Here is a 57363-nt window from a genome sequence, read left to right on the forward strand (position 1 = left end):
GTGCGAATATCGCTGCGCTCGTGAGGAAGAACGTGTCGTTCAGCATGCTCGTCGACCGAGCGTACGCCGGGTCGTCGAAGGCCGGCCCGACCACCGGTGTCGAGTAGGTACCCGATTCGGACGCATTCGTGATCCATGCGGCATCGGTCGACATGTGTACGTCGGCAGTTCCACGGCCGGTGCGAGCTTCGGTCTCCACTCGCGGGTTGAGCTCGACGTCACTGCCCCGCGTGAACTCGAGATCGATGTCGGGATACTTCGACTCGAAGGCTGTCTCGAGTAGCGCGAGGTTCTCGGGATGCTGACTGGAGTACAGGTACACGGTTCCTTCCTCGTCGGCCGCAGCCACGACGTCGTCCCATGTGCCCTGCACCGGTGCGGATCCGGCTTCCTGCGAGGATTGCCCGCACGCCGCAGCGACGACGGTCACCGCTGCGATCCCGACGGACATCACCGATCGACGTACTGCATTCACAGCATTCTCTTTTCGTTCAGGACACGAGTGTATGGACGCGCTCTCCGCGTAGTGCTTTGTTCACCAACGACTGCGGCGGCTCGAAGTGAGCCCCGTACTTCGATGCCAACTCGCGTGCTCGGTCGACGAAGCCGGACAGCCCGCCGTCGTATTGGTCGATGTACTGGATCACGCCCCCGGTCCACGGCGGGAAGCCGATGCCCAGCAAGGACCCGATGTTCGCGTCGGCCACGCTCGTCAACACACCGTCGTCGAGGCACTTGACCGCCTCGATCGCCTCAGCGAACAGCATCCGTTCCTGCATGTCCACGAACGGAATTCGAGTCGAGCCCGAGTCGAAAGACGTGCGCACGCCCGGCCAGATCCCGGTTCTCGCACCCGATTCGTCGTAGCTGTAGAAACCGCCGCCGCCGGCGCGACCGGGGCGGTCGAGTTCATCGACCATCCTGTCCATCACCGCGTCGGAGCCGTGTCGGCGAGGCGGGCTGCCTTCGCTCACCAGCGCGCGTTCGTTCTCCTTGCGGATCTTCTGCGACAGGGACAAGGTCACCTGGTCCATCAATTGCAGCGGTGGGACGGGGTAGCCGGCCTGCGCGCCTGCCTGTTCGACGAAGACCGGGTTGACGCCCTCGCCGACCGCGGCCATCGCTTCGTCGAGGAACGCGCCGATCACTCTCGAGGTGAAGAAGCCTCGACTGTCGTTGACGACGATGGGCGTCTTACCGATCTGGAACACGAAGTCGACGACCTTCGCCACGGTCGCGTCGGAAGTCTGCCGGCCACGGACGATTTCGACGAGGGGCATCTTGTCGGCGGGGGAGAAGAAGTGGATTCCGATGAAATTCTCGGGTCGGCTCACGCCGTCGGCCAGGATAGAAATGGGAAGCTGAGAGGTGTTGGAGCCGAGGACGATATCGGCGGGAACGATCCCGTCGAGTTCCCCGAACACCGCAGTCTTGACCTCCACGGACTCGAATGCGGCTTCGATCACGAGATCGACTGCGGCGCACTCGGTCGCGTCCGCGGTCGGCCGGATCCGGTCGAGCAGTGCCGCCGACCTCTCGGCCGTCGTCGAGCCCCGCTCGAGAGCTTTCGCTTCGAGTTTTTCGGCGTAGAGTTTTCCGCGGTCAGCAGCGTTCTGGTCGAGGTCTTTCAATACGACCTCGATACCGGCCTTGGCGCACACGTAGGCGATCGCGGCACCCATCATTCCGGCTCCGATGACTGCCACCGAACGGGCTGTGAACGTATCGTGGCCGGCCGGGCGGGACGTGCCGCGTCGGATGGTCTGCATGTCGAAGAAGAACGCACGAATCATGTTCTGCGCCACTCGATCGGTCATCAGAGAGACGAAGTAGCGGGTTTCGATGCGATCCGCAGTGTCGACGTCGACCGACGCGCACTCCGCCGCAGCGGCGAGGATCGCCCGCGGTGCCGGGGCGGGTGCGCCCTTGAGCTGCTTGCGTAGCAGCGCCGTTGCGGCCAGAAGATTCTGAGCGACGGCAGGATCGGTCGGTCCGCCACCGGGTATCTCGAAACCCTTGACGTCCCACGGCTGCACAGCCGACGGGTTCTCGGCGATCCACGCCTTCGCAGCCGGAATCAACTCGTCCACACCGGCAACGGTGGCGTCGATCAGCCTGAGCTGCTTCGCATCGGCCACCGAGTGCTGCTGGCCCTTCGTCAACACCTTCGACAGGGCGGCGTCGAGTCCCATCAATCGGACCGTTCTGACGATCCCGCCGCCACCGGGCAACAATCCGAGCGTGGCCTCGGGGAGGCCGATTCGGGTGCCCGGCACATCCGCTGCGATGCGGTGGTGGGTGTGCAACGCAATCTCGAAGCCGCCGCCGAGGGCCGCGCCGTTGATCGCGGCCACCACTGGGCGGCCGAGGGTTTCGAGCCGTCGGAGAACACTCTTGATGCCGTCGATGCGCTCGGTCAAGGCGCGCGCAACGTCCCGCTCGTCGACAGCGCCCGGGTCCTTCGTCATGTCGTCGAGGTCGCCGCCCGCGAAGAACGACTTCTTGGCCGAGGTGATCACGACACCGGTGATGTCGTCCTTCTCGGCTTCGAGCCGCTCGACCGTGGCGGCCATTGACACGATGTACGTATCGTTCATCGTGTTCGCGCTCTTGCCTGCGTCGTCCATCGTGAGTACGACGATGCCGTCGGCACCGCGTTCCCATCCGATCATGTTCTCGCTCATGTTTTCTCGTATTTCTCTGTGTCGACGATGGGCGGTTCAGAGGCGTTCGATGACGGTGGCGACGCCCATTCCGCCGCCGATGCACAGGGTGATCAGGCCGTAGCGGCCACCGGTTCGTTCCAGTTCGTCCAGCACGGTGCCCACCAGAATCGCGCCGGTGGCCCCGAGCGGGTGGCCCATCGCGATTGCTCCGCCGTTGACGTTGGTCTTCTCGTGCGGGATGTCGAGGTCCTTCATCCACTTGAGCACGACGGAGGCGAAGGCCTCGTTCAGCTCGAACACGTCGATGTCGTCCACGGTCAGGCCCGCTCGCTTCAACACCGCGACGGTGGCCGGGGTCGGACCGGTGAGCATGATCGTCGGTTCGCTGCCGACCTGAGCCGTGGCCACGATACGGCCACGGGGAACCAGGCCTGCGCGTGCTCCGGCCGCGGCGCTACCGATGAGAACCAGGGCGGCACCGTCGACGATCCCCGACGAATTACCGCCGGTGTGAACATGATCGATGCGTTCGACGTCGACGTACTTCTGCAGCGCTACGTCGTCGAAACCCGCGGCTTTGCCCAGCGCGGCGAAGGCCGGCTTCAATGAGCCCAGGCTGTCCGCGGTGGTTCCCGGGCGCCGGTGCTCGTCGTGGTCGAGCAGGGTGACGCCGTTGAAGTCCTCGACCGGAACGACGGATTTCTTGAAATAGCCTGCACTCCAGGCTGCCTCGGCGCGTCGTTGGGACTCCGCCGCGTAGGTGTCGACGTCGTGACGGGAGAAGCCCTCGACCGTCGCGATCAGGTCGGCACCGATTCCCTGCGGAACGATGTAGAGGTCGTATGCGGTGGCCGGGTCGGTGAACAAGGCACCGCCGTCGCTGCCCATCGGTACCCGAGACATCGACTCGACGCCGCCGGCGATCACCAGATCGTCCCAGCCGGACGCGATCTTCTGGGCGGCCAAGTTGGTCGCTTCGAGCCCGGACGCGCAGAAACGATTGATCTGGGTGCCGGGGACCGATTCCGGTAGGCCCGCCACCAATGCGGCTGCGCGCGAGATGACCGCGCCCTGTTCTCCGACCGGTGAGACGACGCCGAGGATGACGTCGTCGATGTCGGCCGGATCCATATCGGGGAATCGAGCCCGGAGTTCGGTGATCAACCCCGCGACGAGGTCCACCGGCTTGGTGCCGTGCAGCGATCCGTTGCGCCCCTTGCCTCTCGGGGTACGAATGGCCTCGAAAATCAGTGCTTGCTCAGGCATCTCGCTCTTTTCTTCTCTGTTTCGCGAGCCGATCGGCTCCTAGTCGAACGCCAATTCCGGCGTGCGGGCGATCAGCAACCGTCGGACGTGCCCGTTGTCGTCGAGTTGGGCCGAGGCGTTGAACGACGCCTCGAAGGCTCCGTCGCGGGTGGTCCGTCCCAGCACCATCTCGGTGCCGTCGACCGAGGCACCGCGATCGAGATGATGAATCAGGGTGCTCTTCTCGCGTTGCTGGAGGTAGGCGACGAGCCCGTCGCGGTCGCCCACGAACTCGGCTGCCTCGCCGTGTCCCTTGGAAAACTGCACGGACATACGGAAGTCCGCCGAGATCATGGTCAGGACCCGATCCGGGTCGTCGGAATCCATGTACTCGAACCAGCGGAGCAGAGTGGGGGTCGGGTGCGTGTCGGAGTTCATCGGCCTTCTCCTGCATCGGTGACCAGTAGGTCGAATTCGGTGTCGAACGAGACCTGGTAGCGGTCGATCAGGCCGTCCGAGCGCACGTGCATGGTTCCGACGAAGTAGCCCGTGGTCCGGTCGCCTTCGGTCACTGCACCGTGTGCGAACTGCAGGTCCTGGTCGACGGCGGATCGGAGAACTCGGTGCTTGCGGTCGACGGGGGGTCTGCCGGACAGGTATTCGAGCATCGCGGCTCGTCCGGTCTTTCGACTCGCCCCGCTCGGCAAGACCATCGAATATTCGACATCCTCGGACAGCATCGCCACCGCGTCGTCCAGGTGCCCGGCATCCAAGGTGGCGTAGTACTCCACAATCTTCAATGACATGAAGTGAACTTAGTTCAGGTAAACCCTGTTTGTCGAGGGTTCTAGCGGTTATGGTTCGAGAAAGAACTGAATTCAACTCGAGTGGAGCGACATGTCATCATCTCACCGCGACGCACAAGCCCCCTGGCCTCGTTCGGAGCCGTCGGCGCTGACGCCCGGCAGCGAACAGGCCGAGATACGCGAGGCCATCCGCGGAGTCCTCGCCAAGTACTCCACGATCGAGCAGGTGCGCGCGTCTGCGGACTCTGACCCTGGCTACTCGGTCGAACTGTGGAAACGCCTGGTCGACGACATGTCGGTGACCGCCATGGCTGTGCCGGAGGAGCTGGGTGGGCTCGGCTACGGCATGGTCGAGCTCGGCATCATCGTCGAAGAATGCGGTCGCGCTCTGGCGGTCGAACCCGTCTATCAGCATGCGGCCGTCGGCGTTCGCGCCATGATGGAGGCGGGCAACTCGGACCTGCTCGAGGAAGTCCTCGGCGGCACCACGGTTGCGGCCGTGAGCGCATTGTCCGCCGAGTCCGACGACGTCGATGCAGACCGGACCGACGACGGGTGGGTTCTGAGCGGACAGGTGCGGTTCGTCGTCGGAGGTGGAGCAGCCGATCTTGTGGTCGTCAGTGCCCGCGGCCCGGACGGCATCGCACTCTTCGGAGTGTCCGCTAGCAATTTTTCCGCACTGCATGATCGACGCGTCGTCGACTCCACCAGGCGACAAGCGGACATCTCGTTCGATCGTGCCCCCGCGACGCTGTTGGTGTCGGTGGACGGAGCCGGCAACGCGATCGCGCGGATACAGGACGTGGCAACGCTGGCTCTCGCGTGCGAGAACACCGGTATCGCCGATGCCCTGCTGCAGATGACTCTCGAGCACGTCAAGACGCGTCATCAGTTCGGCCGTCCCATCGGTTCGTTCCAGGCGATCAAACACCGGTTGGCCGACATGCTGGTCGAACTCGAGCGGGCCAGATCGGCCGCCCGGTATGCCGCAGCGGTGCACGACGAGGATCCCGAGGAGGCCCGGCTGGCGATTGCCGTCGCGGGTGCGGTGTGCAGCGATGCCGCGGTACACGCGGCCCACGAGGCCGTGCAGCTGCACGGGGGAGTGGGTTTCACGTGGGAGCACTCGGCGCACAGCTACTTCCGTCGAGTTCTCGGAAACGAAGCGCTGCAGGGTGATTCGCGCGCGCACCGGGCGCGGATCGCCGATTTGCTTGCCGTGTAGACCGATTGCCGCGGTCGCCGGGGATCGGCTATTGACGCCACCGCCTCGATGATCAATACTGAAGTGAATCCAGTTCAACTTGCACTCTCGAAAGGCTGTCTCATGATCGACACCGACCACATTCTGTTGGAGAAGGACGGCGACGTCGCTCGCGTCTGGCTCAACCGCCCGCACAAGAAGAACGCTGTCACGGTGGAGCTGCTGCATCGTCTGGACGAGATCATCGTCGAGGTGGACAACGATCCGAACCTCAAGGTTCTCGTGCTCCGCGGAGTCAACAACACCTTCTGCTCGGGCTTCGACCTCGACGAATTGCTGTCGGACTTCATCGGCACCACCACTGCCATGGACGTCGCCGTCCTGTCGGCGAAGGTGTGCGATCGTCTGTACTCCATGAACACTCCCTCCGTTGCGGTGCTCGAGGGTTACGTCACCGCCGGTGGCTTCGAACTGATGATTTCTTGCGACTTCGCTATCGCGGCCGACGACGCAAGAATTGGCGACTTTCACATCCGCCGTGCATTGTTCGGTGGTGCCGGCCCCATCTACCGCCTGCCCCGCATGATCGGCATCCGGAAGACCAAGGAACTGATGCTCACCGGCAAGCTGCTCTCGGGCACCGAGGCCGTCGACTTCGACCTGATCAATGCGTCCGCGCCGGCCGAGGACCTCGACAAGACCGTCGACGAGTTCATCGGGAACCTCACGGACAAGAGCCCGTTCATGATGAAGCTGACCAAGATGTGCATCGACCGCGGTCTGGATGCAGACATCCAGTCGCTCATGGTCATGGAGCATCTCGCAGTCGGCAATGCGCTCCAGTCCGAGGACGGCAAGGAGGGCGTCACCGCATTCCTCGAGAAGCGTGAGCCCAAGTGGGTCGGGCGCTGATCCGCACCACGTCCGCGTTCTGACCGAACAGCCCGAAAGGCAGCATCAATGGAGCAGGCAACGGCCGTCGCACTCGAGGGCAGCAGGTGCACTGTGTGCAGTACCGTGGCTTTCCCCGCGAGTGCGATGTGCAGCAGGTGCGCCACACCCACTGCGGAGAACATTACGTTGAGTACGCGAGGCACCCTGTGGGCCTACACAATTCAGCGTTTCTCGCCCAAGTCTCCTCCCTACGTGCCACCGGTCGGCGGGTTCGTTCCCTTCGCAGTCGGCTACGTGGAACTGCCCGAGGGCATCAAGATCGAAGCGATCATCGACTGTGAGAGCTTCGACGAACTGGATGGGGCACCGGTGCGTCTGACGTCCACCGCGCCGGTGCCCCGATTCGCTGTCGACGCGCTCGGCACGCAACCGGAATCGACAGGAATCACGCAGTGACACAGAATGTTTCGATCATCGGTGCCGGTCTCTCCAAGTTCGGCCGCCAGCCAGGAGTGTCCGGCCGCCAGATGGCCGTCACCGCGATCGGCAACGCGTTGCGCGATGCCGGTCTGGCCTGGCCGGACGTTCAGGTCGCGTTCGGTGGCAGTGACGGCTCGGGCCTGGCCGATACTCTCGTTGCCGAACTGGGTTTCACCGGAATTCCGTTCACCAACGTCAAGAACGGTTGCGCAACAGGCGGAAGCGCGTTGTTCTCGGCCGTCAACGCCGTGCGCTCGGGCTCCGCGGACGTCGCGCTCGCAGTCGGATTCGACAAACATCCGCGTGGCGCGTTCGACCCACGACCGGCGGAGTGGGGACTACCCGACGGCTACGGCGAGGCCGGTCTGATGGTGACCACCCAGTTCTTCGGTGCCAAGATCTCTCGCTACATGCGTCAGCACGACATCTCGAGTCGGACGCTGGCCCTGGTCGCCGAAAAGGCCTACCGTAACGGAGTTCTCAACCCCAACGCCTGGCGTCGCGAGGCCATGGATGCCACGACGATCGCCGAAGCCGACATGGTCAACGATCCACTCACGCGGTACATGTTCTGTTCACCCGGTGAGGGAGCAGCCGCGATCGTCGTCGCCGGCGAGGACTACGTCGCGCGAGCTACCGGTTGGCCGATCAAGATTGCCGCCATCACCCACCGGACCCGCCGATTCGGGTCCTTCGAGGTCTTCAGCCCCTCCGTTCAGGGCGGCGGCGAACCCACCAGTGTCAGCGCCGACGCCGCACGTGCGGCCTTCGAGCAGGCCGGCATCGCTCCGGGTGACGTCGACGTCGCGCAGCTGCAGGACACCGAGAGCGGTGCCGAAATCATGCACATGGCCGAATGCGGTTTCTGTGAGCCCGGTGAGCAAGAAGCCATGATCGCGGCCGGAGAAACCGACATCGGCGGGCGCCTGCCGATCAACACCGACGGCGGTTGCATCGCGAACGGAGAACCCATCGGAGCCTCCGGTCTGCGCCAGGTGCACGAGATCGTCACTCAGCTACGTGGCGAAGCCGGCGAACGCCAAGTGCCGGGCGATCCGCGTGTCGGCTTCACCCACGTGTACGGCGCGCCGGGCATCAGTGCCTGCACCGTGCTGACGGTCTGACCCGAGACGAACCAGAGGTAATGCAGTGACACAACGAACGATTCCGGACATCGCCGAGTTCGGCGAGCAGGCGACCGCGTGGCTGACAACCGTGGCCGCGCCGCGCACCGACTCCGTGTGGGGCGACGGGCCGGATACGGTCGCTGTCTTCGAGAATTGGACCGCAGAGGAAGAGCAGGCGCACACCGACGAGATCGCCGCGTACGAGCAGGCGAAGTTCGACGCGGGGTGGGGCGCGTTGAATTCCCCGGTCGAGTACGGTGGCCGCGACCTACCGCTGTCGTACGTACTCGCCTTCCGGCGAGTCGAGGACACGTTCGACGTCCCCAAGAGGACCGAGATGTTCTCTGTCACTCAACAGTTGGTTGCGCCCACCATTGCGCAGTGGGGAACCGAGGAGCAGCGGACCAGGTTCGTTCGTGCCATGCTTCGGGCCGACGTCATCGCATGTCAGTTGTTCTCCGAGACCGAGGCGGGTTCCGACTTGGCCGCGGTCCGGACGCGCGCAACCCAGGCCGAGGACGGCTCGTGGACGATCGACGGGCACAAGGTGTGGACGTCGGGGGCGCGGGTCGCACACTACGGAGTCGCTTTGTGCCGCACCGACTCCACCGTCGCCAAGCACGCCGGTCTGACCATGTTCCTGATCCCGATGGACGCGCCGGGGGTCGACGTACGTCCCATTCGCCAGATGACGGGGGGCAGCTCCTTCAACGAGGTGTACCTCGACGGGGTGCACCTGAGCGACGACCTTCGGCTGGGCCCGGTCGGGAAGGGTTGGCAGGTTGCCCTGACAGTGCTTGCGGCCGAACGCCTCGACGGCGGAAATCTCGGCCTGGCGAACGCGGATCGTGCTGTGGCCCTTGCCCAGAACCTCGGCCGCGAGCTGACCGAGATCGAGCGCGACGCCGTAGCCGATCTGGTGACGCGTAGTTTCGTGCAGCGAATCGGCAACATGAGAGTGGCCGGTGCCGTCATCGCGGGCAACGATCCAGGTCCGGAAGCGTCACTGGGAAAGCTGCTGGCCACCGACACGATGGCCAGGACCTCCGAAGTCGCGCGCTTGCTGCTCGGGCGTGAACTGACGTCCGACTCGGGAGGGTGGGGCACGTTCGCGTGGTCCGAGCATCTACTCGGAGCCCCGGGCTATCGAATTGCCGGTGGTACCGACGAGATTCAGCACAACATCATCGCCGAGCGCGTGCTCGGTCTGCCGAGAGAGCCACGACCATGACCGAATCCTCCCTGCGCACACGCGTGTCCGCCGCGCTGGACGCCGAGCTCGGCGTCACCGTGAGCACATTCGAACCGCTCCTCGGTGGCCATTCCGGATTGACCTATCGGGTGGGAACCTCCGGCGGCGACTTCGTCGTCAAGGCGGTCCCCGAAGGGCAGCGCTCGGTCGGGCGGCACGACATGCTCCGGCAGGCTTCGATTCTGCGCGCGTTGGCGGATACAGCGGTGCCGGTACCGGCAATAGTGGCGGTCGACGAGCAGGAACCGGCGTGGTTCGCCATGGAGCTCGTCGTCGGCGAGTCGCTCGAACCGGTGCTCGACGACCCCGAGGTGGAACCGAGTATCGCGGCCGCTCGGATGCGGCGCGCGGCGGAGGTATTGCCGTCGTTGCACGCAGTCCCGCTCGAGACCATCCCGAACGCAGGCGACATCCTCTCGCCGGCAGACGAATTGGACCGGTGGTCCAAGACGCTCGCAGCTGTTCCGGTGGAACTCGTGGAGGGTGCCGACGAGTTGGTTCGACTGCTTCGCAGGGACATTCCGGCGGCGATCACACCCACACTCGTCCACGGGGACTACCGGTTGGGAAACATCATCTCCGACGGTCTCGAGCCGGCGGCTCTGATCGACTGGGAGATCTGGAGCGCAGGTGATCCACGCGTCGAACTCGGGTGGTTCCTGGTATTCGCCGACGGCACCAACTTTCCCGGGGTGGGCCGCGACGTTCCCGGTCTGCCCAGTACCGACGAACTGATCTCCTGCTACACCGGGAGCGGTCCGGCGCTGCCGGACATGACATGGTTCGACGCCCTGGGACGGCTCAAGATGGCGGCGATCATGGGCCACAACCTGCGTCGGCACCGCGAGGGGCGCCACATCGACCCGGATCAGGAAAAGCTGCCCGCGACCATCCGCAGGTTGATCGACACCGGCACCGCATTGCTCGCGCGCTGACGCACCATCACTCGACAGGAGCACACGGAAGTGGACTTTTCCTACTCACAGCGGACGGCCGAATTGTCGGCCACGCTCGAGACATTCATGAACGACCACGTCTACCCGGCCGAGAGTGTCTACGACGCTCAGATCGCCGCGAACGATAACCCGCACGAGCAACCGCAGATCATGCGGGATCTGCAGGCACGCGCTCGTGATCTGGGGCTGTGGAACCTGTTCATGACCCACGACGACCTCGGTGCGGGGCTGACCAATCTCGAATATGCGCCGCTCGCCGAGATCGTCGGCCGTTCCATCATCGGGAACGAGGCGATCAACTGCTCGGCACCCGATACCGGCAACATGGAGATTCTGGCCATGTACGGCACGGAGGACCAGAAGGAGAAGTGGCTGAAGCCGTTGTTGGACTGCACCATTCGCTCTGCGTTCGCCATGACCGAACCCGATGTCGCCAGCTCGGACGCCACCAACATCACCTCGACCATCATTCGTGACGGGGACGAGTACGTCGTCAACGGCCGAAAATGGTACACCTCGGGCGTTCTCGATCCCGACTGCAAGCTCATGATCTTCATGGGGAAGTCGGATCCGGACAGTTCCACCTACCGCCGGCAGAGCATGATTCTGGTTCCGGCCGACGCCCCCGGCGTAGAGGTGGTACGCGACCTGCCCATGTTCGGCTTCCAGGATCGTCTGGGCCACGGCGAAGTTCAGTTCACCGACGTGCGCGTGCCCGCCGCCAACATGCTGGGAGAGGAGGGCGACGGATTCGCCATCGCCCAGGGGCGACTCGGGCCCGGCCGCATGCACTACGCCATGCGGGCGATCGGCATGGCCGAGCGTGCTCTGGAGATGATGTGTCGGCGCTCGCTCGTGCGGCAGGCTTTCGGCGGACCATTGTCCGATCAAGGTGTGGTGCGTGAGTGGATTGCCCGCAGCCGCATGGAGATCGACCAGATCCGGTTGTTGGTGCTCAAGTCGGCCTGGTTGATGGATACCGCCGGAAATGCCTCGGCTCGTTCGGAAGTGGCGGCCATCAAGGTGGCTGCGATGGAGGTGGCCCACAAGGTCGTCGACCGAGCGGTGCAGACCTACGGCGCGGCCGGAGTCAGCAACGACACCATTCTCGCTCGGCTCTACGCCATCACCCGAGCTCTGCAGATTGCCGACGGCCCCAACGAGGTCCATCTGCGGACCATCGCCCGACTCGAGGTCAAGAGGTACGCATGAGTACACCGAAATTGGACGGCAAGGTCGCTCTGGTGACGGGAGCGAGCCGTGGGCTCGGTCTGGCGATCGCACGCGGACTGAAGGACGCGGGCGCAACCGTCGTCGTGTCGAGCCGCAAGCTCGAGGCCTGCGAGAGCGCGGTCTCGAGCCTGGGCGATTCGGGCCCGGGCAGCGCGCATCCGTACGCACTGCACGTCGGGCACTGGGACAGCATCGAGCCGGCCGTCGACGACATCATTTCTCGTTTCGGGAGCCTCGACATCGTCGTCAACAACGCCGGGATCGCGCCGCTGGCGGAGAATCTGGTGTCGGTCACCGAGGGACTGTGGGACAAAACGATCGAGGTCAATCTCAAGGGTCCGTTCCGGCTGATGGCTGTGGCCGGGAACCGGATGGCGGCCGCGGGAGGTGGGTCCATCATCAATATTTCGAGCATCGGTGCCGAGCGACCCAGCCCACCCGAGGCGATGTATGCAGCAGCCAAGAACGGGCTCAATGCACTGACCCGCGCGTTCGCCCAGGAGTACGCGCCCACGGTGCGCGTCAACTGTGTGATGCCCGGCGGTTTCGCCACCGACATGTCGGAGAACTGGGACGAGGAGTTCATCGGCAAGATCGTCGACCGGCTCCCGGCCGGGCGGCTGGGGCGGCCCGACGAGCTCGCCGGCTTGATCACCCATCTCGCCTCGGACGACGCCGGGTACACGACGGGCGCGATCATCCCGGTCGACGGCGGCCGTACCGCCGTCTACTGACCGATCACTCCTATTGTCCGACAATCAGTTTGGAAGTGGACACATGACCCAGGACATGTTCTCGCTGACCGGTCGCGTCGCTGTGGTCACCGGTGCCTCGTCGGGGCTCGGCCTCGGTTTCGCCCGGGCTCTCGCCGCGGCAGGTGCCACGGTGTACGCCGCCGCGCGACGGCTCGACCGGCTCGAAGCGTTGTCGGCCGAGATCCCGGCCATCGTGCCCGTGCGGTGCGACGTCACCGACGACAGCGACCGGCGAGCTCTCGTCGATCGATGCTTCGACGAACACGGTCGGCTCGACGTCGTGATCAACAACGCGGGCAAGCCCGGTCCGCCCAACGCCGAGGACGAGACACTGGACGGTTTCCAGTCCATCCTCGACGTCAACCTGATCGCCGGGTTCCATCTGGCCACCTATGCGGTCGGCAAGATGCCGATCGAGGCAACAGCGTCGATCATCAACATCTCCTCGGTGATCGGACTGGTGTCCACAGCACCGATCGGCGGTGCCAGTTACGCGGCGTCGAAGGCAGGCACTCTCGGCCTCACTCGTGAACTGGCCGGTCAGTGGGGTCGACGAGGCATTCGCGTCAACGCCGTGGTGCCGGGGTGGTTCGATACCGAGATGACCGATGGCCTGTTCACCAACGACAAGTCCGCAGGATGGGTGCGGCGGAACACCATGCTCGGACGCGGCGGCGTCGACGGCGAGATCGACGGTGCCGTGGTGTTTCTGGCCTCGGACGCCAGCTCCTACATGACCGGTCAGACCCTGGTGGTCGACGGTGGATGGACTGCTCGCTGATGTTGGCCGTGCAGGTCCTTCAGTGGGGGAGCGCACCGGAGTTCCAGGAGGTGCCGGACCCGGTGCCGACCGGGCACGAATTTCTGATCCAGGTGGACGCAGCCGGACTGTGCGGATCCGATCTGCACGTGATGAACTCGAGCGCAGAGACTTTCGACTACGACCTGCCGCTGACGCTGGGGCACGAAGTGGCCGGAACGGTAGTCTCGGCGGGACCGTCGGCAAACCCTTCCTGGATCGGTCGCGCCGTGGTCGTACACGGAATCTGGAGCTGCGGAACGTGCCCGAACTGTCTGCGGGGCCGAGAGAACTACTGTCGCAGCCTCGCTCGGCGTCCCGACGGCCGGCTGGCCCCCATCGGAAACGGTCTGGGGTACCCGGGCGGCATCGCAGAGCTGATGCTGGTGCCGTCCGAGCGCGTACTGGTCCCGATCGGTGATCTCGATCCTCTTGGAGCCGCGCCTCTGGCGGACGCGGCACTGACCGCGTATCACGCCATTCGCACCAACTCCGCCGTGATCGACGACCGAAGCAACGTGGTCGTGATCGGAGTCGGCGGTCTCGGCCACCTCGCCCTGCAGATCCTGCGCACCATGGGCGTGCCGCACATCATCGCAATCGACTCCAAGGCCGACGCCGCTGCCCTGGCCGAGTCCTCGGGAGCGCACGAATTCTACGAGTCCGTTTCCGCTGCGACGCAACGGCTCACGGCACTGGACGGGGCAGATCTCGTCCTCGACTTCGTCGGCGCGCCGACCACGACCGCTCCGGCGGCCGCCCTGCTGCGGTCCGGGGGTTCTGTCGTGGTGGTAGGCAGCGCCGGCGGCCGACTGACAGTCGGGAAGGATGTCGGTCTGGCCACAGGATGGACGGTGGATGCACCGTTCTGGGGTACGCATGCCGATCTCGAAGCCGTTGTCGCACTAGCGCAGGACGGCCTGCTGCGCGCCGAAATCACCACCTTCCCCTTCACCGAGGCTATCTCTGCATACGACCGGTTGCGAGACGGATCCGTCACCGGCCGTGCAGTTCTCGACATGAGCGCATCACGTACCAGGAAAGAGTCACACCAGTGAAACGGCTTGCCCGCGAGATGGTCATCCGCGCCGAACAGACCCCCGATGCCATCGCAGTCGTCGACGAGGACGGCAGCCACTCGATCCGGACCGTGGTCGAGGCGGCGACATCCCTCGCCGACGTGTTCGGCGGTATCGACCCCAGCCCGCCCACCGTGGTGATTCAGGCCGACAACACCTGGGGCACCGTGGCGGCTGCCCTCGGTGTCGGTCTCGCAGGCGGTGTGGTCGCGGTGGTCAGCCCGCACGCAACGGAGTCGGAGTTCGCGCTGGCCCTCGAGGACATCAGACCGGACGTCGTCGTGGGAACGCCCGAGGCCCTTCGTCATTGGGGTGTGCCCGACGAGCAATTTCCCGTGGACAAGCCCGCCTTCGGCTCGTACCGCGTACGAGCGACGAGTGGTGCGTTCGCCTCTGTCGCGCGATGGAACGGAGGCGATGCGATTGCGATGACCTCGGGTTCGACCGGCCGGCCCAAGTGCGTGGTGCAATCCGAGGACGCGATCAGATATGCGTCTCGATCCACCATCGATGCCGTCGGTCTCCGTCCGGGTGAGGCGATCGGTGCCTTCGTTCCGCTGTCGTCGGTTGCCGCATTCTGCTTCGGAATGTATCTGCCTGCGCTACTGGGAGGTCCGATGGTCGCCATCGGGAAGTGGTCCCCGGAGGTGGCTCTGCGGGCAGCGAAGGAACACCGGATTGCCTGGACGATGCTGGTACCGACCATGGCGCTGCAGCTCTCGGTCGCACCGAACTCCGAAGGCGCACTGGACACGATGCGCGCCATGACGGTCGGCGGCGGACCGATGAACGAGCGCGCGCTCGCCAAGGCCGAACAGTGGTTGCACACCACGTTCCTCCGAGTGTTCGGAATGTCCGAGTGCTTGGGCCACACGACACCTGCTCTCGACGACCCGGTGTCGATCCGCCTCGGACGCGACGGTCGGCCGTTTCCCGGCACCACCGTGCGAGCCGTCGACTCGGACGGCCGTCCGCTCCCCGCGGACGATATCGGTGCCGCCCAGGTCAAGGGCCCGTCGCTGTTCGTCGGGTACGCCCGGGCCGGCACACCGGTCCCGCCCGAGCTGACGCCCGATGGTTTTCTTCCGACCGGTGATCTGGTGGAGGTCGCATCGGACGGCTCGATTCGCGTCATGGGTCGGCAGAAACAGATCATCATTCGCGGTGGACGCAACATCGACATCAACGAGGTCGAGTCGGCGATCGCTTCGCTGCAGTCCGTCGTGCAGGTCTGTGTCGTACCGGTACCGGACGACCTGCTGGGGGAGCGCGCAGCAGCGCTCGTGGTCACCGGTGGTGAGGAGCTCGAACTCGAGGACGTCACCGCGCAGTTGGCCAAGGACGACTTTCCCAAGTCGAAGTGGCCGGAATTCGTCTTCACCGTCGCCGACCTACCGCAGAATCGCGTCGGAAAACTGTCCCGTCCCGACGCGACGGCGCTGGCCAGGCAGCTCGCAGCCGCAACTGACTCGAATTCACATCGAAAAATGTAAACTCCGACCGAGGCTGCATACGTTCTATCAGTAGGGGCAATCATGACCGTAGGAACCGACGTTCGACGCGAGAGCCCGCGGTCCAAGCGAACGCGGATTCTGTCGGCGGCTATCGACCACTTCGGCAAAGTGGGTTACGAGCACACCAAGTGGGCGTCCATCGCCGACGAGGTCGGTATCGGTCAGACTGCGCTTTACCACTACTTCGAGTCCAAAGCGCATTGCCTGTTGACGATCATGCGTATCGAACTCGCGGACTCCGCCGCCCGGTTCGTCGCGGCCACCGAGGGGGTCACGCATGCCGAGGACGCACTGCGTGCGGCGATCGCCGCATCGTTGGCCGCATCGCCTCAGGACGCCTTGGCGCGTCGCATTCTGCACAACCACATGGACCTCTTGGCGACGGAACGTCAGTCCGCGAAGGAAGAGGCCGAACGAGTCGAGTGCCGTGCCCTGGTCCAACGTATCGAGCGGGATTGGACCGCCCTGGTCGGCCGGGGAATCGAGGCGGGGCAGTTCGCCGAGTCGAATCCGACGATGTCCGCCCGGCTGGTACTTGCCTTGGTGGTCAGCGTATGGCGGTGGTACCGCCCCGACGGTCGCCTGACGATCGACGAGATCACCGACGTGGTCACGGACGCGGCCATCCGCGTCGTACGCAAGTAGCGCCCGCGAGCGGGGTCTCACCGGCTCTTCGTGGTCATTGAAACTGAACAGAATTCACTTAGGAGAAAATATGTACAACCTGGTACTCGTCGCCGCCCGCCCGGAAGAGTGGACCCACGAGCAGTTCATCACGTGGTGGCGCGGCGAGCACGCCGACGTCACGTATCCCCTGCCCGGCTTGCTCCGCTGGCAGCACACCGAATTACTCGAAGCATTCGGGAGCAAATCCCAAGGGTGGGACGGCTTGTCGGTGCTCAGCTTCGAGTCGCGCGACGCACTCGAAGCCGCCCTGGCCAGTGACGAGTGGAAGGCCGCCGTCGACCACGTCGGGACCATGGGTGGCCGACGAATGATGTGGTACGGCGACGAGAAGACGATGGTGCCCCTCGCGAGCGACGCGGGATGACGTCGTCGTGGGCCGACCCGGGCTGTTTCGCAGTGGCAGACGGCGTTCATCGCGTTCCTCTGCAGATGCCTCAGGATGGTCTGCGTGCGATCAATGTCTATGTGCTCGAGACCGATACGGGGCTGGTGCTGATCGACGGCGGTTGGCACCGGGCATCCACGCACGACGAGCTCGTCGACGCGTTGCGTCGCATCGGGCGTCGACCGTCGGAGATTCACGACGTGTACGTCACTCACGTCCATCGTGATCACTACACGTTCGCCGTCGAGCTGCGTCGTCGATACGGGACGCGGGTGCATCTCGGTGCCGCCGAGGCACCGGGCATCGAAGCGATCGGTCGATTGCGCAGCAACGTTCCGGTCAGCTCGATTCGTGAACTCGAGCGCGCGGGCGCGTTCGAGATCGCTCGCATCGCAGCGGAGAGCGGGAAGGCCGAACCCTTCGACGCCGCGGACTGGGAGCTACCGGACGCGTGGTTACAACCCGGTCCCCTCGACGTTCCCGGCCATGCGGTAGTCGCTGCACACACTCCCGGACACACAAAGGGCCACATGGTGTTTCACGACACCGACCGGAATCTGTGCTACACCGGAGACCACGTTCTGCCCACGATCACGCCGTCGATCGGGTTCGAGCTCGGCGAGTGGGATCTCCCGCTGGCCAAGTATTTGACGTCTCTGTCGGTGATGCTCGACGAACCCGACCGGACGATGTTGCCGTCGCACGGCCAGCCGGGTGCCGGTGTGCACGAGCGCTGCCGACAGCTGCTCGAACACCACGATCGCCGTCTCGCCGCTACCGAGAGCGTCGTCGAATCTGTTGCTCGCGCAACCGGGTTGGACGTGGCGGCCGGTCTGACGTGGACTCGGCACGATCGATCGTTCGCCACCCTGGACAGCTTCAATCAGATGGTGGCGACCTGCGAGACGCTGGCGCACCTCGATGTTCTGGTCCAGCGCGGCAGACTGTCGGTGCGGACCTCCGACGGGGTGGACTTCTTCACCACCTGCTGAAGCACCCGCCCCGACAGCCCGCCGAGCGGTCAGTCGCAGGTCCAGCCGCCGTCGACGTACAGCTCGGTCCCGGTGACGAACGTGGAGTCGTCTCCGGCCAGAAAGGCAACGGCGGCAGCCACTTCGGCCCCGGTTCCCAGTCGACCCATCGGGGTGTGCGCGATCATGGCGCTGTGTCGTTCGGAGCCCTCGTAGCGTTCGAGCAGCTGCGTGGTGCCGATGAAGCCGGGGTGGATGGAGTTGACTCGGACACCTTTGGTGGCCCAGTGCAGCGCTGCGTTCTTGGTCATGGTGCGCACAGCACCTTTGGCTGCGGCGTAGGCGAAGCTGTTGCCGAGGCCGCCGACGCTGCCGAGGATGGAACAGATGTTGACGATGGATCCTCCGCCGGAGCGCTCGACATACGCGCCGGCATGCTTCATTCCGAGCCACGTCCCGGTCTGACTGACTTCGACAACTCGGTTGTAGCGGTCGAGATCCTCGTCGACGACGGTTCCGAGGCTGCCGATGGCACCGTTGTTCACCACGGCGTCGAGCCGGCCGTACTGTGCGGCCACGGCCTCGACAGCGCTGTGCCACTGATCTTCCCGGGTGATGTCCAGGGCGATCGGGAGATGGCGTTCGCTGTCGGTCCGGTCCGCCACGAGTGCGCCGCACGCGGCCACGTCGACGTCGGTCACCACGAGCACTGCGCCTTCCGAGGCCAGCCGCTCGACGATCGCGGTACCGATCCCTCCGGTTGCTCCGGTGACGAGAACGACCTTGTCCTGGAGCCGGGACTGCACGCCCGTCACAGCTTGCTGAGTACGTTGCGGCCGCCGACGAGCATCGCCGCGGCGACACCGATCGTGGTGACGGCAGTCATGAGCAAGGCCATCGCGGCCACGAGCGGATAAGAGCCGTTCTGCCACATGTCGAACAGCAACGTGCCCATCACCTGGGTCGTCGACGCTCGCACGAGAAGCGATGCAGCGAATTCGTGGGTCAGCAGAATGAACATGAGCGCGACGGCACTGAGGATCGTCGGACGCATCAGCGGCAACATGATTCGGAGATTCGTCACGAACGGGGACGCACCACTGGTGGCCGACGCCTCGGTGTACGTGTTGCCGAGCGACAGCATGGCCGTCATCTGCATCCTCGTCGAGAAGGGCAGCATCAGCACGATGTACACGAGGATGATCACCGTTCTGGTTCCGTAGAGGATCAGCGGCGGCTCGGTGTACGTGAGCAGGAACCCGACGCCGAATATCACGGCCGGGATGCCCAGTGGCAGTGCGGTCATGAGGTCTGCCATCAGCGCGAGAATTCTGAACCGGCGACCGCGGACGAGAAGGTTTGCCATCAGGTAGCCGAGCGGAATGCAGATCGCGACCGCACCCAGTGCAGTCAGCACACTGGTCAGTACCGACTCCACCACCGCCGTCGTATCCATCAGTGCCCGAAAGTTGTCCAGCGTCAACAGACTCAGCGACAACGATCCCGACCAGTACGGCGTCAACGAGACGATGATCAGACCCACCAGCGGGATGACCAAGGCGAAGAGCGCGAACACGACGATGGTGACCGTGGCCCACGTGGCCTTACCGGTGGAGGGAGCGAATGCCTTGCCTCCGTGCGTGACGAAGCGAGTCTGGTTGCCCAGCAACGCCTTCTGTGCCAGGACCAGTACCAGTCCGAAGATCACCAGCGGAGAGCCGGCGGCCGCTGCCGCCGCGAAGTCCGACGGGGACTCCGACACCCGGCGGTACATCTCGGTGGTCAGCACCTTGACGCCGGTGTTCGCACCCAACAGCAGGGGTCCGGTGAACTGGCCGAGTCCGAGGAGCAGCGCGATGCCGCCGCCGTAGATGAGGGACGGTCGAAGCAGCGGGAGGACGATCTTGAAAAAGATTCCGACCGTGGACGATCCACTGACCTGAGCGGCTTCGAGGTGCTCGGAGCTGATGTTCTGCATGCCGGAACTGACGAACAGGTAGACGAACGACGTCAGACCGAAGCCCGTGAGAACGATGATCCACGGGACGGTGTACACGTCGATCGGGCCACTGTCCGATCCGCTCCACCACGGCAACAGTCGAAGGAGCACATTGAGGTAACCGGGCCCGGGGGAGAGGAGGAATGCCCACCCCACCACACTGGCCACCGCCGGCATCACGATCGGCAGGATGGGAATGACACGCAGCCAACCGAGCTTGGCGGGAAGCCTGCTCGCAGCGAAGGCGAGCAGCGTTCCCAGCACCATCGCGATGACCAACGAACCCAACGCCAACGCCACCGTGGTTCGAAGGGTGACGCCGATGTCGAAGCGGCCGTACTGACTTCGGTATCCGGCAGCTCCGTCCTCGAACGCGAGCATCTGCAGACGCACCATCGGGAGCACGACCAGGTAGGCCAACACGGCGAGGACGGCGGCGTACCCGATTCGCGCGCGCCAATTCGGCGAGATCGTCAGTGAGCGCTTGGCGGGCGTCTCGGCGGTCTGGGGCCGTTCGACGTCGACTGCGGTGGCCATCACGAGGTCTTTCCAGCGGAGCCGACGAGCTCGGAGCTCGCGGCCGACGACGCGTCGGGCAGCGCGTACACCCGCAGACACGACGGCGCGAAGCTGACGAGTACGGGTTGTCCGGGACTGCTACGCCGCAGTGCCGCACTGTGTTCGGTGGCCGAGGCTCGCAGCGTCAACTGCTCGTCGCCGGTCTTGACCGCCACGTCGAAGTACCGACCGCCGTACTCGTACGTCACGAGTTCTGCGTGCAGGGCAATGTTTCCGGGCGGCACCTGGTCGGCAGTGTCGTGCAACAGCACGTCGTCCGGTCGGAACCGCGCGACGGCACGAGTGCCCTCGTCGGCACGCTCACGCACCGTGGCCGTCTGTAGGTCGATGACGTCCGAGCCACTGGTGACCCAGCCGTCGTGGCCGCGCCGCAGTTCGAGCCGATTACCCATCCCGATGAACGCGGCGACGTACTCCGAAGCCGGATTCTCGAAGACGTGCTCGGGCTCGTCGTACTGCTCGATCTTTCCGGCCTTCATGATCGCGAGACGGTCACCGAGCGCGAACGCCTCGGACTGGTCGTGCGTGACGAACACCGCGGTGAAACCGAGCTGTTGGTGCAACTGGTGAATCTGCGATCGAACCTGATCTCGCAGGCGCGCATCGAGATTGCTCAGGGGCTCGTCGAACAACACCAGATCCGGTTGCGCCACGAGCCCGCGAGCGACCGCGACACGTTGCTGCTGGCCACCGCTGAGCTGCGAGGGGTACCGGTCGAGCAACGCACCGCAGTCGACCATGTTCGCGGCTGTCTCGACCGCACCGTCGGCGATTGCCTTCTTCAGTTTGCGCACCGTCAGCGGGTACCGAATGTTCTCGGCGACCGTCATGTGTGGCCACAGCGCATACGACTGGAACACCATGCCGATGTTTCGCTTGTGCGCCGGGACATGAACTTTGGACGCCGCATCGAACACGGTGCGACCCGCGAACGAGATCGAGCCACCCTGCGGGGTCTCCAGCCCGGCGAGGCACCGCAGGGTCGTGGTCTTGCCGCAACCGCTCGGTCCGAGCAGGACCAGGAATTCGCCCTGCTCGATCTCGAGGTCGAGACTGTCGACGACGACGTTGGCACCATAGGTCTTCGTCAGTCCGGAGACCGCGAATCGAGAGGTCATTGCATACTCGCTTTCGGAGCATCGGTGTGCGTGCACCGACGGCCGCTGTACGTCGACCGTCGGTGTTCGTCTCTGTCACAAATCATTTCGCATTCCGCGCACGAAGGCGACGGTCTGCGTTCTCGTGCTGTGTGCGGAGAGTCAGCCCTGGAACAGGGTCTGCCATTCCTGGGAGTACTGGTCGACCTTCTCGGGAGTCAGTTCGTCGATGTCGGGAGATGCGATGTCCTGAGCTCGCGCGACCGCTCCCTCGATGTCGGGAAGGACGGCTGCATATCCGCCGTTCAGCGCCTGCTGTCCCTCGGCCGTCACCATGAAGTTCGCGAGCACCTGTGCTGCGTTGGGGTGCTGCGAGGCGCTGAGAACCTCCGAGTACCAGGGTGTTCCCCATGGCTTGTCGGGCAGAGCCCAATCGACCGGTGCGCCTGCGGCAACCTCGGTGACGAGAGGCTGCACCATGGGACTGACCGTCACTTCACCGGAGGTGAGGGCTTGCGCCACAGCGAGTGCGCTGGGGTAGACCCGCGGCGAGAGTTCGGCCATCTGGTTCCAGTAGTCCTCACCGAAGTTCTTGGCGTAGAACTTGTACAGATCCACGTACGACGCGAATCCGGTGGGGTTCACGATGCCGATCTTGCCTTGGAACTTCGGATCGATCAGGTCTTCGGGCGCACTGACGCCGTCCGGAACGGCCGCAGTGTTCCAGCCCAGACCGAATACCGCAGCACTGGTCAAGAAGAATCGATCGTTCATCACGCTCTTCGCCGGATCGAACGCTGCCGCATCGAGATCGGGACCGACCAGTTCGGTCGAGAACTTCCCGGACTCGGAGGCGTTCTGGATCCACGACGCGTCGGTCGTCATGTGGACGTCGGCGATGCCGGTTCCCGTCCGATTCTCGGTCTCGACGCGGGGGTTGATTTCGGAGTCGGTGCCGCGCACGTACTCCATCGAGATTTCCGGATACTTCGCCTCGAAGGCCGCCGTCAGGGCATCGAGGTTGGCCGGCTTCTGGCTCGAGTAGAGCATGACGCTGCCCTCCTCCTTCGCGGCCGCGACCACTGCGTCCCAATCGCCCTCGACCGGAGCGGATGCGGAGGAAGACGATCCCCCGCATGCGGTGAGGCCCACCAACGCAGCAGTCGCTGCCACGGCAACCATCGTCGTCCTGAACTTGTTCATGCCTGCGTTCCTTTCGGGCACGTCGATAACTTCCCGCGGACTCGGCGAGTCGTCGTAAGACGTGGAGTCGTGTCGACATCCGATCGCAGACTCGACGCACGTGCTCGAGGTGGCTGCAATGTTCCATCAAACTGAACTGATGTCAGTTTGAAAGATAGCCGCCGGTGCGTGTGATGTCAATCACCAGGTGGGGGCGGGGGTGACGGGCCGCTCTACCTCGACATGCTCGTATGCCGAGCCGGTTCGGCTCCTCGCTTTCGAATATGCGACACCGATCGGCGTCCGACATTCGGATGGGAGGAGCCGATTCAGGAAAGGTGGGCAGAGGTCAGGTCCAGGCCATGCGGGAGCGGTTGTCCCAGTAACTCTGCGGGGACTCGGCGATGTCCAGGTCGGCAATGTTCAGGTCGCAGGGCGCGATTACGGCGCGGTCGACGGAGAGCGCAGCGATGTTCTGGTCGAGTTGCGTCGCCGTGGCGGCACCGGAGAGCACCACATCGGCCCACGGTTGCGCGAGGGCGACGGCCAGTGCGAGCGCGTCGCGGCCGACTCCGGCCGAGTCGGCGCGCGCGGCGAGTGCGGAGTTCTCGGCGATGAGTCGACCGTTCGCCATCGCCTCTTTGACGACGACGAACCAGCCGGCCTCGTGCGCTTCCGCCAGGGCGGGGGCGACGGACGGTTCGAGGGGATTCCACGTCGACTGCACCGAGCCGAACACCCCGATCTCGAGCGCGGCACGCACGACATCGGCCTGGTGCGGCCCGCTGGTGCTGATGCCGATGCGGGTGCCACCGGCTGCCAGCGCGCGTAGATAGTCGAGCAGGGCTGCGTCGCGAAGGGCAGGGCTGTCCGGGGTGACGCTGTGAATCAGGTAGTGGTCGGGCTTTCCGCCGAGGTCGCGCATTGTCTGCGGCCACTGTTCGGCCAGGCGTGCGACCGAGTGTTCCTTGACCTCGTGTACCTCCGCGCCCCGCTGAAAGTCGGCGACATAGGCGTAGCCCCACTTCGAGCCGATCACGAGTTCCTCGCGCCGGTTCGGACGGGCAGACAACCAGCTGCCGAGGAACTGCTCGGCCAGACCGTAGGAGCGGGCGACGTCGAAGTGCCGAATACCACTGTCCCAGGCGGAGTCCAGTACTGCGTGGCAATGCTGCTCGAGCGCAGCCGGGTCGAACCGCCCGTCCACCGCACGCGAATGCCCGATGGTCAGATACTCCGGGCGTCCGAGTGCGGCAAGTCCGAGACCGAGTTGCGTCATACGCGAATTCTGTCATCACAGTCGAGTGCGCGTTGGAGACGTGACGGTGATGTTGCGACCGTCGGGCATCGCGCGTCACCGGTCGCAACGAGCAAGTCCGTCAGAGCGCCTCGATGACTCGATATCGATCTTCGGTGGACCGGCGACTAATTGCCGCCTCGGGTGCGATCCACTCGAAAGCGTGTGGGGCACCGGTCCGTACGTGCAGCTCGCACGGCACTCCGGCGCGAAGCAGGCGCAGCGCGTAGTCGATGCTTTCGTCTCGGAAGATGTCGAGGTCTCCGACGTCGATGAATGTCGGTGCAAGATCGGCGAAGTCGTTGAGGTGAGAGGGTGAGGACAGCGTCGAGACCGTCACTCCCTCGGGAAGCAGCGCGTTCCATCCGGTGAAGTTGTCGTCGTACGTCCACGTCGCAGTCGCTGTCAGATGGGGGTCGGGTACGAGAGTGCGGGAATCGAGCATGGGATAGATCAGGATCTGGTGTGCCAACGCAATGCCGTGGTCCCGTGCGAGGATTGCGGCACCCGCTGCCAGTCCACCTCCGGCGCTGTCTCCCATGATCGCAATGCGTTCGCGATCGACGCCCAGTGCATCCGCCTCGCGAACCAGCCAGGCGAGCGCGGCGTAGACATCTTTGACGGGGGCATCACCGGTCGCCTCCGGAGCGAGGCGGTAGTCGACCGAGAGAAATGCCACGCCGGTCAGCTCGGCATAGTGCGCGATGACTGGGTCGTACAGCTCGAGCGACCCGCTGATCATTCCACCTCCGTGCGCGTAGACGACGGCACTGGTGCTCACCCTGTTGTCCGGCAGGTACCAGCGCATCGCTACGGCACATCCGTCGTCGGCCTCGACAACATGATCCGACCTGCGTACAGCAGTGCTGCCCGGTAGCTTTCCGTGGTCGATGGCAAGAGTCGCATCGATGACAGCTCGCAGCGTCCAGACATCGCCTCGCTCGGTCGCGGTGGGAACGCCCGAGGTCGCTGCGGCCGCCTGCAGTGCCGCCGCAACCTCACTGTCGAGAGCAATAGCCATCGTGTTTACTCCTGTTGATTGTCGAGTCGGCCGGAGACCGGACTATTCGCCGCGCTGGGAATCCAGCGTCGCCGGTCGCTGGTAATCGGAGAGGTCGCCCTCGTTCCGTAGGGCCGTGGTGTTCCGATCGAGCGTTTTGCCTTGGAAGAACGCCGGACTGCGAAATCTCATGACGGTCATCAGCACAGCGCCGAAGAGCAGCACGCCGAATCCCAGGAAGAACACCAATCCGATTCCGCCGATGGACGCGCCACTGGCATTGTTCGGGTCCATGCTCTCGTCCAACGAGAAGACGAACACGGCAAGGAGTATGAGTCCGCCTACCAACGGGAACACGAAACGGAAAAATGCGTTGCGCACGCTGTCGAACAGTGCGCCGCGGAAATACCAGATGCAAGCGAACGCTGTGATGCCGTAGTACCAACAGATCATGATGCCCAGTGCCGCAATGGTATCGATCAGGATTCGCTCCGACAGGAATGTCACCACCGTGTAGAACACTGCGGTCACGACACCTGCAACCAGCGTGGCGTAGGACGGCACCAGGAAGCGGGGAGAGACTTCGGCGAATTTTTTTGGGAACGCGCCGTACACACCCATGGCAAGCATCGTGCGCGCCGCGGGAAGAAAGGTGGTTTGCAGGCTCGCCACCGAGGACACGAACACGGCCAGGAACAGCATCAGCCCGCCCCACTTGCCCAGGACCGGGTCGGCAAGTGCGCCGAACACGTTTTCCGAGTTGTCGGGGTTGCCGAGTCCGAGGCCGGTGTCGCCCACTCCCGCATACATCATCGCAGCGACTGATACCAGCAAGTATGTCAGCAGCACAGTCAACACACAGAGCAGTCCGGCGCGCCCGGGCGTTCGCTTCGGGTCCTTGGATTCCTCGCCCAGCGTCAGGCAGGTGTCCCAACCCCAGAACGCGAAAATCGACCCCGTCAGACCGATAACGAACGCCCCGGCGGCCACTCCGGTGAACGGATCGAACCAATCGAGATCGAAGCTCAGTCCAGCGGGGGAGTCACCCGAGCCGACGTGCACCAGAGCCATCACGGCGAAGATGGCAAGAAGAACCATCTGGAAACCTACGAGCGCAACCTGCAATTTCTCGCTTGTCGTGATACCTCGACTGGCCACCCACGTGGCAATCCCGAGGAACACCAAGGTGGTACCGACATTGACCAACTTGTTGCCAGGAAGATCTGCGACGGAGGGACTTTCGAACAAATTGGCAATGAACAAATAGAAGAATTGGACGCCGATCGCAGCAAGGTTCGACAGCACGATGATGGTGGCGATCACCATGCCCCAACCGCACATCCACCCGACGTACGGCCCGAACGCTTTGGTCGACCAGGTGAACGAAGCGCCGCAGTCCGGCGACGCCGAATTGAGTTCGCGGTAGGCATATGCGGTGAGGAACATCGGGATGAATCCGGCGATGAATATGGCGGGCATCTTCAGACCCACGGCCGCAACGATGAGGCCGATGCTTGCGGTCAGCGTACAACCCGGAGCGACCGACGAGATTCCCAGAATGGCACCGGAAATGGTGCCGACTGTCCCCGTGGCCAGACCCTTCGCGCTTACGGTACTCGTAGGCCCGGCCTGTTCGCCCGCATCGTTCGTCATATCGGAACCTTCGTTCGTTCGATTCATGATTCGAAGTCCTGCTTGGGTACGACCACCATGGGGACCGGTAGGACGCGAAGCATCTTGGTTGCAGTCGACCCCAGGAAGAGTCGATGGGGTTGGGCGAGGCGGCTCGAACCCACCATGACCAGGTCGCCGTCCTGCCAGTCCAACGTGCGTACGGCCGACTCGACCGTCGATCCGTCGGCGATCGACACCGTCACCGGAAATCCCTGCGGCAGAACAGCTGTCGCCTCGTCGAGTGTCGTCTTCGCGTGCGACACCGCAGCCTCGCGAACTGTGTCGAACGCGTCATGACCGTCGTGCAGGTCGTTCTGCGGATCCAACGCGACGAGCGAAACCAACCGCAGCGGTGTGCGGATCCTCTCCGCCGTCCGCACCGCTGTGCGAAGCAGCACATCGGCCCCGACTCGGGCTCCGAGCGCGCAGGTGACCTCTTTGATCTTCTGGACCGACGAGTGCCGCATACCCCGTGGTGCGAGGGCCAATGGGACGTGAGCCGAGTGCAACAGCTCGGTGGACACCGATCCAACGGAGTGTCGGCCGAGCAGGCCGTCTCCGGCGGCACCGACGACGATCGCCTGCGCGTTTAACCGAGTGACCTCATCGAGAAGTCCCTGAGCGAAGGATTCGTGGACGGACAGGTGCACCGCGACATCGATATCGGCGGGCACCGTCGCCCTCGCCTTACGCAACCACTCCATTCCCTGAGTCGTCAGGACGTCGTCGTAGCCGGAGATGGACGGAACTCGAGTTGGAACAGTGCGCTCGGGTGGTAGAACCATGCAGATATCAAGAGCAGCACCGAGGCTTCGGGCAAGTTGTACCCCGAGAACGAGGCCGTCCTCGCCGCTCGGGGTGGCGAGATAACCGACTATCAAACGCATCTGGCAGTTCCTCAGTGTAGTCGGAAGGTGATCGGTGCATCGAGCGCGCGGTCTGGTGACCTGAGGACTTCGGACCGGCACATCACCAACCAGTGGTCAGTACTCTGTCCAACGAGTCGACGAAGTAGTCGACCGATTCCTTCGAGACGCACAGGGGCGGTTTGATCTTGAGCACGTTCTGGTGGTCGCCGGTCGGTTGCATGATCACTCCCAGTTCGAGGAGTCGATTGCAGATGGCCTCGGTTTCCTCGGTGGCGGGCTCGAGGGTGGAGTGGTCGCGGATGAATTCGAGTCCCAGGTACAACCCCGAGCCGTGCACCGTGCCCACGATGGGGTGCTTGGCCGCGAGGGCCTGCAGTCGAGACTTCAGGTGGCCACCGACGACGCGCGCGTTCTCCTGCAACCCCTCTTGTTGGATGACGTCGAGCACGGCGAGACCGATCATCGACGACACCGGGGATCCGCCCGTGGAGGAGAAGAAGTAGCCACCGGTGCGATAGCGGTCGGCGATCTTTCGGGTCGTGACAACGACGCCGACGGGTTGGCCGGTACCGATGGATTTCGCGACCGCGATGACGTCGGGAATCGCCTGCTGCTGCTCGAAGCCCCAGAACCATTCGCCGAGTCGGCCGTAACCGACCTGCACTTCGTCGGAGATCGCGACGCCACCGTGCTTGCGGACGGCGGCGTAGACCTGCTGGAGGTAGCCGTCGGGAAGTGCGACTCCTCCGGCGTTGCCGTAGTAGGACTCGCAGATGAACCCGGCGGGGAGAGTGCCTGCCGCAGCCAGGTCGTCGATGAACTGTACGGCCTCGGGTGCGTACCTCGAGGCGTCGTCACCGCGGTGCTTTCCTCGGTAGGAGTTCGCGGCATCGACGGTGTGTACCCAGTCCGGCCGGGTGGCAAGGGCATTGGGATTGTCGGCTATCGAGGTCGAGACGGCGTCGCTGGCGAAGGTCCACCCGTGGTAGGCCTCCTTCATGGCCACGATATCGGTACGTCCGGTCGCTGCCATCGCGATCCGGATGGCGAGATCGGTTGCCTCCGACCCGGAGTTGACGAAGAACACGGTGTCGAGTTCGTCGGGGAGGGTCGCGGTGATGCGTTCTGCGAATTCCGTGATCGCACGATAGTTGAAGCGCGAGTTGGTGTTCAGCAGTTGCATCTGCCGATGGGCGGCCGCCACCACCTTCGGGTGGGCATGGCCGACGGAGGCGACGTTGTTGACCATGTCGAGATAGACCCGGCCGTCGACATCGGCCAGGTACTCACGCCACCCCCGCTCGATGCGGGGCGGCTCCGCGTAGTAGTGCTCCTGGACCTCGGCGAGCAGCCGTTCGCGGCGCTCGAGGGTGTCGTCCTCGGGGGCGACGACGGTAGGGGGCAGCCCGAGTGCCGGCGCTGGGTCACCGGCGAGTACCGACCAGCCGTGGGAGTACGAGGGCTCGACGCGCAGTGGTATCGGCCCCGAGTTCGATCGGGTGAGCTGGACGTCGATCGGTGTACGCGCCGGCAGCACAAGGGTATTCGGTGAGTTCGGTACGCCCACGAAGTGGACGGCGTCGTCACCGGACGTGACGGTGATGCCGTCGTCGGTGTGCGTGGTGTAGCAGTCTGCAGGTACGTCGAGCGTGGTGTCCTGGGCGAGCCAGATGGTCAGCGCAGTGGAGATCGTGGCCGGCTCTGTGGGAGTGCGGCTGGGTCCACCTGTGAGCCGAGCAGACCACGCAGGTACCACTGCGGCGGGAGCGCCTGCATCGAGTGCGGCAAGCGCGGCGGCCGTCAGGGTGTGTCGGTCGAGCCAGCGCCCTTCGTCGTTGACGGTCGACGTGGTGCCCGCGTCGATGGTCACGGCGTCGGACATACCGGCGACCAACGGTTCGTCCTGCCAGGTCAGTCGCGGCCGGGCGTCCAAACCCAGTGCCCGACGGATGGTTTCGGTCATCACGGCGCAGGGCACCGATGCTGCTTGGGTGAGGATGCGGAATTCGCGATCCAGCGCGGAGTCGGCGTACGAGTTCCCGGCGTCGAGGCGTACCTGCTGACGGCCGCTGAGTACGAGGACCACTCCGCGCAGGGTGACCAATGGCCACAGTGCCTCGATCTCGTTCTCGCTCAGCGGACGTGCGGCATGGAAGGCGCGGATGGCGGGCAGTGCGTCGACCGGCGCGAAGCCGTCGTGGTGCAGCAGCGAGGACAAGGTCACCGCAATTTCGTTGACCGCCCACGATCGACTGACATCGCCGAAGTCGATGACGGCGTCGGGGAGCGACCCGGGTGCCGTCGGCGCGAGAACGTTGTCGTCGGTGATGTCGAAGTGGCCGAGTTGAAGTGGCAGGTCGGCCGACACCGAATGCAACTGACGCAAGGCCGATGCGGTGACGTCGGTGATGAATTCGCTGACATCCTGGTCCGGCTCGTCGGGCAACAGCGTCGCGATGACGCGATCGGCATGGCGCAGATCCCATTGCAGCACCCGGCCCGACGCCGGGTGGTCGACATCGGAGAGTGCAACGCTCACCTTGCCTGCGAGTTCACCCATCCGCGCGGCCGTGGCGGGGGAGAGATAGTTCGAGCCCATCAGCGTTGTGCCCGAGATGAATTCGATGACACGGCCGTGGATGCGCCCCTGCGACGAGTTCCACCATGCGGACATCGGTCCGCGCGGGCCGACGACCACCTTGGGGGTACGCAGCGTCGGCTCTCGCTCGGCAACGATGCTTGCGGCGAGGTCCTGCAACTCGATCTCGGACTCGCTGAACACCGGGTTGCTGAGCTTGAGGACGCCGACCGGGGCGCCGCTGTCGATGTCGCGAACCACGAAGTTCTGGTCCTGCTGGCTGCCGAGTTCGGTGAGGGTGCATGCCAATCCGAAGTTTTCGTCCATCAGCCTACGGACCTCGTCGGACTCGAGGGTCGGCGTCGGTAGCTCGGGCTGGGCGAAAAAGTCGAACACGGTGTCAGACATGGGTTTCCTCGGTCTCTTTCTCGAACACGGTCTTGCCGCCGACGATGGTGCGCACGACCGACACAGCCAACAGATTGCCTCCGTCGAGTACGTCACCGTCCAGTACGACGAGGTCGGCGTACATGCCGGGTTGCACTCGACCGACCCGCGAATCGGCATCGAAGGACGCGGCGGAGTCGAATGTCGCGTGGCGTAGGGCGGCGTCGAGCGGCACCGCGAACTGCGGCTCGTTCGGTGGTAGCGAGTGGTCGGTGGCCGAGCGTCTCGTCGTGGCGATGTACAAATTCGCCAGCGCCTCGTGGGGCGCGGTCGGGGCATCGGTGCCGAACGCCAGGCGGGCCCCCGCAGCGGTGAACAACGTCCACGGGTAGCCGCGTTCGACGCGGTCGTCGCCCAACTGGGCGCGCCAGTTCGGTTGGATCGCAGGGTCGGAGTGCACCGGCTGTACCGATGCCGTGATGCCAAGCCGAGCCATTCGGTCGGGTGTCCGATCGCTGACGATTTCGAGGTGCTCGAGCCGCGGTCGCCGATCCCACGGCGGATTGACGTCGATCATCTCCTCGAGAACATCGAGGGCCATGTCGCTGGCCAGATCGCCGATGGCATGGATGGCCAGACGCAGTTGTGCAGCATCCGCGGCGACGACGACGGGTATTAGGGCCTCGGCGCTCCACAACAGGTCTCCGTTGGTGCCGTTGGCGTACGGGTAGTTCAACGCTGCGGTACACGCGTCGATCACACCGTCGAGTACGAGCTTGATACCGACGAGCTCGAGCCACGGTGTCGGGTCGTTCCGCAGCTCGAGAACACGGTTCACCTGGTCCAGATTGCGCTGCGCGTCACCGGTATCGACGACGAGCCAATGCGCCGAGACACGGACCGGTAGCCGGCCTTCCGAGCGCTGCGCGACACCGCACAGCGCGCGCCAGCCGTCTTCGTCCATCCCCATGTCGACGACCGAGGTGACACCGGCGGCCGCGAACGCGTCGAGTGCACGCCCGATGTGTCGCTCTCGATCCTGGTTCGAGGTGACCGAAGACAGGTAGGCCCAACCCAATTCGTGCGCGGCGCGTTCGTACAGCATCCCGGCGGGTGAGCCGTCGGGAAGACGCGAGATCCGGCCACCGGCCGGATCCGTTGTCGTCGCGTCGATTCCCATCGCTTCGAGTGCGGCGGTGTTGACCCAGATCGAGTGCATGTCGTTGGAGTCGAGGAACACCGGAATGTCCGAGACGACCTCGTCGAGCATGGCTGCGGTGGGTTCACCGTCGATGGCATCGAAGAGCCATCCGCGGCCGCGCAGCATGGTCGCCTCGGAGCCGAGGGATTCTCGTGCGTCGACCAGCCGGCGTCGAATCTCCGCGAGATCGCCTGCGTCGGTGAGGGCTACGCTGCTGAGCCCGGCACCGAGCCACAACAGGTGTACGTGCGAGTCGACGAATCCGGGGAGGACGAATCGGCCTTCGAGGTCCACCGTGACGTCGGCGGACGCCGCGTGCGTGGTGCCGGGCAGGTGCACCTCGGCGATGTGGTCGCCGTCGATCACCACACGATCGGCCTCGGCCAAGGTACCGTCGGCGACGGCCTCCAGGGTGCCGGAGGAACTGAGGATCCTGCCGTTCACCAGTGCGGTCCGGGTGGTCGGGGTTGTCATCGAGATGTCTCCTGCGGTAGCGAATCCGATTGCCGTGCTTGTTTTTCTGCCTGTTCGACGCGGGTGGACAATCGTGCGACGAGAACGACCGGTACGACCAACAACCAACTGGCCACGCCTACGACCCAGCCGAATGTGCTGTAGCCGAACGACTCCACGAGCCAACCACCGAACGCTGGAGCGAAACTGGTACCCACGAGATACACGCCGAGCGAGGGACCCGAGAATCTGCCGTTGGCATCCAGTGCGGCCGCGGTGGCGATGAAGAACAGGAAGGCCGCCAGGTACACCGAGTTCCACGCGACGAGGAGCACGCCGTACACCGTGGGATCGCTGGCGAGGGACGTACCGAGTTTCAGGGCGCCACCGACGATCAGTAGGACCGCCATCGGAAGTGCGCGGCCCACCCGGTCGCCGAGGAGGATGAGCACGAGGGCGGCGAAGAATCCCCCTGCGCTCGACGCGCTGAGAACCACACCGAGTGCTGCGTCGCTCAGCTGCGCATTGTCTGCGCCCATGGTGCCTGCGATCGCCCAGAGGGAATCCTCGCTGATCGCCCACACCGCGTACATCACCAGCAGGGACACTCCGGCAACTGTGATGCGCCGCGTGCCGACCGAGGCCGGCGGCTCCACAGCCCGTCGCACCAGGTCGGGTGAGTCGAGTACGGGTGCGGCGGGCAACCAACCCGACGTCACCAGGAGAACGATCGCCAGAGCCGCGACGAATCCGTAGACACTGCCCAGGCCGACCCCGACCAGCGGGATCACCGCGAGGACGAGGGTCACGACGGCTCGGTTGACGAGTCCGTTGGCGGCCGACATCCTGTTGGGATTGCGCAGAGCCGCCAGAGCTGCACCGCTCGCGGCCAGCGCGCCGCCGGCTCCCGCACCTCCGACGATGACGCCGACGACGGTGACGGTGGCACCGAGCGGGAACGCAGCGACACCGAATCCGAGTGCGGTCACCACGAGACCGACTCGGGCTACCGCGATCCGCCGCGACCCCTCGGCCAGTCGGGTGACGGCGATACAGGCCAGCGCGGTGGCGAGCAGCGAGCCCGTCATGATGGTCCCCGCCTCGGCGACGCTGACGCCGAGGGAGTCCTGGAGTGCGATCACCATGAACGGCAACAAGTTTGCGGTCAGCAGGCCGAGTACGGACATACCGAATGTCGACGTCGCTCGTCGAGTGTTCAGTGGAAGCCGGGTGGCGTCGGGCGTCAGTGGAATGGTCATGATCAGAGAGGCGATCCGTCGGTGGTCGCCATGGCACCGGCGACACCACCATCTGCGCAGCGGGCGACGGCGACGACGAGGGGACCGTACGGTGCCCGCCACTCACTGTGCAGGGTGTCGTACGAACCTGGCGGAATCGACACTGTCCCGGTGACGGCGCTGCCCGTCGTGTGGAGCGGCACTCTCACTCCGTCGACGAAAGCCTGTACGTCGTCGATGGAACCGCCGTCGATCCGGACGGCGAAGGTGAGTTCGTCGCCCGCGGAGCCCGGCCGAATCTGCACGTCGGTCACTGCGATGGAGGCATCCGAGTCACCGGCACCGACGATGCCGTCGAACACGTGCTCGTCGGTCAGTGCCGGGGTGCGTGCGGGAGCCATTCGTCGTGCCCCGAGGGCGTCGACGGAACGGGCGAGACGCAGCAGGGTCGAATCGGAGTAGGCAGCACCGGCCAGGGTCAAGCCCACCGGCATCGACGTGTCGCTCATCGACCCCATGGGAACGGTGACGGTGGGTATGCCGAGGTGGCGGGGAACGAGATTGCCGTTGGCCACCCAGACTCCGTTGCGCCAGGCGATATCGGCGGACGCGACGTCGACATCGGCGTCGGCGGGGCCGACATCGGCGACGGCAGGAAAGACGACTGCGTCGAAGCGGTTGTCCTGCAACCACTTCTCGAAGTCGACGCGGCGGACCTCTTCCAATCCGCGCATGCCGGCCTCCACGGACGGAATGCGATCGAACGGCGTCACCCCTGCTTTCGCCATGGGAACGTAGTCCGCCAGATCGTAGGCCGTGTCGAACGGCAGAATGCCGTAGCGATCGGGTAGCGCGCCCGTGGGATGCGGGAAGATGCGCGCCCCGTCGGTCTCGGCCAGGCCGCGCAGGCCTGGCTGACCGTTCGCGGCGAGGAAGCTGTCGAACGCCCACACGGAGAGTTCTTCCAGCTCGCGGTCGAGGAACTCGGCGGGAACGAGACCGCGGTCGACCATGGTCTGCGAGTTCGGGTGCAGGCCTTCGTAGTTCTCCACGACGGGGAAGTCGGTGTCGATCACTTCTGCGCCTGCAGCCGCCAGATCGTCACGCATGGTCTGCCACAGGGTCATAACCGAATCGCGGGTATGGATCGGATATGCGCTGTCGGGATCGCCGTTGACGTACAGGCGAGGTACGGCGAGCCGGAGCCCCTGCAACGGCAGTGGCGGCAGATCGGTGAAGGACGCGGGCCGAACATCCGAGGCCGGGGGGATCGACACCCACTCCTGCATGCGCCACAGGTCGCCCTCGGTGACCGCGTCGTCGGCCACGACCACGTCCAGTAGGTGCAGTAGGTCGTCGACCGTACGGGCATGCGGCACAACGACATCCATCGTGGGCACCAACGGCCAGTTGCCCCGCACCGAGATCACCCCGCGAGAGGGCGTGTAGGCGACGAGCGCATTGTTCGACGCGGGTGCGCGGCCCGAGGACCAGGTTTCCTCGGCGAGCCCGAAGGCAGCGAAACTCGCAGCTGTCGCAGTACCCGATCCGTTCGACGATCCCGAGCCGAACGCCGAGGTGAGAAACTCTGCGGAGTAGGGGCTTTCGGCGCGTCCGTAGAGTCCGCGCTGCATTCCACCCGCTGCCATCGGCGGCATGTTGGTCAGGCCCAGGCAGATGGCGCCTGCCGCTCGCAGCTGGGCCACGGCGAAGGCGTCGTCGGTCGCGACGAGGGTCTCGAATGCGGGCGAGCCGGCCGTCACAGGGAGGCCGCGCACCTTGTAGCTGGACTTGGCGGTGTAGGGGATTCCGTCCATCGGGCCGAGGGTCTGCCCAGCGCTCCGGCGCCGGTCGGCTGCGCGGGCTTCCTCGAACGCGTCGGGGTTCAGTACCGGAACGGCGTTGAGGCTGATGCCGGTGCGGTCGTAGTGCCCGATTCGATTGAGGTAACGCGCTACCAGTTCGACGCTCGTCACAGTGCCCTCGGCGAGCGCGGCGGAAACGCCGGCGACATCGGCCTCGACCACGGTGAAGGAAGAAGAAGTCATGACAGAACTAAAACACACACTGTCGGTTTTGGGAACGGGTGAATCGAAAAAAATCCCGACATGCAAGGCTGTCCGTACTCGACGACCGCCCGAGAGGAGGCGACCATGGCACGACCACCTCGCGCCATTCTCAGCCGTGACCTGATCGCCCGCACCGCATTGGCCCTGGTCGATCGGCACGGAGCCGACGGTGCGAGCATGCGGGGCGTGGCGCTGAAATTGGGCGTGAACCCTACTTCCCTCTACAACCACGTCGCCGACCGCGCGGCGATGATCGAAGACGTCCGAGCGCTGGTCTCGGCCCGAATCGACTCGGCACCGCTACGCGAATTGCCGTGGGAGGAGGGCCTCGTCGAATGGGCGAGGTCCTATCGATTGGCGTTCGCGGAGCATCACCGCGCCGTTCCCCTCCTCATGACCACACGCGCATCGACCCCGGTGCTGTTGGCGGAGTACGAGGATTTCTCTGTTGCCGCAGAGGCGGTGGGCTGGGCGAGCAGGGATGTGTTACCTCTGCTGACCGCGTTCGAATCGTTCATCCTCGGCAGTGTCCTCGACATGTCCGGCCCGAGTGTCGTATTCGATCCTGCCGGCCAGGAGGAGGCTTTCCCGCGGTTGGCCGCGGCCTACGAGACCGTCCAACACGAGGATGCCGACGATCCCATTGCCACCCGCGCCTTCGAGATGGGTCTGGCGATGCTCGTCGCATCGGCGCGCCCCCGGCGGTGAGATCGAGACCCGTGTTCGACGCGCTCAGCGTTGTCGCGCTGCGCTGTCACGGGACAGCAGCAGTGCCGTGTGCTCGGCGTCGGCGGGCCGACCCAGCAGAAATCCTTGCACCAGATTGCATCCCGCTGCGGTGAGAGCGTCGAGTTGCACCTGCGTCTCGACGCCTTCGCCCACGACGGTCACGCCGTAGGCTTTCGCCAGTGACACGATGGCGGTCAACACTTCTCGTCCTCGCTCGGTGTCGAGAGCGTCGATGTACGTTCGGTCGATCTTGAAGCTGCCGATCACCGGGAATCGTTCGAGGTAGGCCAGGCTGCTGTAGCCCTTCCCGACATCGTCGAGTGACAACGCAACTCCCATCTCGTGGAGTCTCGCCAAATTGGACGCAACCGTGCCGGTGTCGGCGAGCCATTCCGTCTCGGTGAGTTCGAGAACGACGCCGTCAGCGTGCGCACCTGTGGTGAGCAGGGCGGCAGCCACTCGATCGGGAAAGGCCGGGTCGCGCAGTTGCAGAGCACTGATGTTGACGCGCATGCCGACGCAGCCCAGCCCGCGCCAGTCGACGAGTTGTCGACAGGCGGTGGTGAGGGCCCAATCGTCGAGAAGCGTTGCCACACCCGTGCGTTCGGCCACGGCAACGAATTCGGACGGTTCGATGGGACCGAGATTCGGGTGCTGCCAACGCGCCAGAGCTTCGACGGAAACGATGTGTCCGGTCTCGACGTCGATCACGGGTTGGTAGTCCAGTGTGAGGTCGCCGGAGGCCACGGCGCGGCGCAGGTCCACCGACATGGAGCGCACCCGGTCGGCGTCGTAGAGGTCGCTCGAGTCGAAGACGGCGTGCCCGGCCCTGGTGTCCTTGGCGCGGTACATCGCCAGGTCGGCCGATCGAAGGAGCTCGCGTCGGGTCGAGCCCGCAGTGGACACCGCAACTCCGATGCTGGCGCTCACCGGAATCGGGTCGTCGCCCTCGTCTTCCGCGGTAGGGGCCGCGAGAGCGGAACGGATGCACTCGGCGACGCGTTCGGCATGTGCGACGTCGTCGATGTGATTGCAGATCATCAGGAATTCGTCGCCGCCGAGCCTGGCCACGGTATCGCCAGGTCTCGCGGTCGCGGCCAGGCGGCGTGAGAAGTGCACGAGTGCGCGGTCTCCGACGTCGTGGCCGAGGCTGTCGTTGATGATCTTGAAATCGTCGACGTCGAGCAACAGCAGGGCCACTCGGCCGCCGGTGTCCGCGACCTGTGCGAGCGCAGTGTCGATCGCGTCGTACGCCACCGCCCGATTCGGCAGTTCGGTCAAGGGATCGTGCGCGCTGCGCCAGCGCAGCTCGCGGTCGAGTTCCACTCGTTCGAGTGCAGCGGAGAGCACTCCGGCGACTGCGGAGACGAATGCGATGTCTCCGTCGCCGAAAACGTGTGGTTCTCGGCCGAACAGGATCAGTACGCCCCACAGCCCGGCACCGATGGTGATCGGAACGGCGGCACCGCTGCGGAAGCCCAGGGCAGCCATGGCCGAGGTGTCGAATCGTGTTTCGGATTCGACGTCGGAACACACGGTGATCGCCCTTCGCGCCAAGGCATAACCGGTCAACGACCCGTCGCCGGTGGCAAGCACGAAATCGTGTGGGAGCGTGCGGGTGATCGCGTCGACGGACAGAAGCGGGTCGGTCGAGTCCTCCGAACGTCGGGCCAGGGCCGCAGACTCGACGCCCACCAACTTGGCCGCCGTGCTCGTGGCCGCGGTCAGCACAGTATCGAAGTCCGCCGTGACGGCAAGTGCGCTCAATTCGGCCAGTGCCCGTTGCTCGACTGCGATTCTCTCCGCCGATACAGCCGCGGCCAGCAGGTCCAGATCACGCTGGTGGCCACGGGTGCGGTCGCGGACGATGGTGGCGATCAGGTCGGGTTCTCGCCCGGAACGTCGAACGACGAACGTGGACAGGGCAACGGGAATGCCCGCGCCGGAGACGAAGTGGCGTAATTCGGTACGGCCCTGCCAGTGACCGGTCGTCTGCAACGCATGTTCGACGTCACCGGAGACTTCGAGCCCGCGGGCCGTGAAGAAATCTGCTGTGAACAGGCCTGTCGACGGCAGTTCCTCCAGGCCGACCAGGCGGAGGCCGACCGGATTGACGTCGATCACGCTGCCGGAGAACTCGGACAGGGCCACCATGTCGGGCGATTCGTCGAACAGGGCGCGGAGAACGAGCGGATCGAAGCCGGGATCCTTCATCGATGTCCGTTTCGCACTGGTCGCAGCGACGAGTCGGTGGGCGACGCCACCGACCGCTCGCAGAAGTCAGCGGAGTTGCTGTTCCCTGCACACAGCATGGCGGTGCGCGCCCGAGATGACAAACACGCCGTTTGCCATCACGCATGTACTACGTCCGGGTCCGCACTGGCGATGTGCGGACCCGGACGCGAATCGGGCGGTCTTCTCGAGGTGACGAGAGCCGGCCTTTACTTCGCCAGAGCCTCGGCGATGGTGACGACGCGCGTGGCCATGTGGGTCAGCGCTGCCGTGGTCGCGTCGTCCAGTTCGTTCTTGTTCTCGGGTCCGGTGACGTGGCTGACGCCGTAGGGGTTGCCGTCGGCGAACTTCAGTCCGTCGGTGTATCCGGGCGGAACCAGGACGCCGCCGAAGTGCATCAGCGAGGTGTAGAGACCGATGAGGGTGGTCTCCTGGCCGCCGTGCGCGGTCTGGCTCGAGGTGAAGGCGGCGTATGCCTTGTTCGCAAGTTCACCCTTGGCCCAGTAGCCGCCGAGCGAGTCCATGAAGTTCTGGAACGGTGCTGCGGTGCTACCGAAACGCGTCGGTGATCCGAGGATGACGCCATCGGCCCAGACGATGTCGTCGCCGCTGGCAGCGGGAAGATCCTTGGTTGCCTCGTAGTTGGCGGACCAGGCGGGGTTCTCGGCGAAGGTGCTGGGGTCGCGCGTCTCCGCGATGTGCCGCACGCGTACTTCGGCTCCAGCTGCCGTCGCTGCGTCGGCGAGCTTGTTCGCCATCGTGGATCCGTGGCCAGTTGCGGAGTAGTAGATGATTGCGATCTTCGTCATCGATGAGACCTTTCGTCGGGTGGACATCCGAAGTAGTTGCGATGTCAACTGCATTCGATGGTACCCACTATGATTGTTGTGTCAACTACTCGCGGTTGTCGGTTGTCCGATCCGTGGGCAGCGTCGATAGTGGTGCCATGACCGTGCGCAATGCCGAGGTACCCGACGACGTCTTCGCGGACGTGAAGAAGCAGGTCTCCCAGTTCGTCCGATCGCGGGTGGTTCCGCGTGAACTCGAGATCATGAACGCCGATTCGATTCCCGACGATCTCCGGAGACAGTCCGCCGAGATGGGGTTGTTCGGATACGCGATTCCGCAAGAGTTCGGTGGTCTCGGCCTGGACTTGGTTCAGGATGTCGAGATTGCCATGGAGCTCGGCTACACCACACTGTCGTTGCGGTCGATGTTCGGCACCAACAACGGAATCGCGGGCCAGGTGCTCGTCGGGTTCGGCACCGACGAGCAGAAGGCAACGTGGTTGCCCGGCATGGCGGCCGGCGACGTCGTCGCGTCGTTCGCGTTGACCGAGGACGGTGCCGGCTCGAACCCGGCAGGGCTGAGAACGACGGCAGTAGTGGACGGTACTGGCTGGATCATCAGCGGAAGCAAGCGCTACATCACCAATGCGCCCATCGCGGACCTGTTCGTCGTGTTCGCGCGAGTGGACCCGAAGCCGAACAGCGGCAACGGGATCGCGGTGTTTCTGGTCCCCGCCGACGCTGCGGGTGTCGAGGTCGGTGACAAGGACGCGAAGATGGGTCAGCAGGGAGCAGGAACCGCGGATGTGACGTTCACCGACGTCGAGGTCGACGCCGACGCTCTGGTGGGCGGCAACGGTGACATCGGATACCGGGCGGCGATGACGTCGTTGGCGCGTGGCCGCGTCCACATCGCAGCGCTCGCCGTCGGTCAAGCGCAGCGTGCCCTGGACGAATCCGTCTCCTACGCTGCGTCTTCCACGCAGGGTGGCGAGCCCATCGGCAATCATCAACTCGTCCAGGCGATGATCGCCGACCAGCAGACGGGAGTCATGGCAGGCCGGGCCATGGTGCGTGAGGCTGCCCGAGCCTGGGTGGAGGACACCGATCGACGGATCGCGCCATCGGCGGTGAAGCTGTTCTGCACCGAGATGGTCGGCACAGTTGCCGACCTCGCGGTCCAAATCCACGGCGGCGCAGGGTATATGCGCGGCGTTCCCGTCGAGCGAATCTATCGAGATGTCCGTCTTCTCCGCCTGTACGAGGGCACGAGCGAAATTCAGCGACTGATCGTCGGCGGCGGTTTGATCCGTGCCGAGCAGAAGCGGAATCGCTGACCACCCTCGTCCCGCGTGGCTGTGGCAGGTCAGGTGAGCGCGCGCTGCGCGGCGACCCGGTCCGCGACCGTGCTACCGATAGCGGAGATCTCGGTAGCGAGTTCCGCGCGACTCCTGGTGTCCGACCCGTATACGAAGTTCGTGGATCCCACTGTGGCACCGCAGTATTCGATGATGCCGCGTTCGATCTGCGTTCGAATGGCCTGATGGACGCCATGGCGCTCGAAGCTGTCTGCATCGTCTCCCGCGACGACGACCAGATGGATGGTGAGTCGGTCCAGCTTCTTCACGAATACTCTGTCCCCGTATTCGTAGGCCCAACCCTCGACGAACACGCGGTCGATCCAGCCTTTCAGTAGCGCCGGCATCGACCACCAGTACATCGGGAAGACGAGAACCAGGTGTTCGGCGCGGTCGATCCGTGTCTGCTCCTCGGCTACATCGGACGGTGTGCTCCCGTTTCCACGAAACAGGCTCAGATCTGCAGCCGAAAATCGTGGATCGAAGCTCTCCGCGGCGAGATCTGCGGTCTCCACGGTGGTGCCCGTGGATCGGATGGCCTCGACTACGGAGTGAGCGACCTGATGGGTCAGAGAGTGCGGGTCGGGATGGGAGACTACGACGAGCGTGTTCATGGCTGTTCCTTCGGCTGGGGAAGATCGGCTATGTACGAACAGTAGGTTACTATTAGTATATAAGCAAGGAGGTAGCGGAATGGCACGGACGAGGCTGTCGCGCTCCGATCGAAACGCCCAGTTGATCGAGGTGTCCTGGGCTCTCGTACGCGCCGAAGGGGCCGACGCGTTGACTCTCGGACGGCTCGCAGAACATGCCGGTGTCGCGAAACCGGTGGTGTACAGCCACTTCGCCTCCCGCGCCGAACTTCTTGCCGCTCTGTTCACCGAATTCGATGCCAGGCAGGCGGCGATGCTGGAGGAATCTCTCGACTCGGCACCCATGACGGTCCGCGGTCGGGCGCAGGCCATTGCCGACTCCTACGTGGGGTGCACATTGGCCCAGGGGAGGGAATTGACGGGTGTGCTTGCGGCACTCGAAGGTTCGCCCGAACTCGAACAGGTCAAGCGCACCGCCGAGCGCGCCTACTTCGAGCGGTGTCGGGAGATTCTGCGTCCGTTCACCGATGCCGACGGCATGTCCACGCCATCTCTGACCGCCGTCTTCGGTGCCGCAGACGCGTTGTCCCACGGTGCCGTATCCGGGTCACTCACACCGGCCGAAGCGATCGGGGAGTTGACCGATCTGATCGTCGCCGCGGTCGCCAGGTCCTGAACTCGGCCCGCCGGATCTGTCAGACGGTGGCGGCCGCCGATTCGGGCGCACGACGGTGGAATGCCGTCTCGGCTTCGAATGCATGCGCTACCCGGAGCAGCAGGTGATCGGCGCGATCGGCGGTGACGATCTGCAATCCAACCGGAAGGCCGGATGAGCTGAAGCCGCCGGGCATCGACAGCGACGGTAGGCCTGTCGCCGAGATCAGCGAAGCGGCCCGCATCCAGTCGAGGTAATTGTTCATCGGCGTGCCGTCGACGACGGCGGGGTACTCCTCGTCCGCGGGGAACGGAAGTACCTGAACGGCAGGCGCGATCAACACGTCGTATCGCGAGAAGAACTGTCGCACTGCGGTATCGAGGTTCTTGCGAGCGGTGTTGGCGGAGATCATGTCTCGTGTCGTGAGCGCCATTCCCTTGTCGACGTTCCACTGCACGGCGCTCTTCATGCGATGCCGGTGTTCGTCCAACAGGTGCCCGTAGGCGGTGGCGAAGTCGAAGGCACGCGTCGTCTGGAACACCTCGTCCGCGTCGGACAGGTCCGGGCAATCGACGTCCACACTGGCACCGAGTTGCTCGAACACGTGCAGTTGGCGGCTCAGGACGTCGATCACCTCACGGTCGACGGGTACGCCGAGACCGAAATCCGTTGTCCACGCTACTTTCAGCCCACGCAGCGAGCCGGCCTCCTCCGAGCGGTACGAGTCGTCGAGCGGGAGACCACGAGGGCTGGACGAATCCGGACCGGCGAGTGCGCGCATCAGAAAGCGCACGTCCTCGATGTCGTGCGCGAGCACGCCCTGCCGAGCGATCCAGGCCCACGGGTTCTTGGCGGGCAGCATCGGAATTCGGCCCAACGACGGCCGGTATCCGACGAGGTTGCAGAACGATCCCGGAGTGCGCAGCGACCCGCCCATGTCCGACCCGTCGCCCGCCGGTTGTATCCCGGCGGCGATGGCGGCGGCGGCACCGCCACTGCTGCCGCCGGCACTGCGAGTCGGATCGTACGGATTGGTGGTGGTACCGAACAGCGGATTGAAAGTGTGTGAACCTGCAGCGAATTCGGGAACGTTGGATTTGCCGGTGGTGTTGACACCTGCGCGCTTGAGGCGGGCGATGATGCCCGAGTCCTCGGTGGGGACGTTGTCGGCCAGAATCGGCGAGCCGAAAGTCGTGCGCAGACCGGCGGTCAGGTGATTGTCCTTGTGCGTCATCGGGACGCCGTGCAGAACGGGCAGTGCCTCGCCGGACACCGTTGCGCGGTCTGCTGCACTCGCACGTTCGGTCGCCCCATCGATGTCGAAGGTCACGATCGCGTTGACGACAGGGTTGACGTCGTCGATGCGAGCCAGATGCGACTCGAGCGCCTCGCGGGCCGAGATCTCGCGATCACGGATGTGTGCCGCGAGCGCGCGCAGGGACAGTGACTGAATGTCGCCGGTCATGAAACTCCTCGCTTCGATCCGGATCGGCCGGAGTTGTTGTCGGAAGCCTGTTTCAAGACTGCACCACCGCGCGGAGCCCACCGGGCTATCGTCGTCCATTGAGCGTTTTCGCCGTTGGATTGGCGGTTTCGCTCAGACGGCCGAAAATTTCACACATGCAACATATCGGCAACGTGAACCGACTTGAGTGAGCAGGACATCCGAGCCCGGGGCTCGGTCGCAATCCGACGGTATGCGAAAGAGAGTCAATCATGTCCAGTCAGATCGACGGTCCACCGGCAACTGCGGATGCGCCCGAAACACGAATGCCCTGGGGGCTGAAGACACTGTTCCGTCTCGTGTCCAGCATCGAACGCGTCGGCAACAAACTGCCGCACCCCTTCCTGCTGTTCTGGCTTCTGGCCGCAGTGCTGGCAGTGGTCAGCGCGATCCTGGCCGCACTGGGCACCGGGGTGGTGCTACCCAGCACCGGTGAGGTGTCGATGGTTCGCAGCCTGCTCAGCAGTGACGGCGTAGCCATGATCTTCGGGACGGCACTGGACAACTTCGCGGGGTTCGCGCCGCTCCCCATCATCGTGACCGTCATCCTCGGCGTGTCCGTCGCCGAGCATTCCGGTGTGCTCACCACGCTGCTGCGCGCCACCATCGTGAAGCTGCCCGCCAAGTGGGTGACGTTCTCGGTTGCCTTCGCCGGGACCATGTCTCACGTCATGTTCGACGCGGCATTCATCGTCGTCCTTCCGCTGGCGGCAATGGCGTTCAAAGCAGCGGGCCGAAGTCCGGTACTGGGCATGATGGTGGCGTTCGTGGCCATCGCCGGTGGCTACAACGCGTCACCGTTGATCACACCCAGCGATGCCATCATGTCGTCGTTGACGACCTCCGCCGCTCAGATCGTCGATGCCGATTACAGCGTGACCCCGGTGGACAACTACTTCTTCAGTCTCGCGTCGTCACTGGTGATTTCGATCTTCATCACCCTGGTGGTGGAGTTGGTGATGGCCAAGCACATGAATCTCGATGCCGACGAGGGCGTCGAGGACGGAGCGGAGAAGCTGGCACTCGATCTCGAGCCGATCGAGAAGAAGGGAATGCGCCGCGCCGGAGCAGCTTTGGCGGTGTACGTGGCCGTCGTCGTCGCGGCACTGCTTCCTCCCTCGTCGCCGCTGCGTGGTGAGGACGGCGGGTTCGTGCAGTCGATCGTGCTGCAGAACATCGCGTTCTTCATCGCGATCGCCTTCGTCCTGGTCGGATGGGTGTACGGACGCACCACCGGCAGTCTTCGGCAGCTCCGTGAGATTCCGGAATCGATGGCCGTCGGCATCAAGACCCTTGCTCCGATCCTGGTGCTGTTCTTCGCAATTTCGCAGTTCCTCGCCTACTTCAAGTGGACCGGCATCGGCAACGTCGTTGCGGTCGAGGGCGCGGAACTGTTGAAAGCCGGTGGATTACACCCCCTCGTGGTGTTCGCCATGATGCTGGTGCTGATCTCGGTGATGAACCTGCTCGTCACCAGCGGTTCGGCGATGTGGTCGATGTTGGCCCCGGTTCTCGTGCCGATGCTCATGTACATCGACGTCAACCCAGAAACCACCCAGGCCGTCTACCGAATCGCCGATTCCTGCACCAACGCGATGACTCCGATGTCGGCCTACTTCGTGCTCACCCTCGGACTCATCCAGCGCTACAAGAAGAATGCAGGCATCGGTACCCTCGCCTCGTTCACCATCCCTGTCGCGCTGGGCATGCTGATCGTGTGGGCGGCGTTGTTCGCAGTCTGGTACCTGCTCGGCATCCCGCTCGGCCCCGGCGCACCGATCCGTTGACCGCAGTGACTGCCGCGTCGTACCGGATCAATACAGGTACGACGCGGAGTCCGCAGCCAGCAGACGGTTGCCGCTGCGTTTGGTGGCCCGCAGAATCGACACCACCGAGATCGCGTCGGCCAGGGTGGCCCAGTCCGAGGCAGTTGTCATGCGATGCAACGCCATTCGGTCCGGGCACGCGAGGTTGACGAGCAGACTGTCCGAGCCCGCGAGGGCCACCGCGTATCGAACCTCGGAATGTGCGAGCAGTAGCTCGACCAGTGCTTCGTGGTGTCGAGGCGGAACCTTGACCCAGGCAAGGGCTTCCGCCGAATACCCCAGCAACGCCGGTTCGACGACCACCCGCAGTCGGGATTTGTTGGTCTGCTCCAGCGTGTCCATGTGGCGTCGGACAGTGTTCTCGGTAGCGCCGACGACGCGCGCGATGTCCGAGGTGGGCGTCCGGGCATCCTCGGCCAGGACGCGCAGAATGCTGCGGTGCAGGGTCGAGATCTCCGGTCCCACACGGCCGTCCGGTTGGTAGCCCTCGTGTACGGGAGGCGTCAGGGCCGCGATCTGGTGCGAATTGAGAATTGCCGGCCGCCACTCGCGGACCGAGCGATAGACCCGCGTGATGGGATCTACCCGAATGCGTCTGATCCCGGTGATGCCGGGTAGGTCGTCGAGCATCAGATCCGCCAGATGGGCATCGTCGACCAGGACTTCGGCGACGCATTCCTCGTGCCCCGACGTGGCGTACACGAACATCGTGTCGTCGCGGCGCGCCAACCCGACTGCCACGGCACGTGCCATACCGACGTGACATCGAGCTCGCAGAACGACCGCGCCTGTCGCGCCGATCACGCCGACCACGCGCACGTCCCCGGAATCGAGTAGTTCCTTGCCGCGTCGGGTGACGGTGCGTTCGGGTTCACCGAGCGCCTCGGCGATGCTGACCCAGGACGCCCGGGGATTGACCTGCAGCGCCGCCGTGATTCGGCAACTCAGCGAGTCCAACTCGTCGGAGCGCTGCCTCATGCGTACACCTTCGCTCGTCGTGCCGACTCGGGTCGGCCGGTGCAGAAACAGGTTCGGTGCCCGAGGATCACCTGTCGATCCTCGGGCACCGGTACCGCGAAGTCCAGCTCAGAAGATTCCGCTGTACGCGTTGAGGGCGGGCTGACCACCCAGGTGCGCGTAGAGAACGGTGGAGTCCTTGCCGATATCGCCCTGCTGAACCAGATCGATCAGTCCGGCCATGGACTTGCCCTCGTACACCGGGTCGATGATCACGCCTTCGAGACGGCCGGTGAGCTTGATTGCCTCGATCGTGGAGTCGACGGGTATTCCGTAGTAGTCGCCGGCCCAGCCTTCGAGGACGGTGATCTCGTCGTCGCGAAGATCGCGTCCCAGTTCGATGAGTTCTGCTGTGTTACGGGCGATTCGGGCCACCTGGTCGCGGGTCTGAGCGATCTTGGCGGACGCATCGATGCCGATCACTCGACGCGGCCGTTCTTGCCCGGCGAACCCGGCGATCATGCCGGCATGCGTCGACCCGGTCACGCTGCACACGACGATCGTGTCGAAGAAGACGCCGAGCTCCTCTTCCTGCTTCTGTACTTCGTACGCCCAGTTGGCGAAGCCGAGTCCGCCGAGCTTGTGGTCGGAGCCGCCCGCGGGAATGGCGTAGGGTTTGCCGCCCGCTCGCTCGACGTCCTCGATGGCCCTCTGCCAGCTGTCCTTGAATTCGATTCCGAAGCCCGACGGATCGAGGCGGACATCTGCACCCATGATGCGGGAGAGCAGGATATTGCCCACCTTGTCGTTGACCGAATCCGGCCAATCGACCCACTTCTCTTGCACCAGAACGGCTTTGAGTCCGAGCTTTGCGGCGACCGCAGCCACCTGTCGCGTGTGGTTGGACTGCACGCCACCGATCGAGACCAATGTGTCGGCACCCTGCGCGAGTGCGTCGGGAACGATGTATTCGAGCTTGCGGGTCTTGTTGCCGCCGTAGGCCAATCCTGCGTTGACGTCTTCTCGCTTGGCCCAGATCTTGGCCCCGCCGAGGTGCGCGCTCAGTCGTTCCATCGGGTGAATCGGGCTCGGGCCGAAGGTGAGGGGATAACGCTCGAAGTCCGCGATCGCCACGTGGTTCTCCTTTGATCGGTGTGTCATGCAGGATGCAATATATCGCATACTGTACGTGGGACACCTCGCCAGCGAAAGCGGTGGGCTACGATATTTTGCATGCCGGTCCCCGTCGAGCTCGGAAAACACAAGCGCTCCCTGCTGCGCGACAACGCCTACGTCTCGATTCGCGACGCCATCGTCGACGGCACCTTCGCGCCCGGCGAGCGGCTGCGGGATGCCGAACTCGAGCAGTGGCTCGGGGTGTCGCGGACACCTATTCGCGACGCCATGGCCAGGCTGGAACTGGCGGGCCTCGTACACACCCAGCCCGGGCGTTCGACCATCGTGTCGACCATCGAACGCAAGGCGGTGCTGGACGCGCAGGCGGTCGCGGCATCGATGCATGCACTCGCGGTCCGGACGGCGGTACCGCTGATGAACAAGCGCGACATCGCCGCGATGCGTCGCGCCAACAAGGATTTCGCCGCCGCATTCACCCGAGGCGATGTGGACCGCGCGCTGGCCGGCGACGACGCGTTCCACGCAGTCGCCGTCGAAGCGAGTCAGAATCAGGTCGTGGTCACGGTTCTCGAGCAGGTGACGCCGACCCTGCGCCGGCTCGAACGACTACGGTTCGCCTCGCTGGTGGGCCGCGATTCGATAGCCCAACACGAACGAATCATCACGCTGTGCAGTGAGGGTGACGCGGTCGGCGCGGCCGCTGCCGTGCAGGAGAATTGGGAGTCGTTGTCTTTGCTCGTCGATCACGAGGACGGAATACCGGGAAACTGACACCGTCGAACGCCGGCGAAAAGCGGAGTGGCCGCGCCGCATCGGCGGCATAATCGGCCCATGGCCGACTTCAACGAGATCATCATCGACGAGTTCCGAAGCAACAATGGCCACGTGTCCACGGCCGGCTTCGGTGATTCGCTCGTCGTTCTGCACACGATCGGTGCCAAGAGCGGTGCGGTGCGTCTCAACCCGCTCATGGCGATTCCGGAGGGAGAGAGCTGGTTGGTGGTCGGCTCGGCTGCCGGGTCACCGAAAGATCCAGCGTGGGTGCACAATCTGCGAGCCCATCCGGCCATCGACATCGAGACACCCGGGGACGGAGGCATTCGCACCGTTGCCGTCGACGCCGACGAGATTCCGGAATCCGAGTGGGACCGGCAGTGGCAGAAATTCCTCGATGCCTCGGACGGATTCGCGAAATACACGGAAACGGCCGAGGGCAGGCGGTTCCCGATCTTCCGCCTGACCCCGACCGCCCAGTGAATCAGTTCTGCGTGTCGTCCTCGGGCGGGTGTGGGACGTTCTCTTCGTCGACGTGAGCACCGACTGCAGCCTCGTCGGGAGATTCTTCGCGCGGACCGTCGTTGCTGCCCTCGGATGGGATCTCTGCACCTGCATCGGTCGGCATGGTCATGAGCACTCCTGATCGTCGGTCGGTTGGTTGCTGCGCTCTGCATGCCCCGCTTCCGGTGGACTCAACCGTCGAGCGGTCGATTCCTGTTGACTAGCATCGTCAGGTATGGGACCCGATCGATCGATGACAGCTCGCGACCTCACACAGGCGATTGCCGAAGCGACGAGGTCATTTTTCGCACCGTCCAGTCTCGACGAGACTCTGCGCGGCGTGACGGAGAGCGCCCGATCTCTGATACCCGCGGTCGATTGCGCCGACATTCTCGTGGTGGCGGGGCCGAAGAAGTACCAGTCGCACGCCGCGACCAGTGAGCTGCCGGTGCGCCTGGACGCAATGCAGGAACGCCTCGACGAGGGGCCGTGCATCGATGCCGCACGAAGCGAGCTGTTCGTGCGGTGCAACGACTTCCGCTCCGATTCCCGCTGGCCACGTTTCGGTCCGGAGGCGGTGGGAGCAGGGGTTCTCAGCAGCCTGTCCTTCCGCCTCTACACCAACGAGGACACCATCGGGGCGCTCAACCTGTTCGCACTGACCAGTGATGCGTTCAGCGACGAGGACGAGGAACTGGGTCGCGTGCTCGCAACCCACGCTGCGGTGGCGTTGTATGCAGCGAACAAGACCGAGCAGTTCAAGTCCGGCTTGGCTTCACGGGACATCATCGGCCAAGCCAAGGGCATGTTGATGGAGCGGTACGGTATCGACGCGGTACAGGCGTTCGACTTGATTTCACGGCTGTCGCAAACCCAGAACATCCCGGTGGCCGCCTTGGCCGCAGAACTAGTCGACCTCGGTTCCGAATCGAACAAGGGCCGCTCGTCCAAATAGGCTCGCCGGCTGTTCACACCGTGTGCCGACGAGAGGGTGCAGTCGGCGGCACCGGATGGTCGTGAGGCGTCCCGGAGTTCACTGTCGACCCGGTCTGTGCGGTTGCCTCGTAGACGCGTGAGGTGCCCTCGGCGATGCGGTCCCACGAGAAGCGAGATTGCGCACGGTCGGAGCCGGACACTCCCAGCTCGAAACGCCTGGACTCGTTGCGTAGCAGCAGGGCCAGCTCTCGTGCCAAGCGACGACGGTCGCCCGGCCTGATCGAGCGGCCGGTGACCCCGTCGATCACCAACTCTCCGGCGTAGCCCACTCCGTATGCGACGACGGGAAGTCCGCACGCCATGGCTTCGAGGGTGGCGATCCCTGCCGATTCGGTCGGGGACAGGCAGACGAACACGTCGGCCGACCTCAACAGCGACGACATGTGGCGATGGCGGACCGGGCCGGTGAACACCGTGCGCCCGGCCATGCCGTGTGCTGCGGCGACCGTGCGTAGCTGCGCCACGCCGCTGGATTCGCGTGGCTCGCCGCCGACAACGACCAATTCGGTGTCGTCGAGTTTTCCGAGCAGTTCGATGATCGTCGATACCTCGGCATCCGACCCGACGGTCGCCACCCGACACGCGGCACCGCTGCGTGGTGCGGTCGGTCCGGATGGATCGAAGTCACTCAGATCCACCCCGGTCGGGACGATGGACACCTTGGCTCTGGCGACGCCCATCCGCGTCAACATGTCGGCCTCGTCGGGACATGACGCGATGATGCGGCTCGCCGATCGAGCGATCTTCTTCTCCATAGCCGCCCGGGGAACCACCGAATCGGTGCCGGCCGTCGGGGGCCCGGATCGGTCGGTCGCGGCGAGACCGTGGAACGACATCACCGTGGGGACGCCCGTCGCGCCGGCGGCCAGTATGGTTGCCAGCCCCGACACCCATGAATGTGCATGTGCTACATCGGGTTTCGTTCGGAGCAAGTGATCGCGGAGCGAGGAGGCGAACGCACTCGTGTGAGGTATCGATTCCTCTTCGGTCATCGGGACAGCAGGCCCCGCAGACAGGTTGACCACCCGGTAACCGTCGGGGGTGAGCAGCTCGTCCTCGTGGTTTGGGTTCTGCTTCCTGGTGTATACGTCGACTCGGGTGCCGGCGCGGGCCAGCGACGAGGCCAGCCGATCGAGCTGGGCAGCCGATTGTTCTGCCTCGATGCCGGCCGCATCAATTATCGGACTCACGTGTTCGGAGACAAGCGCAACGTGCATATCGATTCGATCCCTGATGGGTTCGCACGGCCCCTTTCGGGCGCATAGCCCGGCACCGGTGAAGGGTGTGGGATATGCCGACCCGATTTTGGAGTCAGCGTGCTCGAGACGCGGCCAGAACGGTCATCGCAACTGGGCGTCGAACAACACCCTATTACGTGCAGCCGCGTTGCGAAACCTCACACGAGGGAGTTGCCATCGCTGGAACGCTCACAACGGGCCGAACCGACGTGCCTTGCGGCCGAAGCGGGGAGCGTGTTCGGTACGGCTACCGGGCACTGAATTGCGGTCGGTTCAACCGTCAACCGCCGACAATCGCAGCAGCGTAGCGTGTTTCGCCAGGCGCATTTGTGTATACACTGTTTCCACGCGGTTGAGGAGAAGCCCCGTAGTCAGGAAGTAGCGACTGCGAGATGTGCCCGACCGCGCTCTTCGACACCTGATGGTCCGAGACTCGTATTCTCGAGAACTGGTGTCAGAGGCAGCCGACAGTCTCCGGTCGCGAGCCGGTGGAGGTGGGCAATGGTGTTTCTACGGTCGGTGCACAGTGATCCGGAATCGATTCGATTGTCGTTCTGTGGGCCGGACAATCCCGAGGACGGCGCATTCGCGCTGTCCGTGGACGAACTCGTCGGCGGACCGGTCGTCATCCGCATCGTCGGGTCGATCGACAGATCGGCAATTCCGGTCATAGGCGAATGCGTGTCGGAGGCCATCGTGTGCGGGCGGTCGCTGGTCGTGGATCTGCTCGATGTCGAATTCGTCGACCCCGCAGTGGTTCCCGTCCTCTCGGCAGCTGCCTCGCGGCTCGCTGCACACCGGTGTCGCGCGATCGTCGCCTGTACACCCGAGCTGCAGCGACAACTCGATCCGAGTGGCGCTCACCTCGGTACGGAGTGCGTCCGCAGCGTCGCGGACGCCGTTCGAAGTGCGGTGAAACCGGCGAGATCCGAACAGGTTTCGAATTCCTGCACAGGCGAGACGCCTGCGCGGTCGGCGTGACCGGCAGTTCCGCACCGTGCACGATCGTCGCCGCGGTGTATCTCGCGGTGGTCGTCGGCGATCACTCGGGCGACAGCGCCCGATGAGTGCATGGGCAGTTCCCACGGTTGGAGTGGAGGAGGAGTTCTTTCTCGCCGACATCGACATGCTGCGTCCGGTGGCGGTCGGACCCGGTGTCGTCGCGCATGCCCGAGCTGCGGGAATCGATGCCGTCTCGGAGCTGACCGAGGTACAGGTGGAGGCCAATTCGCCTCCGCTGCAGTGTCTTCGCGAATTGCGGGAGAACGTGATCTCCACCCGCGCCACGCTGTCGGCGGTGGCCCTGGCGCAGGGTGCCCACTTACTGGCGGCAGGCGTGTCGCCGGTTGCGCCTGCTGATCGTGGCCGCCTGCCCATCTCGGACGGCTCCCGCTATCGGCGTCTGGCCGAGACCTACGGGGCACTGGCAGAGAGCGTTGCCACGTGTGGGGGTCACATTCATGTCGAGGTGCCGGACAAGGAGACGGCGATCGGGGTATGCAATGTCGTGCGACCCTGGCTCCCGACACTTCTGGCGTTGACGTGCAACAGCGCTATACACGACGGCGTCGACACTCGGCACTCGAGTTGGCGTTCGACGGTGTGGGGCAGGTGGCCGACGGCTGGTCCGCCCCCTCACCTGAGTTCGACGGCGGAGTACGACGACCTGGTCGGCTCGATGATCGAGACCGGGATGATTCTCGACGAAGCATCGCTCTACTGGGATGTACGGCCCAGCTCCCACCAGCCGACGGTCGAGGTGCGGGTCGGCGACGTACCTGCGGTCGCCGAGGAGATGGTGTTGTCCGCTGCACTGGTCCGCGGTCTCGTCGTCACGGCCCTTCGGTCCATCGACCGCGGCGAGCCGGCACTCGTCGTGGCCGGCAATCACCTCGCAGCGGCATACCACCGTGCCCGCATGGATGGATTGACCGGCGTCGCAGTGGATCCGAGCACCGGGAGACCGGTGTCGGCATCGAGTCTGCTCCGATCGCTCGTCCGCTACGTGGAACCGGCGCTGATCAGCACAGGCGACCTCCGCTGCGTGCAAACTTCTCTCGAACGTTTGACGCACCTCGGGAACGGCGCGCAACGCCAACGCCGGATCTTCTCGCGCAATGCAGACGCTGCCGCCGTCGCTGCTCACGCAGCCCGTTTCACTACTGCCGAGTGGAACTCGCCGGTGGCACAGGACGCGGGTTGATCGCGGTGGTCGGCCTCGTCTGTAGGCGGCCGTGCCCGCGCCGCGACACTCGACCGATTCCAGGAAACGATCGACGATGCGAACGAAGGTGGTTATCGTGAAAGCCATGGCAAGCACTTCCGCCAGCATGCTTCGTGACGCCGGACTGAGGGTGACGCGTCCCCGAGAGTTGGTTCTCGATATCGTTGATGCACAACCGCATTCCGATACCGACACCATCTTGCGACTGGCGCGCGCCACCCTGCCCACGGTCTCGAAGCAGGCCGTGTACGACGTGCTCGATGCGTTGACTGCATCGGGTTTGGTTCGTCGTATCCGCCTCGCGGGTCACTCCGCACGTTACGAAACCAGGGTGGCAGACAATCATCACCACATCGTCTGCCGTTCCTGTGGTTTCATCGTCGACGCCGACTGCGCCACCGGTGAGCCACCGTGTGCACGACCCGCCCGAGATCACGGTTTCGTCCTCGACGAGGCCGAGGTGACCTACTGGGGAACGTGCCCCAGTTGTGCATCCGACCGATCGATCGCAGCCCGCGATCGTCCATCCACAATGCCCATCGGAAAGGACAATTCGTGACCTCCGACGCACGCCCACCCCACTCCGCCACCGAGACCGCCAGCACCAGCGAGAGCGAGAATCCGGTCATCGAGTCGCCGAAGCCCAAGGCGCACGCACCGCTGACGAACAAGGACTGGTGGCCGGAGCAGATGGACCTGTCCATCCTGCATGCGCATACCTCCAAATCGAACCCGTTCGGCGAAAAGCTCGACTACAAAGCGGAATTCGAGAAGCTCGACGTGGACGAGCTCAAAGCCGACGTCGTCTCGGTGATGACCACTTCGAAAGATTGGTGGCCGGCCGACTACGGCCACTACGGCGGACTCTTCATTCGTATGAGCTGGCACGCCGCCGGCACCTACCGCACGTTCGACGGACGAGGCGGTGGGGGTCAGGGCGCGCAACGCTTTGCGCCACTGAACAGTTGGCCGGACAACGCCAACCTGGACAAGGCGCGTCGGTTGCTGTGGCCGGTCAAGCAGAAGTACGGCAACAAGATTTCGTGGGCTGATCTGCTGGTGTTCGCCGGTAACGCGGCGCTCGAGTCCATGGGGTTCGAGACGTTCGGATTCGGCTTCGGTCGGGAGGACATCTGGGAACCGGAAGAGGTCTTCTGGGGTCCCGAGGATCAGTGGCTGGGCACCGACAAGCGATACTCCGGCGAACGGGAGCTCTCCAAGCCCCTCGGTGCCACCACCATGGGCTTGATCTACGTCAATCCCGAAGGCCCCGAGGGAGAGCCGGATCCGGTGGCCGCGGCCCACGACATCCGGGAAACCTTCGCGCGGATGGCGATGAACGACGAGGAGACTGCGGCGCTGATCGTGGGCGGACACAGCTTCGGCAAGACGCACGGTGCCGGTCCGGCCGACAAGATCGGGCCCGAACCCGAGGGTGCTCCCATCGAACAGCAGGGCCTCGGCTGGAAGAACGGCTACGGCAAGGGCAAAGCCGAGGATCAGATCACCAGCGGGCTCGAGGTGGTCTGGACGGAGACTCCGACGCAGTGGGGTAACGGCTACCTGAAGAATCTCTACGGATACGAGTGGGAGCTCACGAAGAGCCCCGCCGGCGCGTGGCAGTTCACTGCCAAGGACGGTGCCGGTGCGGGCACGATTCCCGATCCGTTCGGCGGTCCGGGCCGTGCCCCCACGATGCTCGTCACCGACATCTCCATGCGGGCAGATCCGGCGTACGAGAGGATCACTCGGAGGTGGTTGGATCACCCCGAGGAGCTCTCGCTCGCGTTCGCCAAGGCGTGGTACAAGTTGCTGCACCGCGATATGGGACCGGTGTCCCGGTACCTCGGGCCGTGGGTTCCCGAACCCCAGCTGTGGCAGGACCCAGTGCCCGCTGCACAAGGTGAGCAGATCGACGACGCGGACGCGGCGGCCCTGAAATCCGCAATTCTGGACTCGGGCTTGACAACTGCTCAGCTCATCGGTGTCGCGTGGTCGTCGATGAGCAGCTTCCGAGTCACCGATTACCGCGGCGGTGCCAACGGCGCTCGGGTTCGGCTCGAGCCACAGAAGAGTTGGGAGGCAAACGAACCCGAGGTCCTCCGCGAGGTGCTCGCAATCTTGGACGGTATACGCGAAAAGTTCGAGGGCTCGGCGGCCGGTGACAAGAAGGTCTCGCTCGCCGACGTCCTCGTGCTGGCCGGCAATGCGGCCGTCGAGAAGGCCGCACGCGACGCCGGGTACGAGGTGACCGTCCCGTTCCGGCCGGGTCGCACCGACGCGACGCAGGAGCAGACCGACGTCGAATCGTTCTCGGTACTCGAGCCACGAGCCGACGGGTTCCGCAACTACATGGCTGCAGGGGAGAGCACTCCCGAGCAGGTGTTGTTCCTCGATCGCGCCTACATGCTGAATCTGACTGCGCCCGAGATGACGGTTCTTCTCGGCGGTCTTCGAGCCTTGGGGGCCAACCACGGTGGTTCGAGCCATGGAGTGTTCACCGATCGCCCCGGAGTTCTGAGCAACGATTTCTTCGTCAATCTGCTCGACTCCGACACCGAGTGGACGACGAGTGAGGACGGCACCTACGTCGGCACGGATCGTGGCTCCGGCAGCCAGAAGTGGACAGCGACATCCATCGACCTGGTGTTCGGGTCCCATTCACAACTGCGAGCGCTGTCGGAGGTGTACGCCCAGGCCGACAACGGTGGCAAGTTCGTCGACGACTTCGTGGCCGCGTGGGCGAAGCTGGCAGACAACGATCGATTCGACATCCGGTAGCGCGGAGCCGATCACCGGGTGAGCCAGATGCGCCTTCTGGCAATGGCTTTGATTCGCGTCACCATGACAGGGCTGAGGCCGAACTCGCCGAACACGCTGCCGGGATCGCGGTTGAGGATCTCCAGCACGGTGCGGTAGTAGTCCTGAGTCGACATCGCGAAGGCGGACCGGATTTCCTCGTCCGGTCCGCCTCCGTGATTGACCCATCTCAGGGCGAAGTCGATCATGGCGCGGTCTGTGTCGGAGTAGAACGCTACCGGTCGCTCTGCCCCCGCAGAAGTACGTCGATTCGGCATAACACACCTCCTGGAACTGACTGTCGATCCGAAATTAGCACTGCTCGCGAACACGTGCCAAGGGTCCGGTATCTGCGATAAGGACCCGAATATCGGTCGTAAGCCCCGTGTTTGGACTGCCGTCGTGCGTGGAAGTCGATACACAGCTCGGCGTACGCGCCCGGGCCGTGCGGTCGAGCCAGGGGCCGGAGGTTCAACCCCTGCAGCCTCCGGCCCCGCGCCCACAGAACCAGTCGCTGAAACAATCCGGCGAACACCTTCGACGAATCAGGTACGGAGAGTGTGTGATGGACACCGATGCAGAACAGCGTCTACCGACCGAGGCCGACGCCTCCTCGGTATGTAGGAAGATTGCCGACCTGGCGCAGACGTACGACATCGCGATCGGCACCGCCGAATCGCTGACCGCCGGAAATCTCGCGGCCATGCTCGGCAAGGCACCGTCCTCGGGGCAGTGGTACCGCGGCGGAATCGTCGCGTACCACGAGAGCGTGAAGCACACGCTGCTCGAGGTCCCCGACGGCCCGGTCGTCAGCGAACAGGCCGCGACGGCGATGGCTCGATCGACGGCGTCGCTGGTCGGCGCACATCTGACGATCGCCGTCACCGGCGAAGCCGGGCCGCAGAGCCAGGAAGACCAACCACCGGGGACGGTGTGGGCAGCGGTGTACGACCGCGGCGAGGTACGCACCGAATGCAAGCACTTCGAGGGTGAACCGGAAGAAGTTCTGGCCCGGACCATGGCGTTTTCCCTCGATACCCTGCTGCGCCACGCGCGGAAACGGGCCCACGGGTAGCTGACGCCGGGGAGTGCAAACAACTGTTCGTCAACGAGATCGGAGCGCAGTATGAGTACCGATTCCAGTGTCCGAAGCCGTATTCAGCACGAGCTGGGTGTTCGGCCGTCGATCGATGCCGACGAGGAAATCCGCCGCCGGGTCGGTTTCCTCGCCGATTATCTGAGGGCCAGTGGCACAGCGGGTTTCGTGCTCGGCATCAGCGGGGGACAGGACAGCACCCTGGCCGGAAAGCTCGCTCGGCTGGCCGCTCGCGAGGCCGCGGAACTCGGTAACCAGGCCACATTCGTCGCGGTGC

Annotated in this window: 53 protein-coding genes (2 of these 53 running past the window's edge); 27 read left to right on the forward strand and 26 right to left on the reverse strand. The window is 64.6% G+C overall.

The window, feature by feature from the left end; translation table 11 throughout:
- The 5 genes in view from CH262_RS21465 to CH262_RS21485 are tightly spaced (at most 40 nt apart) and all read right to left on the reverse strand, a layout consistent with a single transcriptional unit that may run on beyond the window.
- Positions 1–451, reverse strand: the start of a protein-coding gene (locus tag CH262_RS21465) for an ABC transporter substrate-binding protein (protein ID WP_032386767.1). Its footprint begins 569 nt before the window's first position; only the first 451 of its 1020 coding nucleotides appear in the window; its start codon is at positions 449–451; the stop codon falls past the left edge of the window.
- Positions 452–491: 40 nt separating this feature from the next.
- The gene (locus tag CH262_RS21470) at positions 492–2684 is read right to left on the reverse strand and encodes a 3-hydroxyacyl-CoA dehydrogenase NAD-binding domain-containing protein (RefSeq protein WP_032386466.1); all 2193 of its coding nucleotides are present in this window, start codon (positions 2682–2684) and stop codon (positions 492–494) included.
- 36 nt (positions 2685–2720) lie between these two features.
- Positions 2721–3932 (reverse strand): acetyl-CoA C-acetyltransferase, encoded by a 1212-nt coding sequence (locus CH262_RS21475; protein ID WP_032386465.1) that lies wholly within the window; start codon positions 3930–3932, stop codon positions 2721–2723.
- Positions 3933–3971: 39 nt separating this feature from the next.
- Positions 3972–4349: a hypothetical protein gene (locus CH262_RS21480; protein ID WP_032379296.1), complete on the reverse strand. Its 378-nt coding sequence runs from the start codon at positions 4347–4349 to the stop codon at positions 3972–3974.
- Positions 4346–4717, reverse strand: a complete 372-nt coding sequence (locus CH262_RS21485; RefSeq protein WP_032386464.1) for a nuclear transport factor 2 family protein — start codon at positions 4715–4717, stop codon at positions 4346–4348. The genes CH262_RS21480 and CH262_RS21485 overlap by 4 nt, the downstream gene beginning before the upstream one ends.
- A gap of 91 nt (positions 4718–4808) precedes the next feature.
- Here CH262_RS21485 and CH262_RS21490 point away from each other — a divergent pair, with 91 nt between their 5' ends.
- The 14 genes from CH262_RS21490 (at position 4809) to CH262_RS21555 (ending at position 18074) form a co-directional block, all read left to right on the forward strand.
- A complete protein-coding gene (locus CH262_RS21490; protein ID WP_032386463.1) occupies positions 4809–5942 on the forward strand; it encodes an acyl-CoA dehydrogenase family protein in 1134 nt (377 codons plus the stop codon).
- A 102-nt stretch (positions 5943–6044) separates the two neighbouring features.
- A complete protein-coding gene (locus CH262_RS21495) occupies positions 6045–6833 on the forward strand; it encodes an enoyl-CoA hydratase/isomerase family protein (protein WP_032366859.1) in 789 nt (262 codons plus the stop codon).
- Positions 6834–6881: 48 nt separating this feature from the next.
- On the forward strand, positions 6882–7271 hold the full coding sequence (locus tag CH262_RS21500; RefSeq protein ID WP_032386462.1) for a Zn-ribbon domain-containing OB-fold protein: 390 nt from the start codon (positions 6882–6884) through the stop codon (positions 7269–7271).
- Positions 7268–8419: a thiolase family protein gene (locus CH262_RS21505; RefSeq protein ID WP_032386461.1), complete on the forward strand. Its 1152-nt coding sequence runs from the start codon at positions 7268–7270 to the stop codon at positions 8417–8419. The genes CH262_RS21500 and CH262_RS21505 overlap by 4 nt, the downstream gene beginning before the upstream one ends.
- Positions 8420–8444: 25 nt before the next feature.
- Positions 8445–9653, forward strand: a complete 1209-nt coding sequence (locus CH262_RS21510) for an acyl-CoA dehydrogenase family protein (RefSeq protein ID WP_230073728.1) — start codon at positions 8445–8447, stop codon at positions 9651–9653.
- Positions 9650–10609: a phosphotransferase family protein gene (locus tag CH262_RS21515; RefSeq protein WP_094662072.1), complete on the forward strand. Its 960-nt coding sequence runs from the start codon at positions 9650–9652 to the stop codon at positions 10607–10609. The genes CH262_RS21510 and CH262_RS21515 overlap by 4 nt, the downstream gene beginning before the upstream one ends.
- A 30-nt stretch (positions 10610–10639) precedes the next feature.
- The gene (locus CH262_RS21520; protein ID WP_032386459.1) at positions 10640–11842 is read left to right on the forward strand and encodes an acyl-CoA dehydrogenase family protein; all 1203 of its coding nucleotides are present in this window, start codon (positions 10640–10642) and stop codon (positions 11840–11842) included.
- The gene (locus CH262_RS21525; protein ID WP_094718392.1) at positions 11839–12597 is read left to right on the forward strand and encodes an SDR family NAD(P)-dependent oxidoreductase; all 759 of its coding nucleotides are present in this window, start codon (positions 11839–11841) and stop codon (positions 12595–12597) included. Before CH262_RS21520 ends, CH262_RS21525 begins: the two co-directional genes overlap by 4 nt.
- A gap of 43 nt (positions 12598–12640) precedes the next feature.
- Positions 12641–13399 carry an SDR family NAD(P)-dependent oxidoreductase gene (locus tag CH262_RS21530; RefSeq protein WP_032386457.1) on the forward strand — a complete coding sequence of 253 codons (759 nt, stop codon included), beginning with the start codon at positions 12641–12643 and terminating at the stop codon, positions 13397–13399.
- Positions 13399–14475: an alcohol dehydrogenase catalytic domain-containing protein gene (locus tag CH262_RS21535; RefSeq protein WP_032386766.1), complete on the forward strand. Its 1077-nt coding sequence runs from the start codon at positions 13399–13401 to the stop codon at positions 14473–14475. The genes CH262_RS21530 and CH262_RS21535 overlap by 1 nt, the downstream gene beginning before the upstream one ends.
- The gene (locus CH262_RS21540) at positions 14472–15989 is read left to right on the forward strand and encodes a class I adenylate-forming enzyme family protein (RefSeq protein WP_094718393.1); all 1518 of its coding nucleotides are present in this window, start codon (positions 14472–14474) and stop codon (positions 15987–15989) included. Before CH262_RS21535 ends, CH262_RS21540 begins: the two co-directional genes overlap by 4 nt.
- A gap of 42 nt (positions 15990–16031) precedes the next feature.
- A complete protein-coding gene (locus tag CH262_RS21545) occupies positions 16032–16655 on the forward strand; it encodes a TetR/AcrR family transcriptional regulator (RefSeq protein ID WP_032366851.1) in 624 nt (207 codons plus the stop codon).
- A gap of 70 nt (positions 16656–16725) precedes the next feature.
- Positions 16726–17061: an EthD family reductase gene (locus CH262_RS21550; protein ID WP_032386456.1), complete on the forward strand. Its 336-nt coding sequence runs from the start codon at positions 16726–16728 to the stop codon at positions 17059–17061.
- Positions 17058–18074 carry an MBL fold metallo-hydrolase gene (locus tag CH262_RS21555; RefSeq protein ID WP_032386455.1) on the forward strand — a complete coding sequence of 339 codons (1017 nt, stop codon included), beginning with the start codon at positions 17058–17060 and terminating at the stop codon, positions 18072–18074. Before CH262_RS21550 ends, CH262_RS21555 begins: the two co-directional genes overlap by 4 nt.
- A 29-nt stretch (positions 18075–18103) precedes the next feature.
- On the opposite strand, the gene CH262_RS21560 is transcribed toward CH262_RS21555, so the two are convergent.
- The 12 genes from CH262_RS21560 to CH262_RS21615 form a co-directional block, all read right to left on the reverse strand.
- Positions 18104–18868, reverse strand: coding sequence for an SDR family NAD(P)-dependent oxidoreductase (locus CH262_RS21560; protein ID WP_032386454.1), 765 nt, complete (start codon positions 18866–18868; stop codon positions 18104–18106).
- Positions 18865–20589: an ABC transporter permease gene (locus CH262_RS21565; protein ID WP_052057052.1), complete on the reverse strand. Its 1725-nt coding sequence runs from the start codon at positions 20587–20589 to the stop codon at positions 18865–18867. Before CH262_RS21565 ends, CH262_RS21560 begins: the two co-directional genes overlap by 4 nt.
- Positions 20589–21749 carry an ABC transporter ATP-binding protein gene (locus CH262_RS21570; RefSeq protein ID WP_032366847.1) on the reverse strand — a complete coding sequence of 387 codons (1161 nt, stop codon included), beginning with the start codon at positions 21747–21749 and terminating at the stop codon, positions 20589–20591. Before CH262_RS21570 ends, CH262_RS21565 begins: the two co-directional genes overlap by 1 nt.
- 141 nt (positions 21750–21890) lie before the next feature.
- Positions 21891–22931: an ABC transporter substrate-binding protein gene (locus CH262_RS21575; protein ID WP_370878652.1), complete on the reverse strand. Its 1041-nt coding sequence runs from the start codon at positions 22929–22931 to the stop codon at positions 21891–21893.
- Positions 22932–23259: 328 nt separating this feature from the next.
- On the reverse strand, positions 23260–24189 hold the full coding sequence (locus tag CH262_RS21580) for an aldo/keto reductase (protein ID WP_094718394.1): 930 nt from the start codon (positions 24187–24189) through the stop codon (positions 23260–23262).
- Between the two features lie 100 nt (positions 24190–24289).
- Positions 24290–25228 carry an alpha/beta hydrolase gene (locus CH262_RS21585; protein WP_094718395.1) on the reverse strand — a complete coding sequence of 313 codons (939 nt, stop codon included), beginning with the start codon at positions 25226–25228 and terminating at the stop codon, positions 24290–24292.
- A gap of 42 nt (positions 25229–25270) precedes the next feature.
- Positions 25271–26860 carry an APC family permease gene (locus tag CH262_RS21590; protein WP_032367320.1) on the reverse strand — a complete coding sequence of 530 codons (1590 nt, stop codon included), beginning with the start codon at positions 26858–26860 and terminating at the stop codon, positions 25271–25273.
- A 23-nt stretch (positions 26861–26883) separates the two neighbouring features.
- Positions 26884–27768 carry a universal stress protein gene (locus tag CH262_RS21595; protein WP_094718397.1) on the reverse strand — a complete coding sequence of 295 codons (885 nt, stop codon included), beginning with the start codon at positions 27766–27768 and terminating at the stop codon, positions 26884–26886.
- Between the two features lie 82 nt (positions 27769–27850).
- The gene (locus CH262_RS21600) at positions 27851–30736 is read right to left on the reverse strand and encodes an aminotransferase (protein WP_094718398.1); all 2886 of its coding nucleotides are present in this window, start codon (positions 30734–30736) and stop codon (positions 27851–27853) included.
- Positions 30729–32390, reverse strand: coding sequence for an amidohydrolase (locus CH262_RS21605; RefSeq protein ID WP_094718399.1), 1662 nt, complete (start codon positions 32388–32390; stop codon positions 30729–30731). Before CH262_RS21605 ends, CH262_RS21600 begins: the two co-directional genes overlap by 8 nt.
- Positions 32387–33628 (reverse strand): MFS transporter, encoded by a 1242-nt coding sequence (locus CH262_RS21610; RefSeq protein WP_094718400.1) that lies wholly within the window; start codon positions 33626–33628, stop codon positions 32387–32389. The genes CH262_RS21605 and CH262_RS21610 overlap by 4 nt, the downstream gene beginning before the upstream one ends.
- A 2-nt stretch (positions 33629–33630) precedes the next feature.
- Positions 33631–35655: an amidase gene (locus CH262_RS21615; protein ID WP_048317438.1), complete on the reverse strand. Its 2025-nt coding sequence runs from the start codon at positions 35653–35655 to the stop codon at positions 33631–33633.
- A gap of 105 nt (positions 35656–35760) precedes the next feature.
- On the opposite strand from CH262_RS21615, the gene CH262_RS21620 reads away from it, so the two are divergent.
- Positions 35761–36384 (forward strand): TetR/AcrR family transcriptional regulator, encoded by a 624-nt coding sequence (locus CH262_RS21620; protein ID WP_032367318.1) that lies wholly within the window; start codon positions 35761–35763, stop codon positions 36382–36384.
- A gap of 24 nt (positions 36385–36408) precedes the next feature.
- Here CH262_RS21620 and CH262_RS21625 read toward each other — a convergent pair whose 3' ends face one another.
- On the reverse strand, positions 36409–38619 hold the full coding sequence (locus CH262_RS21625) for a sensor domain-containing protein (protein WP_094718401.1): 2211 nt from the start codon (positions 38617–38619) through the stop codon (positions 36409–36411).
- Between the two features lie 227 nt (positions 38620–38846).
- Positions 38847–39446 (reverse strand): NAD(P)H:quinone oxidoreductase, encoded by a 600-nt coding sequence (wrbA, locus tag CH262_RS21630; RefSeq protein WP_027495694.1) that lies wholly within the window; start codon positions 39444–39446, stop codon positions 38847–38849.
- 137 nt (positions 39447–39583) lie between these two features.
- Here wrbA and CH262_RS21635 point away from each other — a divergent pair, with 137 nt between their 5' ends.
- Positions 39584–40762 carry an acyl-CoA dehydrogenase family protein gene (locus CH262_RS21635; protein WP_032389109.1) on the forward strand — a complete coding sequence of 393 codons (1179 nt, stop codon included), beginning with the start codon at positions 39584–39586 and terminating at the stop codon, positions 40760–40762.
- 29 nt (positions 40763–40791) lie between these two features.
- On the opposite strand, the gene CH262_RS21640 is transcribed toward CH262_RS21635, so the two are convergent.
- Positions 40792–41397, reverse strand: coding sequence for an NAD(P)H-dependent oxidoreductase (locus tag CH262_RS21640; RefSeq protein WP_032389108.1), 606 nt, complete (start codon positions 41395–41397; stop codon positions 40792–40794).
- A gap of 79 nt (positions 41398–41476) precedes the next feature.
- On the opposite strand from CH262_RS21640, the gene CH262_RS21645 reads away from it, so the two are divergent.
- A complete protein-coding gene (locus CH262_RS21645) occupies positions 41477–42052 on the forward strand; it encodes a TetR/AcrR family transcriptional regulator (RefSeq protein ID WP_032389107.1) in 576 nt (191 codons plus the stop codon).
- Positions 42053–42071: 19 nt separating this feature from the next.
- On the opposite strand, the gene CH262_RS21650 is transcribed toward CH262_RS21645, so the two are convergent.
- A complete protein-coding gene (locus tag CH262_RS21650; protein ID WP_094718402.1) occupies positions 42072–43496 on the reverse strand; it encodes an amidase in 1425 nt (474 codons plus the stop codon).
- Between the two features lie 251 nt (positions 43497–43747).
- On the opposite strand from CH262_RS21650, the gene CH262_RS21655 reads away from it, so the two are divergent.
- Positions 43748–45322, forward strand: a complete 1575-nt coding sequence (locus CH262_RS21655) for an AbgT family transporter (protein ID WP_240933836.1) — start codon at positions 43748–43750, stop codon at positions 45320–45322.
- Between the two features lie 27 nt (positions 45323–45349).
- Here CH262_RS21655 and CH262_RS21660 read toward each other — a convergent pair whose 3' ends face one another.
- Both CH262_RS21660 and CH262_RS21665 read right to left on the reverse strand, forming a co-directional pair.
- Positions 45350–46339, reverse strand: a complete 990-nt coding sequence (locus CH262_RS21660) for an Lrp/AsnC family transcriptional regulator (RefSeq protein WP_094650787.1) — start codon at positions 46337–46339, stop codon at positions 45350–45352.
- A gap of 108 nt (positions 46340–46447) precedes the next feature.
- On the reverse strand, positions 46448–47452 hold the full coding sequence (locus CH262_RS21665; protein ID WP_032366833.1) for a 1-aminocyclopropane-1-carboxylate deaminase: 1005 nt from the start codon (positions 47450–47452) through the stop codon (positions 46448–46450).
- Positions 47453–47551: 99 nt separating this feature from the next.
- Between CH262_RS21665 and CH262_RS21670 the strand changes: the two genes are divergently transcribed.
- Both CH262_RS21670 and CH262_RS21675 read left to right on the forward strand, forming a co-directional pair.
- On the forward strand, positions 47552–48226 hold the full coding sequence (locus CH262_RS21670; protein WP_094718403.1) for a GntR family transcriptional regulator: 675 nt from the start codon (positions 47552–47554) through the stop codon (positions 48224–48226).
- 60 nt (positions 48227–48286) lie between these two features.
- On the forward strand, positions 48287–48712 hold the full coding sequence (locus CH262_RS21675) for a nitroreductase/quinone reductase family protein (RefSeq protein WP_032407238.1): 426 nt from the start codon (positions 48287–48289) through the stop codon (positions 48710–48712).
- Between the two features lies 1 nt (position 48713).
- On the opposite strand, the gene CH262_RS27815 is transcribed toward CH262_RS21675, so the two are convergent.
- The gene (locus CH262_RS27815) at positions 48714–48863 is read right to left on the reverse strand and encodes a hypothetical protein (protein ID WP_167328339.1); all 150 of its coding nucleotides are present in this window, start codon (positions 48861–48863) and stop codon (positions 48714–48716) included.
- A gap of 123 nt (positions 48864–48986) precedes the next feature.
- On the opposite strand from CH262_RS27815, the gene CH262_RS21680 reads away from it, so the two are divergent.
- Positions 48987–49688 carry a GAF and ANTAR domain-containing protein gene (locus tag CH262_RS21680; RefSeq protein ID WP_256988902.1) on the forward strand — a complete coding sequence of 234 codons (702 nt, stop codon included), beginning with the start codon at positions 48987–48989 and terminating at the stop codon, positions 49686–49688.
- A gap of 13 nt (positions 49689–49701) precedes the next feature.
- Here the strand turns inward: CH262_RS21680 and CH262_RS21685 are convergent, their stop codons facing one another.
- Positions 49702–50919 (reverse strand): glycosyltransferase, encoded by a 1218-nt coding sequence (locus CH262_RS21685; protein WP_179275080.1) that lies wholly within the window; start codon positions 50917–50919, stop codon positions 49702–49704.
- A gap of 549 nt (positions 50920–51468) precedes the next feature.
- Between CH262_RS21685 and CH262_RS21690 the strand changes: the two genes are divergently transcribed.
- The 4 genes from CH262_RS21690 to katG all read left to right on the forward strand — a co-directional run bounded on the left by CH262_RS21690 (position 51469) and on the right by katG (position 55972).
- Complete coding sequence (locus CH262_RS21690) at positions 51469–51948, forward strand: STAS domain-containing protein (protein WP_052063090.1); 480 nt, start codon at positions 51469–51471, stop codon at positions 51946–51948.
- Between the two features lie 82 nt (positions 51949–52030).
- Entirely contained in the window at positions 52031–53170 is a 1140-nt protein-coding gene (locus CH262_RS21695; RefSeq protein WP_094718406.1) for a carboxylate-amine ligase, read from the forward strand.
- 106 nt (positions 53171–53276) lie between these two features.
- On the forward strand, positions 53277–53750 hold the full coding sequence (locus tag CH262_RS21700; protein WP_045842162.1) for a Fur family transcriptional regulator: 474 nt from the start codon (positions 53277–53279) through the stop codon (positions 53748–53750).
- Positions 53747–55972 (forward strand): catalase/peroxidase HPI, encoded by a 2226-nt coding sequence (katG, locus tag CH262_RS21705; RefSeq protein WP_094718407.1) that lies wholly within the window; start codon positions 53747–53749, stop codon positions 55970–55972. Before CH262_RS21700 ends, katG begins: the two co-directional genes overlap by 4 nt.
- Positions 55973–55983: 11 nt before the next feature.
- Here the strand turns inward: katG and CH262_RS21710 are convergent, their stop codons facing one another.
- Positions 55984–56268, reverse strand: a complete 285-nt coding sequence (locus CH262_RS21710; RefSeq protein ID WP_094718408.1) for a DUF3263 domain-containing protein — start codon at positions 56266–56268, stop codon at positions 55984–55986.
- A 287-nt stretch (positions 56269–56555) separates the two neighbouring features.
- On the opposite strand from CH262_RS21710, the gene CH262_RS21715 reads away from it, so the two are divergent.
- Entirely contained in the window at positions 56556–57065 is a 510-nt protein-coding gene (locus CH262_RS21715; protein WP_094718409.1) for a CinA family protein, read from the forward strand.
- A gap of 51 nt (positions 57066–57116) precedes the next feature.
- On the forward strand, positions 57117–57363 hold the 5' portion of the coding sequence (gene nadE, locus CH262_RS21720) for an ammonia-dependent NAD(+) synthetase (RefSeq protein WP_094718410.1). It continues 608 nt past the right edge of the window; 247 of the gene's 855 nt are visible here — the first part of the coding sequence; the start codon lies at positions 57117–57119; the stop codon falls past the right edge of the window.

Origin of the sequence: Rhodococcus sp. 05-2255-1e (assembly GCF_002259025.1) — a bacterium.
Lineage (GTDB): Bacteria > Actinomycetota > Actinomycetes > Mycobacteriales > Mycobacteriaceae > Rhodococcoides > Rhodococcoides fascians.

What these genes read in the sequence shown, in the direction of transcription:
- CH262_RS21615 (WP_048317438.1), bottom strand. Translation starts at nt 35,655, where the DNA reads ATGACTTCTTCTTCCTTCACCGTGGTCGAGGCCGATGTCGCCGGCGTT.
- CH262_RS21565 (WP_052057052.1), bottom strand. Translation starts at nt 20,589, where the DNA reads ATGGCCACCGCAGTCGACGTCGAACGGCCCCAGACCGCCGAGACGCCC.
- CH262_RS21525 (WP_094718392.1), top strand. Translation starts at nt 11,839, where the DNA reads ATGAGTACACCGAAATTGGACGGCAAGGTCGCTCTGGTGACGGGAGCG.
- CH262_RS21580 (WP_094718394.1), bottom strand. Translation starts at nt 24,189, where the DNA reads ATGACGCAACTCGGTCTCGGACTTGCCGCACTCGGACGCCCGGAGTAT.
- CH262_RS21660 (WP_094650787.1), bottom strand. Translation starts at nt 46,339, where the DNA reads ATGAGGCAGCGCTCCGACGAGTTGGACTCGCTGAGTTGCCGAATCACG.
- CH262_RS21640 (WP_032389108.1), bottom strand. Translation starts at nt 41,397, where the DNA reads ATGAACACGCTCGTCGTAGTCTCCCATCCCGACCCGCACTCTCTGACC.
- CH262_RS21550 (WP_032386456.1), top strand. Translation starts at nt 16,726, where the DNA reads ATGTACAACCTGGTACTCGTCGCCGCCCGCCCGGAAGAGTGGACCCAC.
- CH262_RS21490 (WP_032386463.1), top strand. Translation starts at nt 4,809, where the DNA reads ATGTCATCATCTCACCGCGACGCACAAGCCCCCTGGCCTCGTTCGGAG.
- CH262_RS21470 (WP_032386466.1), bottom strand. Translation starts at nt 2,684, where the DNA reads ATGAGCGAGAACATGATCGGATGGGAACGCGGTGCCGACGGCATCGTC.
- CH262_RS21515 (WP_094662072.1), top strand. Translation starts at nt 9,650, where the DNA reads ATGACCGAATCCTCCCTGCGCACACGCGTGTCCGCCGCGCTGGACGCC.
- CH262_RS21600 (WP_094718398.1), bottom strand. Translation starts at nt 30,736, where the DNA reads ATGTCTGACACCGTGTTCGACTTTTTCGCCCAGCCCGAGCTACCGACG.
- CH262_RS21620 (WP_032367318.1), top strand. Translation starts at nt 35,761, where the DNA reads ATGGCACGACCACCTCGCGCCATTCTCAGCCGTGACCTGATCGCCCGC.
- wrbA (WP_027495694.1), bottom strand. Translation starts at nt 39,446, where the DNA reads ATGACGAAGATCGCAATCATCTACTACTCCGCAACTGGCCACGGATCC.
- CH262_RS21570 (WP_032366847.1), bottom strand. Translation starts at nt 21,749, where the DNA reads ATGACCTCTCGATTCGCGGTCTCCGGACTGACGAAGACCTATGGTGCC.
- CH262_RS21625 (WP_094718401.1), bottom strand. Translation starts at nt 38,619, where the DNA reads ATGAAGGATCCCGGCTTCGATCCGCTCGTTCTCCGCGCCCTGTTCGAC.
- CH262_RS21675 (WP_032407238.1), top strand. Translation starts at nt 48,287, where the DNA reads ATGGCCGACTTCAACGAGATCATCATCGACGAGTTCCGAAGCAACAAT.
- CH262_RS21575 (WP_370878652.1), bottom strand. Translation starts at nt 22,931, where the DNA reads ATGAACAAGTTCAGGACGACGATGGTTGCCGTGGCAGCGACTGCTGCG.
- CH262_RS21655 (WP_240933836.1), top strand. Translation starts at nt 43,748, where the DNA reads ATGTCCAGTCAGATCGACGGTCCACCGGCAACTGCGGATGCGCCCGAA.
- CH262_RS21605 (WP_094718399.1), bottom strand. Translation starts at nt 32,390, where the DNA reads ATGACAACCCCGACCACCCGGACCGCACTGGTGAACGGCAGGATCCTC.
- CH262_RS21680 (WP_256988902.1), top strand. Translation starts at nt 48,987, where the DNA reads ATGACAGCTCGCGACCTCACACAGGCGATTGCCGAAGCGACGAGGTCA.
- CH262_RS21535 (WP_032386766.1), top strand. Translation starts at nt 13,399, where the DNA reads ATGTTGGCCGTGCAGGTCCTTCAGTGGGGGAGCGCACCGGAGTTCCAG.
- CH262_RS21670 (WP_094718403.1), top strand. Translation starts at nt 47,552, where the DNA reads ATGCCGGTCCCCGTCGAGCTCGGAAAACACAAGCGCTCCCTGCTGCGC.
- CH262_RS21485 (WP_032386464.1), bottom strand. Translation starts at nt 4,717, where the DNA reads ATGTCATTGAAGATTGTGGAGTACTACGCCACCTTGGATGCCGGGCAC.
- CH262_RS21500 (WP_032386462.1), top strand. Translation starts at nt 6,882, where the DNA reads ATGGAGCAGGCAACGGCCGTCGCACTCGAGGGCAGCAGGTGCACTGTG.
- CH262_RS21710 (WP_094718408.1), bottom strand. Translation starts at nt 56,268, where the DNA reads ATGCCGAATCGACGTACTTCTGCGGGGGCAGAGCGACCGGTAGCGTTC.
- CH262_RS21715 (WP_094718409.1), top strand. Translation starts at nt 56,556, where the DNA reads ATGGACACCGATGCAGAACAGCGTCTACCGACCGAGGCCGACGCCTCC.
- CH262_RS21555 (WP_032386455.1), top strand. Translation starts at nt 17,058, where the DNA reads ATGACGTCGTCGTGGGCCGACCCGGGCTGTTTCGCAGTGGCAGACGGC.
- CH262_RS21595 (WP_094718397.1), bottom strand. Translation starts at nt 27,768, where the DNA reads ATGCGTTTGATAGTCGGTTATCTCGCCACCCCGAGCGGCGAGGACGGC.
- CH262_RS21695 (WP_094718406.1), top strand. Translation starts at nt 52,031, where the DNA reads ATGAGTGCATGGGCAGTTCCCACGGTTGGAGTGGAGGAGGAGTTCTTT.
- CH262_RS21475 (WP_032386465.1), bottom strand. Translation starts at nt 3,932, where the DNA reads ATGCCTGAGCAAGCACTGATTTTCGAGGCCATTCGTACCCCGAGAGGC.
- CH262_RS21585 (WP_094718395.1), bottom strand. Translation starts at nt 25,228, where the DNA reads ATGGCTATTGCTCTCGACAGTGAGGTTGCGGCGGCACTGCAGGCGGCC.
- CH262_RS21495 (WP_032366859.1), top strand. Translation starts at nt 6,045, where the DNA reads ATGATCGACACCGACCACATTCTGTTGGAGAAGGACGGCGACGTCGCT.
- CH262_RS21545 (WP_032366851.1), top strand. Translation starts at nt 16,032, where the DNA reads ATGACCGTAGGAACCGACGTTCGACGCGAGAGCCCGCGGTCCAAGCGA.
- CH262_RS21690 (WP_052063090.1), top strand. Translation starts at nt 51,469, where the DNA reads ATGGTGTTTCTACGGTCGGTGCACAGTGATCCGGAATCGATTCGATTG.
- CH262_RS21590 (WP_032367320.1), bottom strand. Translation starts at nt 26,860, where the DNA reads ATGACGAACGATGCGGGCGAACAGGCCGGGCCTACGAGTACCGTAAGC.
- CH262_RS21480 (WP_032379296.1), bottom strand. Translation starts at nt 4,349, where the DNA reads ATGAACTCCGACACGCACCCGACCCCCACTCTGCTCCGCTGGTTCGAG.
- CH262_RS21610 (WP_094718400.1), bottom strand. Translation starts at nt 33,628, where the DNA reads ATGACCATTCCACTGACGCCCGACGCCACCCGGCTTCCACTGAACACT.
- CH262_RS21700 (WP_045842162.1), top strand. Translation starts at nt 53,277, where the DNA reads ATGGCAAGCACTTCCGCCAGCATGCTTCGTGACGCCGGACTGAGGGTG.
- CH262_RS27815 (WP_167328339.1), bottom strand. Translation starts at nt 48,863, where the DNA reads ATGACCATGCCGACCGATGCAGGTGCAGAGATCCCATCCGAGGGCAGC.
- CH262_RS21650 (WP_094718402.1), bottom strand. Translation starts at nt 43,496, where the DNA reads ATGACCGGCGACATTCAGTCACTGTCCCTGCGCGCGCTCGCGGCACAC.
- CH262_RS21635 (WP_032389109.1), top strand. Translation starts at nt 39,584, where the DNA reads ATGACCGTGCGCAATGCCGAGGTACCCGACGACGTCTTCGCGGACGTG.
- CH262_RS21645 (WP_032389107.1), top strand. Translation starts at nt 41,477, where the DNA reads ATGGCACGGACGAGGCTGTCGCGCTCCGATCGAAACGCCCAGTTGATC.
- CH262_RS21530 (WP_032386457.1), top strand. Translation starts at nt 12,641, where the DNA reads ATGACCCAGGACATGTTCTCGCTGACCGGTCGCGTCGCTGTGGTCACC.